The sequence below is a fragment of the Aquimarina hainanensis genome, assembly GCF_042684685.1.
GTDB lineage: Bacteria > Bacteroidota > Bacteroidia > Flavobacteriales > Flavobacteriaceae > Aquimarina > Aquimarina hainanensis.
Genome location: NZ_JBHULX010000013.1, coordinates 115344 through 173014, shown reverse-complemented (window position 1 = coordinate 173014; position 57671 = coordinate 115344). Strand labels below are relative to the sequence as shown.

The window sequence follows — 57671 nt, the reverse complement described above, 5'->3', positions numbered from 1 at the left end:
TTATACGGGAGGCCCTTTCCTGTAGCACATATTCTTTTATTGGAATATCTTTAATGTACACGTCCTTCAATACCGCAGTTTCTTCTCTCACATACACCAGTGCATATACCTTCTCTAATGGGCATAATCTATGCGTATCCCTATAGGCTATTTCTGCTTCTTTTGCCTTCCCCTCTTCCATATAGAACCGATTAAAAGGGATATCATATCGAATAAAATCTTCCGTCACATACGATACTGTTGCCCATATATAATCATGTGTTACCGGTTGATCTTCCTTACCAATCGCTGTTACCATAGCAAACCCTTCCGAATCTTGTTTTAAAGATAATCTGACTTTATCCCCTCTTTTATACTTGTGATTTTTTATAAAAAAAGTGTTTTCATCGAATCGCAATGTGATATAATTACCCCGAAAAGGATCCACCGGATCTATAGGGGCTGTTTTAAATTTATAAGCTGTTCCTGTAACCAATACTCTTTCCTGTTTCCAAATGATCCGTGCCGACATGGTCAGTTGCAACAGGGCGATACTAACAAATCCAATAATTACATAACTAGTTTTCATTTTTTAATCTTTTAATAAAAATACATACAATATGGAGGGATTTTCTCCTCCTTATTCACTTGATTGGTGATCTTCCTGTAACCTCTCTATTCTTTTCTTTTGCCTGATGTGCAGCAAATAATTCGTAATAAACAAAATAATTCCTATCGTGATAAACACAACACCCCTGAGGATAAATGTCATTTCTATATCAAAAAAGCGACATATAATTAAGCTACTAATAATCAACAATCCGTAATTTGCTATTCCCAATTTATACTGATCTATTCCTTTTTTTATAAAGTATCCTCCCAGTAGTAACAAATATCCATTAATCAATATGATGGGGGTATTCCCCGTATACAATGTATATCCCAATGCTCCTATAAATAGAATGCAAGCAGGATGCAAAACGCTCATATTCGAGATTCCTTTTTTTACTGACTGAATTCCAGCAATAAGAATCCCTAATACACTATAGATACTTATGACAGTAAATTCTCGTGTATGTACTATTTCATTCCATTTTTTTCTGTCAGTGAGTATGTGAGTATCTAAAAACATCTCCCAACTCCCTTCAAAAGAGAAAAAAAACAGAAGAAACACTGTCCCTATTGACCCTATCGCTAACGATCCGTTTTTGAACCCCTGATTTTTTCTAAAAACATCCAGATTCCCTATAGCATACAATAAACCAAACATACTCATATACACAACAAAGCCAAGGACTTCTACATTGTAGGTGAAATTCCAGGCTGTTATCAACATACTGACAGAGAACAGCCACCCATATGCTATACGGATATGTTCCTGCAACTGATGCCGTAACGTTTTAATAAAAAATGGCAGTACACTTATCCATACCCCTAAATACGCCCAGGGAGCATGTACGATCCTCTCGGGACGATAGCTTCCAAAGGCTATTCCGTAATAGGTATTTAATCCGAAGATGAGCAACATCACTGAATGCGAATTAAACACATATAGCAAAGGAAGTACCATCAGTATCCATCCCATTAAAAAAGAGGCTATTGACCCTTCTATATGATATACCTGACTTAGTATTGCTATATTGCTTCCTATAGCCAGGCTCAAAAAAATGGCAATAGATTCCTTCCAGGCTATTCCTTTTTTCTTTAGTAATATATACCCGCCTAATAGATATCCTATAAACATTGGAGCGAAAGAGAGCCCTATCTTTGTTATTTTTGAAAATTGATCCCAGTTATGTGCCAACATCAATATAATACCTGCTCCTATTAGCAATGATCCAAAAACAGCAAAAATAGTCAACACCCTATTAGCTTGCTGCATCTTTTTAGACGTATAATAATGTATGATTCTCTCTCCGATCTCGTCAGAAATTACATGCTCTCTGAGTAATTCACTGACCATTGTCTTATATGTAGTATTCATCATTCTATATCGTTTTGAAAAAAGACAGCCGCAGCCACACGGCCATCTTTTCTGATCATCAAAACAAGGAGGTAGTATAAAAACCACCCCCTTCTTCTAATAACTAGTACGCTTCTAAATTGTCTATGTATTTTCTATCTCTGGTATTCTTCTGTACTGCAATTCCGGAAAAGATACTAAGTGTAAATGCCATTCCATAGAATCCTTTTTCGCTCAGTTCCAGACTTGCATTCCACAACCCTATAATTAGTAATAAAATTGATATAATGGTTGCAAACCAACTGATTCCATAATACATGTCTGTTACCGGAACGCCCTCCAACCGATCCCTCACACTCTTCTGTACCGAAATCACCGAGAATAGCCCGAATAACAGTATCGTAAAATAGTATCCTTTCTCATTTAACATCATATCTGCATTCCACAACCCTATACAAAAGGCGGTTACTCCCGTTACTAAGGCAGCCCACGAAGCTCCTATAAATGCTCCTGTAGGTCGTTGTACATTTTTTTCTTTTTTATTCTCGTCTTTAACGATCTCTTCTGTTGTCGTATCATTACTAAACTTATATTCCATAATTAATTGTTTTTGATGATTCTTATTTGTTATTAATGATCGGTACAAAGATGTGGCTAGCCTATGAATAAATAAATTCCATATATTCAAAAAACTTATGATATATTAGTATACAAAAAATAAAATATTACTTATTTTATAGTATTTATATAATAAATAACTTACGATATAATGAATGTGATTTCGTCTATCATAGCAACCCTTTCTCCCGAAGAAAAGCGGAACTTCATCTCTCATCTAAAACAGAAGAACAAACGAAACGACACACGAAATCTGGCATTATTCAAGTTATTGGATACTACCGAGCGTCTCAAAAACCCAGATATTATTTTATACGGAAAACCTGCCAAAGGAGCTTATCACGCCCTCTGCAAAAGACTTCATGACCGATTAATTGATTTTATAGCTGCCAAGAGTTTTGACAAAGAAAGTTCTGAAGAAATGGAGACCTTGAAATTATTACTCGCCAGCAGGATATTTTTTGAACAAAAAAAATACAAAACCGGTCTTAAAACAATAAACAAGGGGCTTCTAAAAGCGCAGCAACACGATCAATACAGTATTCTCAATGAAATGTATTACACCCTGATACAACACGCACATCATCTACCGGATGTTTTATTATCAGACATTATAAACGATTATACAAAAAATCAACAGTTATTACAGCAGGAAGAACGTCTGAATATCTTCTATGCTACGGTACAGAACATTCTTCAAACCCGGGAGAAAGATGCTACTCAGGCAATTATCGACAGTTTAGCACAATTTGGGTTTTCTGCTGATACAATGAGTTACAGATCCCTATATAAAATCATGGAAATCTCCAACATCGCTGCTAATGCAACCATGCAGCACCATGTGATGCTTCCATTTATAGAAAAAGTATACCAGCAAATTTCTCCTCAAAAAGAAACCCGGTTAAAACACTTATTTTACCACATACAAATCCTATATTATGTCGCTAATTCCTATTTCAGAAACAGAAATTTCACAGGCTCCTTCACCTATCTGGATAGCATGCATGAAAAGATGCTGCTACAACAAAAAAAGTTTTACAAAAGATTTTATCCGCAATATATATTGTTACGAGGGCTAACCCTCAATTATACTGACAAGCCTCTAGATGCTATCCAAACACTGGAGTGTATTGACGAACGGAAATATAAAGATCAGTTGGTCTATCTTCTCGATATTAAACTGACATTGGTGGTGTGTTATTTTCAGCAATATGAACTCAAAAAAGCGCTGCGTATTTTTCAGGAGTTTTATCACAGTGATCATTGGTATATTGAAAAAACAGGAATTCTTTGGGTCTTAAAAAAGAGCTTGATCGAAATTTTACTACATATCGAATTAGCTAATATTGAGCTGGTCTCTTCCAGACTTACCAGTTTTAAGAAAAAATACCTCCCATATTTAAAAAAACATCAGGAGCACCATATTTTAGAATTTGTAAAACTGATCACTTTTATCCACATGCATCCCGAAAAAATTCCTTCAGAAGCTTTTAGCACTATGGTAAACGCTTCATTCTCCTTAGAAGATACCGGGCAGATAGATATTTTTGTCATGAGTTTTTATGCCTGGTTACGATCTAAGATCGACCATCGTTCTATATACGAAACAACCTTGCAACTAATAGCAACCCGAAAAAATACGATATAAAAAAATCACCGCTGAGGCAAAGGCAACAGCGGTGATTTTTATTTTTTGAGTAGATTATGCTCCTATATACACCCAACCTTCTTTTCCCGAACGAAAAGAAACTTTGACACGTGTATAATCGTCTACTTCGTACGCATCTGCATGCTTTAGCTCTTCTTCTGTAATCTCATACAGGGTTCCTTCTACCGTATCAGAAGCTTGCCCGGAATGTTTTAGAATCAGATGTTCATCTATTCCACTAGAAGCAATAACTGCCTCATCTGTTATTTTTACCGTTTCTATTCGGTAGTTAGTCAATACTTCTTTAGTACCAGTTAACCGTCTTCCAAAAGTATCCAGTTGCACTTTTTCTAATTGCAAGGTTCCATAAGAAAACAATTTTTCCATCCTTATAATTTTTGAGCGACTACTTCGATTGCCTGTATTGTAGCATCAAGGTCTTCATAACTCAATGCATCTGTAATAAACCAGGTTTCAAAAGCGCTGGGAGCAATATATACTCCTTCCTCTAATAAGCCATGGAAAAACTTTTTGAAAGTATCATTATTCGCTGCTGCTGCTGTTTCAAAATCGACAACCTTCCCTTCGGCAAAGTGTACCGAAATCATAGAACCAAGTCTGTTAATTGTGTGTATTATTTGATGACGTTCTAATACCTCAGCTATTCCCTTATGCAGGTAGGCTGTTTTTTCTTCCAGACGATCAAAAATTTCCTGTTCCTGATCCAGCAATGTCAACATGGTTAAACCTGCTGCCATAGCCAGAGGATTCCCACTCAATGTTCCTGCCTGATACACGGGACCTAAGGGTGCCAGATGATTCATAATCTCCTCTCTGGCTGCAAAGGCACCTACAGGAAGTCCTCCTCCTATTACTTTTCCAAATGTGACAATATCAGCAGCAATTCCAAAACGTTCTTGCGCTCCTCCTTTTGCCAATCGAAAACCTGTCATTACCTCATCAAAGATCAATAAAATCCCGTGAGTATCACAAAGTGTTCTCAACCCTTCTAAAAATCCCGTATGAGGGGGAATACATCCCATATTTCCTGCTACCGGTTCTATAATGATGCAAGCAATTTCTCCTTCATTTGCTTCGACAATTTGCCGTACATTCTCCAGGTCGTTATATCGAGCCAGGAGGGTATCTTTGGCTGTTCCTTCGGTTACGCCTGGACTATTCGGGCTCCCGAATGTCACAGCACCACTTCCAGCCTGAATTAAAAAAGAATCACTATGGCCATGATAACACCCGGCAAACTTGATTATCTTATCGCGTTTGGTATATCCTCTGGCGAGACGCACTGCGCTCATACAGGCTTCTGTCCCCGAATTCACGAATCGTATCTTATCAATATTCGGTACCATGGAAACAGCCAGTTCTGCAATTTTGGTTTCAATTTCAGTAGGCATCCCGAAACTGGTTCCTTTTCTTGCTTTTTCTACTACAGCTTCTACTACAGCCGGATGCGCATGCCCTAAAATCATAGGTCCCCAGGAATTGATATAATCAATCAGCTTATTTCCATCTTCATCATATAGATAAGCTCCTTTGGCTTCTTTGACAAAGATAGGGTCTCCTCCAACTGCTTTAAATGCTCGTACAGGAGAGTTTACACCTCCTGGTATTACTTTCTGTGCCTCGACAAATAATGCACTACTTCTTTTGTAAATCATAGATGATTAAAATTCATTTGTATCTCCATCCGGTTTGACTATTAATTCCTGTCCGATAGAGATGGTATTGTCTGTAAGATTATTATAACTTTTAAGTTGCGCTACTTTGATATTGTACTTTCGTGAAATCGAATACAGGGTGTCTCCTTTTTTTACTACATAGACCTTTCCTTTTTCCGTTTCTATCTCTGTATTCGTATCTACTTGAATTCGGCTATTTTTTCTGGATGTTGCCTGTATTTCTTCTTCTGACTTTTCTACAACAGGAACAGGGGGTGCTACTTCTTCTTTTATGACTGTTGGTTCTTTTCTTACAGCCCTTGATTTTGTTTTAGAAAGCACTTCTCTATCGTACTTAGCTAAGTTGTATCGCTCTATAATACTAATCAGTTTTACGGGATATTTTTTATCAGTGGCATATCCTGCAGCTTTTAATCCATATGCCCAAGCTTTATAATCATCTTGCTTATATGTAAAAAGTTTGGCATAACGCTTTCTGTTTTTCAAAAACAGGGAATGGTCTCTGAATGACTGTCCTGCGTGGTCATATTTCCTGAAACATTCTTGCAAGCGATCATCATCGTGATAAACGCTCTCCCCTTCCCAATCATGACATTTAATCCCAAAATGATTATTGGCTCTTTTGGTCAACATTCCATAGCCTGCTCCCGATTCTAGTATTCCTTGTGCCAAAGTGATACTGGCAGGAATTCCATAGGTTTCCATTTCATGTCTTGCAATTTCCTCATAGTTGGCTATATACAGCACAATTTTATCTTTATAGGTAGCGGGAGGCGCAGTTTCTTTCTTTTCTACCCTGGGAACTACTACTTCTTTTTTCGTATTCGGTACTTTAGTTACTTGTTTGGGTATGGTTGGTTTTTTGGTGGTCACTGCTTTTTTACTTCCTCCGCAGGAAACAAGCGCTACTGTGATTCCTATTAGCAAAACAATCTTCCTCATGTATTATTATATTTCAATCAGGGGCATCTTTTTTTTCAATAACTTTTTATTCATTCCGGCAATCCCTTGCAGACCTCCGGTATGAATGGCTAAAATACGAGTATTTTTAATAAAATGCCCTTTTTCTACCTTATCAAAAATCCCAAAAATCATCTTAGCCGTATACACAGGATCTAATACAATCTTCTGTTCTTTAGTAAACGTATTAATAAACTCAATTAGTGTTCCATTTACTTTTCCATACCCTCCAAAATGATATTCATTAACAAGTTCCCAATTGGTTTTTGAGGTATATTTTTTTATTTCTTCTGCTAAGAAGTCGCCTTTTAATGCGGGAAATCCCAAAACCTGCTGTGTTAAAGAACTACTATTGACAATTCCTGAAATGGTCCCTCCTGTCCCTACTGCACAACAAACGATATCATGTTGTTTATCTGCTTCACTGAGGATTTCTTCGCACCCTTTGACAGCCAATGCATTGGTTCCTCCTTCAGGAATAATAAAACAATCCCCATACACTGCTTGTAATTGGTTTAGAAACTCCTCTGTTGTTTTTTCTTTATACTGTGACCGGCTAATAAAATTAAATGTCATTCCTGCCATGGAAGCGAATCGCAGCGTTTCATTTCCTTTTAAAGTTTTTGAAACATCTTTTCCTAACTCATCTCCCCGAATAACCCCTATAGTTTTTATTCCTAACAACTTACCTGCAGCGGCTGTGGCTGCTATATGATTACTGTATGCGCCTCCAAAAGTAAGAACTGTACTGATTCCTCTTTCTTTTGCTCTCAGTAAATTATATTTTAGTTTTCTGAATTTATTCCCCGATACTTCTTTATGTAACAAATCCTCCCGCTTGATGAATACACGCACCTGATGCTTCTCTAATATCGGGTGAATGATCTCCTGATTCTGAGCGTATACATTTGAAGCAGAAAATAAACTCATAAATTATAAGTACTTAATAAAACTCCAGGTTTTTCGGTTTTTCAAATAGGAAAGATCATGTTCATTACAATAGGCTTCTCTCTCAAAGGAAATATTGCGATATGCTTTATCTGAATTTCGATACTGTACCCATCTTATCAGGTATTCTGACAGGTATAAAATATAAAAAGGAACAACCAGTAATTCTACTTGTTGTCTCAGATGGATTTTCTCATGATTAATAAAGATTTCGTCTTCTTTTAGGGTTGAATCTTTTATTACAATAAATGGCCATAAAACAATTCCTGCAAAATGCCTTCCGATCAAATATTTATTAACGATTATTAGCATATGGATGCAATATAGTATTTTTGTATCGATGAATCGCTTAAAAAAGAATCTAAAACCTATCGAAGGGGACTACTACCTTACTCCTGAAGGATATAGGTGTTTTACCGAACAATATCATCTGAGAAGAGGGTACTGTTGTGAGAGTGGGTGTCGGCATTGCCCCTATGGGTATGACAAAAAAACAAATCAGTATACCAGGAAATAAGTAGCTCTTATAGAATCGGTATGGTTTTTGTGAGTTTTTTCTCATAAGAATTTGTCGAACATTTTAAAATTAAGGATTATGAAATTTACATCATTAGCTTCTCTGATCCTTATTATAATGCTTAGCTCCTGCTCTAGTGTACGGGTAGCTTCTGATTATGATAAGAACGCCAATTTTGATAACTACAAGAGCTTTGCTTTTTATAAACCAGGAATTGACAAAGCTGAGATCAGCGACTTAGATAAAAAACGCATTTTACGGGCTATAGAGGCAGATATGACTGCCAAGGGATTTGTCAAATCTCAAAACCCGGATTTGCTGGTGAGTATATTTACAAAAACCAAAGAAAATATTAACATCTACCAAAACAATTTTGGCTGGGGATACGGTTGGGGATGGACTCCTTTTTACTGGGGACCTAATTACAGCACAGTTTCCAGATCTACAGAAGGAACATTGTATATAGACCTTATCGATGCCAAAAAGAAAGAATTGGTATGGCAGGGAATGGGAACCGCAGCATTAACTAAGAATGTAGACAGAAAACAAGAAAATATTAACTGTATTGTTTCTGAGGTAATGAAAAAATACCCTCCTCAGCTCAACAAATAGCATCTTTAATTTTACAGAAAACTTTATCTGTTGTGTTCAAAAAAGAAGATTTCTCTTCTTCTAGTCGGCTGATAAAGTTTTCTTTATTTATCAAAACCCCTGTATTTTTTTTACGTATTTTTAATGCCGAACCAGAATCGACCGTATGCGTAATTTCTTTTTAGGAATCTTTCTTGCTGCTTTTATTTTTATCAGTATACAGTATTTTATTACTCGTTCTGATGCACAAAAAACAGAAATTGCCTCTTCTGAACTCATTCTTAATCAAATCCAACAAGTTGGTAAATTAATTGTTACCGAAGGAAACTTTTCTGAGGTGATTACATATAAGGATGCTAAAAAATTCTACCTGGATTTTCTAACTGCAGAAAAAAAAGCGATTGTTGTAGTCAATGCGGCTGTCAGCATTTCGTATGATTTAAAAAAAATCAAACACCAAATACTTCCTGAAACAAAAACTGTTATTATCACTGAGATTCCAGAAGCTGAAATTAATATCAACCCGACCATCGATTATCACAATCTGGAAGAGGATTTCTTTAATCAATTTACTGCATCAGATCACAATATCATCAGAAAAAAGGTCCACCAACAGCTTCAGCAGAAGATAAAACATTCTTCTCTGGTCAAAAACGCTAGTAACCGACTCATCAGTGAACTTCAAAAAATATATATCCTGACGAACTCTCTGGGATGGACATTGCAATACCAAAAAAGCCCTATCACAAATCAAGAAATGATTCCTTCCCTATTGGAGCTGTAACTCGAGAAGAAAAAACGCTTCTTTTTGATGGTAAATATTCATTTTTTGTGAAAAAAATTGATTTTCTTAATAATATTTCTCTTTTTTAGAGTTATTAATTATATTGATAATCAACTACTAACCTAAAAAAATATGAATCAGCACCATCAGAAATCCGTTTCTTTCTTGTAAAAAAACACCTAATTTCTATAATAACCCTGTTAATGTCGCCTTATCGGGATTCGCTTTCCTATATGGTTACATTATCGTTTTTTAGTTCTATTACCCTATGGATACTTTATATTCATACTATATCATCAGTTGTGTACAATCGTTGCTTATTTCGTTTATTTTGTTTTTTTACAATTCAAAAAAAAGAAAGATAAACCGTTATTTAGCGATGTTCTTTTTTACCATTTTTATCTACACCTTTAAGGTTATTATATTTCAGGAAGTAAAGCATCCAGCCATTTATTACAACCCTCTTAAACTTAACTTCCTAAGCATGACCTTACTATACTCTTATGCTATTAGAACTACAGGGGTCTATCTGGAGAAAGAACGCCTTCACTACATTCCCGCTATAATAGAATTCTTAGTATTCTCTATCTTTTGTGTTATTGTAAGTTTTAACCCAGATTTTCATGAAATACTCCTGGCGATCAAGTTTATGGAGCTCTACAGTATTTCTGCTACTATTTACATCTTAATTATGTGTGTTTTAATTATCAAAATTAACAAACTCCACAGGATACAGCTTCCACATTTCTACAAAGACATTAAATACAAATCCTTGTTATGGCTGACCATTTTTTGTTTTATCTGTATTGTTTTTAATTTCATTACCACTATTCGGTTTTTCTTTCTTCCAGAGAGCAACATTATGTTTGTTCTCTATCAGTCTTTCTCTCTTTTATCTTTATACTACATTACTATTGCGAGTCTTGTACAAATAAACATTATCAATATGACTACCCCGGATAAGAAAACAATCAGCAAAGAAGGGGATGAGAAGGAAGAATTAGAACATATATTCCAGACTATTGATGCACATCTCAAAACACACAAATCCTATCTGAATCCCTCTATCAACCTAAAAAATTTTTCTAAAGAAATCCATATCCCAGAGCGGTTAATATCCAAAGCAATTAATACAGTAGAACATAAAAATTTCAACAATTATGTCAACTATTACCGAATTGAAGAGTTTAAAACATTGATAGGGTTGGAGAAATATCAGAAATATAGTATTGCAGCAATTGCTCATGAGGTTGGTTTTAACTCCCGGGCTTCTTTTTATAAAAACTTTAAAGAAATGGTCGGCATTTCCCCTTCCGATTATGTATCAAGCTTAAAAAACCCTAATAAAGAGACAGTTAACATGTCTTAAATCAATTTATGAGCTGTCCATAATCATGTTTTAGGACGTCTCTTTATTGCCCTCCTTTGTTTTTTTTCTGTACTTGCTAACTCAAAAGCTAACTACTTTAACACAAACACAAATCATGAAAAACAAGATACTATTCCTTATAGTGGTATCACTGCTATATGTGATCGTTATACTTCCCAATAACAATCAAATAAACTATACGACCTTTTTAATAGAGTCAACGCGCTTATCTCCTTCATTTAACATGCAACAATATCTCAACAGATTCTCTCTGGAAGGGGCTACCTATTTTATTTACAAAAAAAATGATGGGCTGATAGCAATAAGTAACGAGGTCTCTACACAAACTCTTAAAAAGGTCGGGAATAAGCCCCATATTTTACTATTGTAACAGATAACAATCGTAAAGAAGACACAACGGGTGGTTGCCCTGGTATTCAACCGTATCGGGCAGACAGAATTTATGGTGCTGGAGATATGCTAAATTATCAATTAGGTTATTTTTCAATTGCAAGTAACTCTTCGATGATCTCCAGCCTATAAATTCTAAAAAAAATTGGTTTTGGATTTTGTAGTAACTGATAATGAATTCCAATGATAAAAAAACTTTCTCTTCACACAAATAGAAATAATGGATTTTACTGGAAAGATACACTTCCGGAAGATTACTACTTTCCAAAACCTTTATGCTACGATAATATTCGTATAAATCCCCGCGCCAAAGTATGGCATATACATGATCCCGACAGGGAACTATCCGATTAAAGAATTCTTATTAGGTCATAATTCGTAATCTGATGCACTTTGTTTAAGTTTATCTTGGATTTGTCGTAGTTCAAGAAGACCTTTCGGAAAAGAAAGGTCTTCTTTTTAAAAAAAATTGTAGAATTCATCGTATTTTACAGACTTATTATATTACATGGAGATTTCATATAGAAAAGCGACAGAAGCAGATATTGATTTTTTACTGAACCTCAGAAAAGAAACAATGGTTCCTCATTTAGAAAATCAACACCTCTTCTTATCAGAAGAACAGCATCTGAATCGGATACGTTTTCATTTTGAAGTTGCCTATATCATTCTCTTTAAAACAGGTCCGATAGGGCTTGTAAAATATTGTGAAACTAAAAAAGAAATACAACTCCTCCAGCTACAAATAACCCCTGATCTTCAAGGAAAAGGTATTGGAAGAAAAGTACTATCTTTTTTAAAACAACAATCGGCACAGAAGAAAAAACAAATAAAACTGACGGTACTTAAGTCAAACCCTGCCCAAGCGTTATATCAACGATTCGGTTTTCGAATTACAGGGGAAGATGCCAATGAATTTCATATGGAACTTCCTGTACAGGTTGAATAACATTGTACTTTGTAGTTGAACACAAACTTTACAAAAAAGAAAAAGGCTGTTTTTACACAACCTTTTTCTGGCGGCAGGCTTGATTTCTAGACCCTTAAATCTCCCCTGCCATAATAAACAACCATTTATTGTAATCAGAGCGAACCTTCTATAGAACTCACACTGGAAATTCCGAAATATCCCAAGGCTGCTTTGTTTGTTTCTACGTTAATAATATTACCGATCAGATGTGCTGGTGGGGAAGAAAATAACCTTCCAGGATCTCCGGAGTCATCATCATCATCATCTCCTTCGTCGATCTGATCTTCTCTCTGCAAAAGGGCATTTAAGTGAAACTGATAGGTCTGAAAATTGATATTATACACCGTCACGGTCACATAATTCCCTGTATCATCATCATCTTCTACAAATGCCTGGTCATTCCCATCGAATAACTTATCATTGGCTACCAAATATTCGTCCGATATAAATTGACCATTATTCGAATAAGAAAAATGCACTAAATAGAAATTAATATCATCCGCAGGATCTTTAAACACCACTCTGGTTAATCCATTTTTTCTGGTTACCTCTTTTAATTCTACCGGAGGTTTTAATCTTTCTTCTGCTGATCTGTAGTTGGTTCCGTCTGCTAGTTCAACTTCTACCCAATACATATTATTTAATACCGGAGACAAGGTTTCCAGACTGGTATACGTACCATTAGTCGCTGTAAAGTTATTGGTCAGTAAAGAAACCACCCCGTTTTGATCTTTTTGATATAGTGATACTGTTGCATCATTTACAGGATCTATGGTTTCTACATCTACAGGAACTGTTCGCTGGATATGTACATTCACATTTCCGGTCTGATTAAGCAATACCCCGGAAATAAACACTTGTGGTTCATGTGCAAAATCTATCTCTATTTCTTTGGTACATCCTACGAGTATTAGTAACAAAAAAACTGCTATAAGTTTATATAATGACTTCATCGTTTCTTAAAATTTAAAATTATACGTAACAAATGGAATAGGTGCTCCTATTAATGAGAATCTAAACGTTTTTAAGTTATTGTTCTTAAATGTAGAATACTCTGAAAATGCGTTTTTATTAGCATATACATTATACACCCCGAATGACCAGCTGCTTTTCCATCTTTTATCGGTATGCTTCGGAGCATAGGTAAATGAAATATCCAGTCTGTGGGTATCTGATATTCTAAAAGCATTACGGCTCGAATATGTCAGGTAAGGAGTTCCATTATGCACTAGCCTTCCTGTCGGTCTGGTAGTAGGTCTTCCGGTTTGATAGGTAAAAAATGTTCCTAACGTCCATTTTTCTCCTAATTTGTAATTTGCTGTCATATTCAGCATATGTGGTTTATCGTAATTAGATGGGTAAAACTTTCCATCATTAATATTTTCAGACGCAAATTCACTCTTTGTTTTTCTTCTGGTTTCTGAGTATGTATAATTAAGGTTCCCTGTTAACTTCCCTCTATTTTTATACACTCCGAACTCGGTTCCGAAAGAATATCCTTCTCCCGTAAGCAGTTGGGTCTCTAAATTTTCATTCAAAAACAGATCTGCTCCGTTTTTATACTCTACAATATTGTTAAAATCTTTATAATACCCTTCTACAGAAAAATTGTACACCCGGTCGCGTGTGTCATATGCATACCCTGCTGATACCTGATTTACTTCTAAGGGTTTTATAAAAGGTCCGGAAGGTTTCCAAATATCAAATGGTAGAGCGGCACTGGTATTAGAGATTAAATGTACATATTGAAACATTCGGTTATACCCTACTTTTACCGCTGCATTGTCTTTTATATCCCATTTCAAGGAAAGTCTGGGTTCCCATCCTGAAAAATCCTCTATAATTTCTCCTTTTTTATAGGTTGTCACTCCTGTAATGGTGGTAGCTGATTTTGGAAAATCAGGATCATAACTTGCTACATCATAAGGCCCTAAATTCCCAAACCAGGAATAACGAATTCCCGCATTAAGAGAAAATACGCCCCATTTTCTTTCATACTCGGCATATGGAGCAATTTCCAGTCCTTTTTCTTTTTGAAAACTAATCTCATTCAATCCATCTTCATCTACCTCCACCTTTGCTGGAGTAAATTGATATAATGTCCCATTAACTCCAAATCTGATTTGTGTATCTACATTTTGAAAAAAAGTAAAATCAGGTTTAAAAATCCAATTCTCTACAGAAGATGTCCACTTAAATGCTCCTGTACTTCCTGCACCTCCTCCTGCTTCATTATCAGAATCCAGGCTATAATCATATCGACTGTAAATTCCTGAAACATTCATGAATAACTTATTAGAAAAAATATGATTCCATCGCAATGTTGCTGTAGCATTTTTCCATTGAAAATCGATATCTTGCGACTGCTCTTCTACAGTTCCATCTTCATTCTTTTCTTCATCGAATTTTAACTTCATCACATCTGCTCCAAAATATCCGGAAGCAAATAGTTTATTATTCTCATTTATATCCCAGGATATCTTAGTATTCAGATCATAGAAATACACCTTACTATTCTTGATATCATCTCCCATCAAAGGAAAAAACAAATCAAAATAAGAACGTCTTCCTGACACTAAAAAGCTCAGCTTTTCTTTTTTTATAGGACCTTCGAGAGTCAATCTGGAAAATAGTAATCCCAGTCCTCCTTCTCCTTTGAATTTTTTATTACTTCCTTCTTTTTGACGTATCGCTAATACAGAAGATGCTCTTCCTCCATACCGCGAAGGAATTCCCCCTTTATAAAGCTTTATATCTTTGATAGCATCTGTATTAAACACAGAGAACAATCCCCATACATGAGAAGAACTATACACAGGTGCTTCATCTAACAGAATTAAATTCTGATCGATATTTCCTCCCCTAACATTAAAACCAGTAGCTCCTTCTCCAACGGTACTTACTCCCGGCTGTGTTAGAATCGCCCGGGTTACATCTGCCTCTCCTAATAAAGCCGGAATTTTCTTGATTTCTCTCGCCTTTAGTGTTGACACTCCTGAATGTATAGTAGCTACCTGACTCTTACTAGGGATTTCGGGGGATGTAATAACCACCTCATCTAATGCATTAGAAGCTATTTTTAAATCTACATTCATTTTTTTGTCTTCAGTCAGGTCGACATTTACTTCGTAATTTTCATAACCTATATATGAAAACTGAATTTTGTATTGTCCCTCGGGTAATGTCAGAGAATAAAAGCCATATTCATTAGACACTGTTCCTTTATTCTGACCTACAACAAGGATTGTTGCTCCTAGCAAGGTTTCTCCTGTATCTGCTTCTCGTACCCCTCCACTAATGGTAAAATTACCATTGCTGGTTGGATCTTTTTTACCTGATAAGATCACATGTTTTTTTCGTATGGAATACTGTATACTCGTATCCCTGAATAATTGCTTTAATGCTTCTGATAAATATTCATTGTCTACATTGATATTATAGGTTTCGTTTTCGTCTATCTCATCATTATTATAGACAAAACTATAGGTTGTTTGTTCTTCTATTTTCTCTAATATACTGTGCAATTGCACATTGGATAATTCTAAGGATATTTTATCTTGTGAAAATGTATTTATCGCCATGAGTTGAAGGCAACCCAGCAAATAAATAGATAATGATAGCTTCATTAATAATGCGCGTTTTTTTCCAGAACTTTTGGCATAGAAAAGCCCTATGAAATGTTTTATTTTCATACATTTAAAAAGTTGATAATTAATACTGATCTCGTGATGAGTTTGTTATTGACTTTCTGTGTGGAGGAATGGCGGTTTCTCCACACTCTTTTATTTTATAACATACTCTTTTTCAGACATTGACTGATATTCAAACGGTTTTATAAGTTGCAATGTTTCTAATATTTCCTGGATAGATGTATTCTCTTCAAAGGTTCCCGTAAAATTAGAATTGGATACTTGTTCATTTTCAAAGTTGATTTTAATATTATACTGAATACTTAGGTCCGTTGCGATTTCTCTAAACGATTTATTTTTAAATATAATTTTACCTTCTTTCCAGCCTATAATGGTATTGGTTGTTTTTTCTACAGTTTGTTCTATTCTTTTATCTTTTTTATAGAAAGTGACTTTATCTTTCGGATCCATCAGGATCTTTTCTTTAAAATGTTTATCTGAGCTTACTTCTACTTTACCTGTCAGCAACACCGTTTCTGTATAGGCTTTATTTCCATAGGACTTCACATTAAAACTGGTTCCCAGTGCTTTTACTCTGATATGATCCGGAGTATCTACTGTAAAGGGAACTTTTTTATTTTTTGCAACTTCAAAAAAAGCTTCTCCTTCTAGATAAATAGCCCTTGGGTTTTTCTCATCATACGTGATGGTGCTCGAGGCATTTAGCCAAATCAAAGAACCCTCCGGCAGTTTGATTTCTTTTCGTTCTCCATAATTCGTAGTAATAGTAATCGCATCTGATGATGTGTAAAAAAATGCATACATCCCCGAAAGAACCAAGACGATCAAAACTGCAGCATACTTATAAAGATTTCTTTTTTTGAATGTCTTTTCTTTGTGCACTTCATCAAAAAACTGCTTTTTTGCCGAAACCACATCCGCGGTAGTAAGTACTGAAGTCTTCTTATATATTCCGGTTATTTCCTGAAAAAGTTCCTCATCATATGCATTGGATGTTTTCCATGCTTCTACCTGCTGTATTTCTTCTGCTGTTGCATTCCCCGAGACATATGCCCAAAGCATCGCTTCTGTTACTACATCATATTTCATATTCGACATTTTATATATATAACGTTTGTCGAATAAGGGTACCCTATATTTTTTTTACAAAAATTCTTTAAGTCCCTTTCTAAAAGTAGTCAAAGCCTTGGAAACATGCTGTTCTACGGACTTTACAGAGATCTCTTTTTTTTCTGCAATTTCTTTATAAGTAAGTCCTTTTTCTCTGGAAAGCTGAAATATTTCGGCGGTTTTTGCCTGAAGTGAATTATAAATCTCGTGAATTCGACTGTTAATTTCCCACTCATTATCCAATTCTTCTGATAACTCTTTATTAATGAAGTAAAGATTGGTGTTTTTTTCTCTGGCTTTTGATTTCCTATAAAAGTCGATTATTTTATTTTTCAGTACGATTATCAGGTAGGATTGAACGGATCGTTTTTCTTTTTGTACACTTTCAAAATTCTGCCATAACTTGATAAAAGTTTCCTGCACAATTTCTTCTGACATATCTTTTTCTCCCAATCGCTTAAATGCGTAATTGTATAAAGGTGTATAGTGCTGGTCAAATAAGTCCGAAAACTCTTTTTCCTTGTTTCGATATATCATCTTTGAGTTGGTCTAGCTAATTTAATAAGAGCTTAACAAATTAAATGATTTTTCTAAAGAAATGTATAAAACTCACTTCTTATTTTTTTGTTAAGATATTTTGATATAAGACCTTAAACAGGAAATAAAGTTACAGTTTTGACTGTTATTTTTATTTACTTATCGCCAGTTTGATTCCAAAAGAAACAAAAACAACTCCAGAGATTTTATCCAGCCATTTTTTTATTTTCTGATTTTGTTGAATTTTTTCTGAGAACCTAGCGGAGAAAATCGCCAATAATGTACACCACAAAACTCCGGTAAAGACATAGGTAAAGCCCAGTATCAAAAAGGAAAGTAAAGGCATTTCGAATTCCGGATTGACAAACTGAGGTAAAAAAGCAATATAAAACAACGCTACTTTAGGGTTTAGCAGGTTCGTCAATGCTCCTGACAGGTATATTTTTTTATAGCTCTCTTTTTTAGAAACGTGAACTCCTTCCATTTTTTTGTTACTAAAAATCAGCTTACAACCTAGTCCTATCAGATATATAGCTCCGAGATATTTTACAATATCAAAAGCCAGTTGAGATTCTGCTAATAAGGCAGAGAGTCCAAAAGCAGTTAACAAAGTATGCATGGCTGACCCGGTACAGATTCCCATGACGGAAATGACACCGCTTTTAGTTCCTCCAGAGAGGCTTTTTCCCAGAATATACATAGTTCCGGCTCCCGGAGTCATATTTAATAAAATGCCTGTTGCTACAAAAGCGCCAAAATTCTCTATCCCAAACATAATTACACAAGTTACAAACTGCTTCCTCAAAAATACGTTTTTATCTTGTTACCAGACACTTTACGACCTCCTTTTCTTCAGTTAAAACAACAAAACATGAAGAAACCCCTTCATGCTTTGTTGATACATACTCGTCTTTGACAGGTTATTTTTATAGCCTGTCTAATAATAGTACTTCTTCTACGTATTTTCTGTGTACTACCGAAGTCATTTTCTCTAATAAATCCAACGAAGATGTATAACTTACCAATCCTCCATTAGACGAGAAAAATTTTCCATCTCTTGCTACCGAAATGGTACGATCATCCAAAACCTGCAGCTGAGGATATGCTTTTTGCAACATTTCGCCTCCGGTCACATATGTAACGATTTCTTTTTGATCTGCAATCCCTGAGGCACCTACTAAGAATGCTCCTGCACAATGACTAGCTATGTACTCTGTCGTTTGGTTTTGTTCTTGTATGAATGTTATTAATGTGGTGTCTTTTTCCTGCACATCAGGATGATAAGAGCTCGGGATAACCAAGACATTGAGATTCGGGGTTTCTTCCAGCTTAAAATCGGGAAAAACGACCAGACCTTCTTCACTTTTGTATGCTCTTTGCTCCTTGGCCAGTGTTACAACATTAAACAGCGGGGTTCCTTCTTTATCCGGTTTCGCGAATACATCAATAGGCGCTATCACTTCATTCGTTAGGAATCCGTCAAAAATAAGGACACCAATAGTGGGCATACCCTGGATCAGTTGTTTTGTTTTCATGTTTCTTGTTTGATTAATCGATTGTGTATCTTTTTCTTTTTTCGGAGAGCAGCCTATTAGACTGATCATCAAGAAAAATAAGATTGTTCTTCTCATAAAACTGTTTTTTGATATCTCAAAACTACTGGAGAAAAAGCTCAAAAAAATTAATCAAGATTAAGAAACTACTTATATTTTTTTGCTTTCATTTTACTTAAAAATTCAGGTGTAAAACCGAGATAAGAAGCTAACATATACTGGGGGACTCTTCGGGCAAATTCAGGATTTGCCGTAACAAACACATCGTACATTTCTTCTCCGGACATACTAAACATATATTCCATTCTTTTCTGAATTGCCATATAGGTTTTTTCCATTATTTTCCTAAAAAAACGTTCTATTTTAGGCAATTTAGCACATAATTCTTCTAGTTTTTCTTCATTCAGAACTAAAACCTCTGCATCTTCGATTGCCTGAATATTCATTACAGAAGGGCATTGTGCTATCAGACTATTGTAATCCGTAATCCACCAATACTCTAGACCAAAATGCACAATCTGCTCAACCCCTTTAGGATCTAAATAGTATACGCGAAAACATCCTTTTGTTACAAAATACCTGGAATGACATATTCTTCCTTCCTGAAGAAGATATTCTTTTTTCTTCAATTTTTTAGATGTCAAAAAGGAAGCTACAAGTGTTAGCTCTTCATCAGAAATTGAGATATATCGCTTGATATATTCTGCCAGGTTCGGATCAATTTCTGTTTTCATTTTAGTACGATATGTTACTGTAATTGCCGAAGTCCTTCGTATACTACAATGCTTACTGCATTTGCTAAATTAAGACTGCGAATATGCTCGCTATACATTGGTATTTTGTATACTTGATCCTGATGTTTCTGAACAATTTCTTCTGAAAGTCCTACAGATTCTTTTCCAAAAATCAAAAACATGTCATCTTCAAAAGGGATATCCCAATGAGATTTTTCTCCATGACTGGAAAAAAAAGCCATCTTTTTATCTTTATTTTTTTCAAAAAATGCTTCTACACTATCATAAACCGTCAATGAAATGTGTTTCCAGTAGTCGAGACCAGCTCGTTTTAACCTGGAGTCATCAATCTCAAAACCAAAAGGTTTAATCAGATGAAGATGAGACCCTGAAGCCAGGCTCAATCTTCCTATATTTCCCGTATTTGTTGGTATTTCTGGTTCTACAAGAACAATATGATATGGCATAATAACACTTTTGGAAGGCAAGATACTAGTAAATTTTATTTCAAAAATGGTTTTTCATAGATAAAGAGGGAGGATTCGACAATTGGTCTTCTTTCCAAATTGTACGATTTGTATTATGATCAATATTACCCCCTGATAGTATAATGAGTATTTTTTTTCTCGATGATTGTTCTGATAACCATTTTGCTGCTCCTGCCATAGCTAAGGCACTGGTAGGTTCTATATGTAGCTTAAGCAAATGTGTTAACCACTGTGTCCAATAGATCATTTTGTCTTCTCCTATTTCATAAAAAGCATCCAATTGTTTGAGGTATTCAAAAGTAATTTCTCCTACGGCTAGTGTCATGGCTCCGTCTGCCAATGTATTGGGTGCTTCTGACAAACGATGAATTTTATTAGCTCGCAATGATTGAGCAGCATCATTTCCTGCCAGTGGTTCTGCTCCGATTACTTTTGTTTTTGCAGATATCCCCCTTGAGGCAATAAGACTTCCTGATAGCAATCCTCCACCTCCACAGGGAGCAAAAATAGCATCGACCTCTCCTGTTTCTTCTATCGCTTCTAATACAGCGGTTCCTTGCCCTGAAATTACCTGTTCGTGATTAAATGGAGGAATCCATACGGTTCCTTCTTTTTCAGATGCCTCTCTTACTTTCTGATCTGCAATATCGCGGGTATCACACAATACGACTGATGCCCCATAAGAGGCTGTTGCCTGAATTTTTACCTGAGAAGAATACGATGGCATAAAAATAGTTGCAGATACCCCTAACCTACTAGCAGCCCATGCTACTGCCTGTGCATGATTGCCCGAGCTATTTGCTACAATATGTTTAGGAATACGATTATTTTCTGCTAACCATGAAATAGTATTACAGGCTCCCCGAGCTTTAAAAGCTCCAACGCTCTGAAGACATTCTGCTTTAAAATAAATATCATGCCCCATCCATTGGTTTAGCAATGATGATTGTACTATGGGTGTTCGGGTTACATGAGGAGCTATTCGTTCTCTTGCACTTCGCACATCAGATATGTTTAAAAACTTCATAAGGCTTCCTTTTATACTATACCTCTTTTTTTATTCTAAAAGCGAGGTATCATTTTCTTACGGGGAAATTTGAGTCTACACTGCTATCATTATGCGGGTTTACTCTTAGGTATAAAAGTAATACAATCAATTAAATCTTATCTTTTTTTTAACGAATATATAGGATATAAGAAAGGAGAGAACAACGTAAAAACACAATGCCAGTTTAGTATCGTCTCTCCTTCTTTCTTCTACTTTTTTAAAGTGAGTTAGGATGCTTGTAAATACGTAAGAGGTATATTACAATAAAAGTAGAATCATTTTGTATATATTTTATTCTGTTAACAATCGCACATATCGTATATATCCTTTTCCTGTATGCTTTTCTTTTGTAATAGCAGATGTCAATGCTACTTCGATATCTTTTTCGTAGTATTCCTGATCTTCTACTGCTGTTTCAAATCTAATTTTATACCCTGCATCTATTTTATCACTAGGTATTTCTATCAGCTGTATTTTCCGTTCGCCATTACCGATGGTCGCTCCTGTTATCGCATCTAAATCAGCTCTTTTTTTTCCCTGGAAATCCCACCATGCTGGAATATCACTATACCATTCTGTATCATCTCCATTCACATAGAGTGTTTTCTCATAGGTTCCTTCCGGGCTCATTAAAGAAATAATTACATAGGCTTTTTCTCCAGTATAATTCTTCATCTGGAGCATGCACTTATACCGGGTCATATCTTCTCTAACGGCACTACTGGTCAAAAAGAGCACTATTAACAGGCCATTAAAGAACCAGCCTGTCTTTTTTAGCATTGCATTTCGTATCATTTCAAAAAGTTTAAACTAGAATTATTTTCTTTTAAAAGTTCATTTTCAGTGGCCAGATCATATACGCTCTCATTGAATTCTGTTACAATCTTTTTATCTGCTCCTATGGTCATTAAATACTTTAGGATTTTTGGATTTTTGGATTTCATTGCAGCAAGGTGCAACGCGGTATTACCGTTTTTATCCTTTGTGTTTATATTAATCCCCATAGCATGTATTTTCTTTAACAGAGGAATACTGTGTTTCTCCATAGCAATATGAAATAAGGTACTTCCATTTCCTTCGGAGATTTGACTATTCCACCCATGTTTTTTTAACAGCGCTACTTTTTTATCAAAGTCATTTTCCTTCTTTGAGCTGAATGATTTAATTAAGTAATATCCGATCGTATTTCCTTTTTTATCCACTGCATTTACATTGGCTCCTGCTGTTAGTAAAAACTCAACTATTTCTGGGGTATTTCTCTGGACTGCTCTTGCCAATGCAGAAACTCCTTCATTATTTGTGATTGTAACATCTTTTCCTTTATTTGCTAATAGCGTTACTACCGGTAAGGTGTTTCTATAAGCAGCATTGATAAGAGCGGTATTTCCATTCACATCTTTTTGATTAACATCCACTCCTTTTGATACAAAATATTCAAAAACAGCGGTATCTTTTGCATTATAGGCTAATCCATGAAGGGGAGTAATTCCTTTATTGGTTGTCACATTAGAGGCAACTCCTAAATTCTCTAAATACTTAAAAAAAGAAAGTGGATTGGCTTTTCTTCGGGTTCTACTAGCCATTATCATGGCATTTCCTCCTTCTTCGTTCTTCCCATTATGAGAAATTCCTTTTTTCTTAAGCTGCTCCAGTATTGGAATATTAGCTTTCTTAGCCGCATAATTAAAGGCGTTATTTCCTAACGTATCTTCACCATAGAGATCTAGTCCCTTTTTAGTGAAATAGGTTACCAGATCAAAGTCATTCAGATGTGGTAATATCAATAATAATGCATTTGCTCCATCTTTATTTACTTCGTTTACAACATCTGCTCCCTGAGCAATACAGTACTCATATATTTTCTTATCTGTCTGTCCGGTCACTGCTGCAAATAACAATAAAGAATATCCGGTACCATCAACAATATCGGTTTTGGCTCCATTAGCCACCAGATATTTCATCAGTTCTAAATTTCCTTTGTAGGCTGCCCAAAAAATGTATGTTCTTGCATCATGCGTTCTTTTGTTCACATCATTTCCTTTGTTTATCAAATGAATAATTGTTTCATTGGATGCCTTCTCCAGAATCGCATAACATACTGCATCAAACCCATGAGAGTTCGAAGCCGTAGGAGAAGCTCCTTTTTTAATTTTAGCCTCTACACTGGATATGGTCGGATTTGTCTTCCAATACGCGCGGTCATGAAACGGGTTACTTTCCTGAGCAGTTATCTTCAAGCTGCCGATGCATAGTAAAATGACTGTATAAACTGCTATTGCTCTTTTCATCATACACTTAATTAATAGTGGTAATTAACATATTGACGGATCAATATTTATTATTTAGAATTAATCTAATTAAGAACAAAGAAACAAAAAAAAGGTATACGTTGTATCTATCAAGTAGTTAAATTTACACGTATACCTTCTTTTAAGTACTAGTTATTCCTCGTCAATCTATAGTGTTCTACAGCTGAAATTAAGGATACAACCAATACAATACTTAAGAGTGTTAATTGGGAGAAATTACGGGATGTTCCGGATATTTCCTCAAATAAATGCATTCCATGCGACAGCGTATACAATACACTTATTACCAAAAGAATGTAGTGAGTTATTCTTCTTTTAGTGTATAGTAATATCACAATCCAGAGAAAAGGGAGGTGATAGTATATCCCTCGTATTATATGAATAGAGGCAGGTTCTTCTCCATTGGCATCCGGTCTCTTGATATCGATCCCATAAAATACACCACTTATGTGATAATTAAAATGTAGCATCATTCCAATTAATAATAATATCCATAGAACAATGAGTTTATTTCTTGTTTCCATAAGTAAAAAATTATGATGCACAGGCTTCACAGCTATCCTTAAAAGAATTTACTAAACGATGAGCTACGGATTCTGAACGCTGATAATACAATGATTTTACTCCTAATTTCCAGGCCTCGATCATCAATTGATTTACTTCTTTAATAGGAATATCCGGGGAAATATTAATATTGAGTGATTGACTTTGATCAATATATTTCTGACGAATAGATGCCTGAGTTATAATTTCGTATGGATTAATTTCCTTAAACGTTTTAAAAACGGCTTTTTCGTGTTCTGTCAAACAATCTAAATGTTGAACAGAACCATGTTTCATAAGAATCGAACTCCATATTTCTGGCAGGTCTTTCCCTTTTTCTGCCAACAGGGATTTTAAAAACTTATTTCTTCTGGTAAAGTTCCCTTTGGCCAAACCTACTTTGTAATAATTACTATTATAAGGCTCTATCCCGGGAGATGTCTGCCCCAAAATAGAAGAAGATGAAGTCGTCGGTGCAATGGCTAATAAGGTTGTATTTCTTCTGCCATACCCCTTTAATACTTCGGGCTCTCCGAATTCTTCTGCTAATTTCCTGGAAGCTTCCTGCGTTTTTCCTTGTAGTTCCTTAAAAAAGGAGGCGGTAAATTGTTTTGCTTCAAAAGACTCAAAAGGGATACTGTTTTTTTGCAAATACGCATGGTACCCCATAACACCTAGCCCCAAAGCTCTATGTCTTTTGGCAAAATTATACGGGCGCTCCATATAGGGCATTCCTTTGCTTTTTGCAATAAACTCTTCCATTATACCATCTAAAAACCATATAGCTGTTTCCACTGCATCTGTATCTTTCCATTCGTCATATAGTTCCATATTCATAGAGGCTAAACAACATACAAAAGATTCTTCTTTATTAGCAGGCAGTGAAATTTCAGAACAGAGATTCGAATTATAAATCCTCATTCCCTTGTCCTGATATACATCTGCTGCATTTTTGTTTACCGTATCAGAGAACTGTATATAAGGCAGTCCTTTTGCTTGCCTGGACTTTAATACTTTTGCCCATAAGCTTCTTTTTTCTGTATCTCCATCTATCATTTCCTGCATCCAATAATCAGGAATACACACCCCGAAGAACAGATTCTGAATAGCATTCCCTACATCCTTGATATTCAACAACTCTTCGCAGTCGGGATGATCAATATCCAAATAGGCTGCATAGGCTCCTCTTCGAACTGCTCCTTGAGAAATGGTATCTACCATAGCATCGAACATTTTTAGAAATGAGATAGGACCTGATGAGGCACCATTATCCTTTATTTTGGTTCCCCTGGGACGTAATGCTCCAAAATAACCTGAGGTCCCTCCTCCCATCTTAGTCATCATAATAGACTCACTAAGGCTATGGGTTATTCCCTCTATGGTATCTTCTGTATAGGACCCAAAACATGAAATTGGCAGTCCCCTATCGGTTCCCATATTTGCCCATACCGGGGATGACAGCGACATCCACCCATAAGAGATTAACTCTTCGAACTTTGATTGAAGTGCTGGTTTTTTTAATCGTATTGCAGTAGCGTTCGTTATTCTTTTTACAGCATCTTGTACTGTTTCTCCCTTTAGAAGATATCCTCTTTCTAACATGGTCTGAGATTCCTCAGATATCCAATGATATGCTTTCATATAGTTGTGGTATTAATATAGTATGTATGTGTTGTTTTTAGTAAACGCTTTTGAGAACTACTCCCAGCGCATGAAGCTATTACTGTATGTATACATTAGTATCAATAGTAAACACGTAATTGCTTTTTGATAAAATCATATGATATCAAGCGGATGCTTGAAATACTTCGGCTTTTATCCCCTCTTAAAACAGGTCATTGGCGGTAAAAGATTGATTATGTTTGGTATAATCAACAGGTCTTTTGGCAAAAAAATCATCATTCGCATTTGCGAACACTTCTTCTTCAAACCACTGCATCGCATTGATTTCTTGAGTAGTTACTTCAAAAACGGCAGGAATATCGATAGCTTGTAAACTTTCATTCACCCGATGCTTCATAAAAGCAACCAACCTGTTTTTGGGCAAATGAGCTAGTTCTCCCTGCTCGAATATCCAATCTAGTATCCCTTCTTCTGTCTCTATAGAATCTATGGCCGCTTCCTGAATGACACGTATGGTTTCTTCATTAAAAAAATCCGGATATTCTTGCCTGATAATATTGAATATGTAAATCCCTGCCTGAGAGTGAATTTGCTCATCTTTTGAGGTCCATGCAATAATATTACTTGTATTTTTCAGCAATCCTTTGAATCTGGTAAAAGAGAGAATAATTGCAAATTGACTAAACAAAGAAACATTTTCTATAAATAAAGAAAAGACCGCCAGGGATTTTGCAAAATCCTCCTTACTATGCCCCGGAGCTAACGTCAGGTATTTTTTAAGCAGCGTGACTCTCGATCGTAAGGGAGGAGATGCTAGTGCTGCTTCAAAGTCTCCATTTAAATCCAATACTTCTAATAATCGGGAGTAGGCTTCTGAGTGCCTAAATTCACACTCTGCAAAAGTACTCCCCAACCCATTAAACTCTGGTTTAGGCAATTGTGTATACAGTTTTCCCCAAAATGCTTTGACAGTTACTTCTATTTGTGCAATTGCTAACAATGTATTTTTTATCGCATGTTGCTCCGAGGCTGATAACTCGACTTTGAAGTCCTGAATATCTCCGGTAAAATCCACTTCGGAATGTACCCAATAAGTATGGTTTAAAGCGTTGACAAATTCTAAAACTTCGGGATACTCAAATGGTTTGTAACTGGTTCTTTCTTCAAAAATGCTCATTCTATTTCTTTTTTTAACGTTTAAGACCCTTTTACAGTTTCCGCTGCGTTTTGATTGTTATTTTTTAATGATCTGACGGGGTTGTCAATAATTTTATATGACCACAATCAATGGTAGCATTTCTACTTTCTTGTCTTTACTTGATATGATTTTTTGTTTTCCTTCTTTATGACTTTACATCATTAACACAAAATTAATTTTTAATTAATCTAAATAACTATTGATTTGTTTTAGTTCTTCACAATCTTATCAACACATGCAACAAACACCTTAAAAACAACACATTACACCAAAAAACTTTTCCCCTTATACTTCTTGCTATTTTTAGTTACTTTTTATTTTTTCGGGCAGTACTTCGACGATTATCAATCGTATATATATAAAAAACAGCACTAAAAAGTGCTGTTTTTCTTCCCCCTGAAACATGAAGTTTATGGTAACTCCATACGTAATTTTTTAGCTGTTTCGAGGCTATCTATCAACGGTTCTACACCTGCATCATACATCGATTTCATCATATACCTCATCACAATTCCTGTTTTATCCGGAGTTCCTCCTTTGATTGGTGGGTGAGGATCATACTCCATGTCCAACATCACCCCCTGAGTATAATCTTTTCCCAAAATATCATTAAGTATAGCTAATGACATATCCATTCCTGCTGTCACACCGGCTGCAGTCCAATATTTACCATCTTGTACATATCTTTTTTTCACAAATTCAGCCCCGTATTTCTCCATCATTTCCTCTGCATTATACCAGTTGGTAGTCGCTTTTCTTCCTTTTAATAGTCCTGTTGCTCCCAACACCCATCCGCCGGTACAAACACTTGCTGTATAAAAAGTTGTTTTATCTATTTTTCGAATCCATTCATGTAATTGCTCATCATAGACATTCTTGATTGTTCCTCTAAATCCTCCTGGTATTACTAAGATATCTAACTTATCTACTGAGTCTTTTACGGTATCAGGGATAATTTGAATTCCCGAGGTTGTTTTAACAACTCCCGGTTCCAAGGCGACCAGCCTCGTCTTTGCTCCCATAATCTGCCCTAAGATATATCTGGGTCCCATCACATCAAGAATATTACATCCGTTGTATACCAGAATCCCAATTGATCTAACCCTGTATTTTGGTTTTCCAAAAAACATGTCCATCATCGAATCGTGATTTTCTTCGGTAATTTCCGGTAAGCTATCAATTACTCTGGAGGCTTCTGCTTCATCGACAATACTATCCACCATCGTATCATTGTGTCCTGTCGTATCTTTTTCTCCACAGGAAAACACTACTAATGAGAGCAATAGTAATGACAGGTATTTATATTTCTTTTTCATTTTTTTAAAATTTATATCTACATGTGATTCCTATACTTCTGGGAGCTGCCATGTTTGTCGATCTTCCAAAAGAAGTATCAGGCGTTCCATATGCTATATACCGTTTATCAAACAGGTTTTGCCCCCAAACAGCAATATCTAATTCATTGCTTTCATAACTTAGCCGAGCGTTAAATAAACTGTAATTTTCTTGCTCCAGGGTATTCTGTATATCGGTATAGTAGGTGCCTATATTTCTAAACTCTCCTCTCAGTGTCAAGTTCTTTCTATTAATAGGAAATGTATATTGAGAAGCTATAAAAAGAGTCGTCTTTGGAGCGTTGGATAACCTATTCCCTTCCAACTGCTCTTCTATTTCTACAAATGTAACGGGGTCAATTCTTCTCAGCAAAAAGTCCTGATATTCAGTATCATTATATCCTAGGCTGACATCAAGTTGCCATCCTTTTACCGGAATTGCAGAGGCTTCTAATTCTATTCCCATTGATCTTGCATCCCCTACATTCTCTATTGCAAATGTCAGAGGTGCTACTAAATTAGAAAACTGAAGATCTTTCCAATTAATCAAAAAAGAGGTTGCTGATACATAGATTTTTTTATTTACAAAACGTGCCTTATACCCTACCTCATAATTATCAGAGTATTCAGGGTCATAAGTTTCTTTATCTATTTCAGGTACATTAAGTCCGTTAATTCCTCCTGCTCTAAATCCTTTGGTATAACTAGCATATAGTGTCATTTCTTTTCCGGGAATGTATGACAGGGCGACTTTGGGAGATATCGCAGAGAACTCCCCCTCTTTTTTTACTAGTGGATTATTTTCTATGATCGTTTCTCCCACAAAAAGTAAATCTCCCAATGTATTATAGGCACTCTTCCTTTTTTCAAAATCATAACGAATTCCCCCTGTCATTTTTATTTTTTCCGTCATACTATAACTTGCCTGACCAAAAGCAGCTATTCCAAAGTTATCCTGTTCATTTTTCATAATGATATATCCTCCTGGAAGATTCACCGGGTCTTCTGTCGCAAAATTACTTGCCGGAGAAAATGCTTGTTGTGTGAACCCATATACTCCCATTGTATATTGTATCGGACTGCCATTTTCTTTGGAATCAATTCGTATTTCCTGGCTAAAAACCTGCTGAGGATCGAGGGGCGCTCCTATTTTTTTCCCATCAAAGGAAGCATAGAATCCCCCTGATTCGATATCCTTAAATTCCAAACCTACCCGTTGATATGCGCTAATCGAGGATACGGTGAAATCTGAGCCATAAAACTTAAGTGCCAGAGAGGTATTAACTAAATTTCGCTTGTGTTCTCCTATCCTGTTCAGATATATTTTGTCTGGATTTGCCAAAGCTATTTTTTCATCACTTACAGTGGTAAAAAATGCACTAGCATCGGAAATATCCATTTGTTGTTTTATATTAAACGTGGCACTAAACTTAGTTCCTGGCAACCATTTTAAAAACAGGTTGGTATAAAAACTTTCTTCATCTCCAACCCGGTGTCCATCAATGGCTGTGTTCTGAAGAAGGGTCTGGGAAGTATCATTTCTTAAAAAACCATGTTTAGACGTATACATTCCATCCACTCCTAAAAAAAGTGTATTCTTTATGATAGGTGTCTTTATGCCTACTACATAACGTTGCGTGTTCCTATTTCCCAGATTTACTTCTGCAAATCCACTGGTTTTATTGGTTGGTTTTTTTGTCAAAACATTGACGACACCTCCCATTGCATTTCGACCAAACAATGTTCCTTGTGGTCCTCTTAATACTTCTATTCGCTCAATCTCAGAAAGCTGAACTCCATTAGCTAATATATCTATAGAATTCACGCCATCGATATAGGTTGCTACTGCTGGGTTTTCACTAAAAACCTGCACCCCCCGAATTACCTGCACCTGTTGAAACCCTACTCCCAATTCATGGTACGTATAGTTAGGGACCACTCCATTTAATGTTGTAAAATCCCATGCCCTCATCTCATTTACTTTTTTCCCTGATAATGAGGACACTGCTAATGGGGTTTCTATTATAGTTTGCTCTCTTTTCTGAGCTGTTATTACAATTTCCTCTAAGGAAGTAGTTGTTTTTTCTAAAACAATCTCAACTCCCTGAGAAATCTGATCGGGAATAATGGTCATCGTTCTTGTTGTGTATCCTAATTTGGAAATGACAATACGAAACAACTTTTCTCTTAGGGGTAATACAAATACGCCTTTCGTATTGGTAATGGTTCCCTGATCACTATTGAGTATATCAATATGTGCATTAGGGATTGGAGTTCCGTCAGTTGCTGTGACAACTCCATTAATTGACTGTGAAAACATAGGTATCGTTACTAAGAGAAAGATCCCTATGACTGCTTTTTTTAACTTCATTGGTTTATTGTTAGTAATGTGTATACAATTCATTTAAAAACAACACATTATATGAAATAGTATACACTACCTCACATCTATTTTTCTTTACTATAGATGCATCATTTAATTTTGTTTAGATGAGCTGCGCTTTTGGTCATAGCATACTCCGATCACTCTGGTAGTGTTTAGATACTATGCTATCAGTGATAAGACTATCTTATCTGTATAACCAAAAACCGGATGTTTTCTCTCAGAGGGTCTTATCTTTTTCAACACCATACATTGTACGATTTGATCTAATAGATTACATCGAACAATCTATTCAATAGCAGTCTATACCAGTACAATACTCTACATAGAGACCTCTGGTCATGGCATTCGGATCTTCACATAAGTAGTTGAACCTACTCTAAGAAATCAAATGCTATAGCACAAAACTAAAATTGGTTATGAAGTAAAATTTTTTCCTCTGTTCGGCTTACACAAAACGAGGAGGATGGTCAATTGGATAGTACACTTCCATGAAATGGATTTCTTCCCATCTCCAATTGGTTTTAGAATAGAAAGGTATTTGTAATTCTTTTATGGTTACATGAAGATTTTCATAATAAACGGGAATAAAGCTTTCTGCTATCCGAACTATTTTTTCTCCTGTTCTTCCCTTATTCTGTAGAGAGAAATTCATTTGTTTAGAGAGGTGACATTTTCCATTACACCTCAACATAGGGCGTTCTTTATTAACGCAATATTTCTCAATAATTTCGTCAATATTTAATTGATAATACACCATCCCGCTAAACTGGGAAACCGGTCTAATAACAAATATCATTAATAGTATTATGACATACCCTATTCTCAAGCAATTCTTGTTTTGAACAAAAATAATTTATATCGTATCGATCCTCCTAGTTTTTTAACAATTTTCACATTGTTTCGTCGATTTATAAGACAACTCATATCATCATTTTAGTTGCTAAACTGCTATTGCTTCTTTTTTTTCTAATTGTTTTTTCACATACTCAAAATACGATAAGATGGTTGCTTCATTTATTACCGAAAAAGAAAGGGCGATCTTACTTAATTCCTCTTGTGTATACAAGGTTTTATATACGAGTTTAGCCTTTAATTCTTTATTTACTCGCTCTTTTAATACTTCTTCTCCCAACGGTAAATAGTCATACATAAAAGGAGGTAATTGAAGTCCCTCTTTCTCTTTCATAAATGCTTTTGCTGATTGCAACCATTGAAACAGAGAAACCTCTTCCAATTCCTGAGCATTCCACTTATTATATAGTGATGCAAATGTATATAGAGGCATTCTGTCTCCTGATATATGATATGTCTGATTCCTTTTTCTGGTCGACAAATAAACCAACGCTTTTGCTGCTTTATCAACTGGTAAAATCATCAGTTCTAATTGTTCTTCCTTCGCAAACATTTTTTTCATCAATAACAAGGACTCTAAAAATCCATAAAACCATTGTTTTTTATCTAAAATACCCTTTTCTGATTCTCCTGTTATTAAACCTAATCTATAAATATTACAAGGAATCCCCTGTTTTCTTGCTGCGACAATTACATTCTCTGCCACCCATTTACTTGCCGCATACCCTCCTGATGCATAATGAGTTTCCTTTTCTGAAGACTGATGTTCATCGACTACTTTGATCTCGTTATATATCTCATTATTAAAAACACCTAATGTAGAAGTATAGTGAATTGGTTTCATCCTATTTTTAGCAGCTAGTTTTATCACTTCTATAGTCCCTCCTACATTGGCTGCTTTCATCTCATCGTATGTCTCCAAATGATTCATATAGGCTGCGTTGTGATAAATAATATCAACCTCCTTACTTAATGATTCGAAAGTGTCGTTCGTCAGCCCCAATAAAGGTCTCCCTATATCTCCTAAGAGAATTTCTATGCGGGAACTGTAGTGCTCTTCCCATATTTCGTAACGAAGCATTCCTTCTTTAATCTTCTCCCTTCCTTTTTCTGAAGATTCAGCCCGTACCAAACAAAGTATTCTTGCCTGATGACTTTCTAATAGCTCTTTTAGTATAAATACCCCGACAAAACCAGTACCTCCTGTCAATAAAATTGTTTCAGGAATCTCTTTTATACTCAAATCTTCCGGCAGTGCTATTACAGGTAGTTCCATCTCCTTAGACAAAGAAATAGGCACTTCTTTCTTTTCTCCTGCGGTTATATACTTACACAATGTTCTAATTGTAGAATAATTAAACATCGTTTTTACTTCTATTTTTTCCCTTTCTTCTAAAATGGTGTTTATTCGAGCAACTGCCTTAATTGCCAACAACGAATGCCCTCCTATTTCAAAAAAATCATCCGTAACTCCTATTTTTTTCTCTTCTAAAAGCTCTTGCCATATATGTACTATCTTCTCTTCTTTCTCTCCCTGAGGAGGAGTATATTTTGGAGTCTCTTTGAAGGTTATATCTTTATTTTCTAATGCTTTCCTATCAATCTTTCCATTCGGTGTTACTGGAATTTTTTCTAATTGCTCATATGCTACCGGAATCATATATTCTGGTAATAGATCCTGCATATGTTTCTTTAATAATTGATGATCTAAAGGGGTCTCAGCTTTGTAAAAAGCAATTAATTGTTCCCTTTTTTCTGTTTTTTTCAACACGACAGAAGCTTTATCAATCCCTGGATATTTTTCTAATACACTTTCTATTTCTCCTAATTCGACTCTATAACCTCTTATTTTTACCTGATGATCTATTCTCCCATGATATTCCAAGGTACCGTCTGGAAGCCATTTCACAGCATCTCCTGTTTTGTATAACAATTTTGGTCCGAATGGATTTTTGACAAATTTTTCAGCTGTCAATACTGGATTATTCAGATACCCTCTGGCTATTCCATCTCCTGCTATATGGAGTTCTCCTACAACTCCTTCTGGCAATAGTTCCATAGTTTCTCCCAAAACATAAAACCGCGTATTATTAACCGGTGTCCCTAAGGTTACTTTATTCCTATAAGTCACCTCTGCAATTGCTGCATTAACAGTATATTCAGTAGGACCGTATGCATTAAAAACTGCTACAGGGTACTGTTGTACACCTGATAAAACCTGTTCAGGCAACTCTTCTCCTCCAAAGGCAATTATTCGCACTTGATCAAACAGTTTTTTTCTCTGTTTTTGTGATAACTCTTTAATCACATTATAATATAAAGGTGGAAGATTGAGTATGGTTACTCCTTGATCCATTACCAAGTTATAGAAGCGTTCCGCTAAAATGTCTGCTTCATTTCTTAGTACCACTGTCGCACCACTCAATAAAAATGGAAATAGTTCCTCTACAGACATATCAAAACTCAACGATGCAAACTGAAGTATTCTGTCATCTTTACTAATTGCGTATCGTTGCTTCATTACTTCACAAAGATTTAATAATGATTGCTGTTCTATCATAACTCCTTTTGGAGTTCCTGTGCTTCCTGAAGTATAAATAACATATGCTAGATCGCTAAGAGTTGTGTTTCTTCTTTGCAACACCTCTTTACCAGAAAACTGCTCACAATCTTCGAATGACCAGACACTTGTATTATGGGCATGATATTCTTTTTCCTTCTCTTTATGTACAATCATACCTCTTGCATGACTATTTTCTAAAATTGCATCTCTCCTTTTAGAGCTTATTGATATATCTATAGGCAGATATGCTCCTCCTGCTCTAAGAATTCCCAGCACACTAACGATAGCATCTATGGATCTATTCATACAAATCGCAACCAGAGTCTCTGCAACAACTCCTTTTTCTTGTAAAAAAAGAGCTACTTTTCTACTTCTTTCTTCTAAGGATCTATAGGTAATTTTTTCGTGATCGTGAAGCAGTGCTATTGCTTCTGGATGCCTCGCTGCAATACGTTCAAACAACTGAGGTACCCCATATTCTTTTTCATAGAAAACAGCTGTATCATTATATGTATATAGTTGTTGATGTATCTCTTTTTCCGGAAGCATTGTATACTGACGACATTGTTTTTCAGGAGATACTAAAACAGCCCTAAGCAGTTCTTCAAAATAGCGTAAGTGTCTTTTTATGGTTGTTGCTTCAAACAGGCCTTCTTTATATTTTAGGTGTACCTGCAATGACTTTCTAAAATCGTAAACTTCTAATGCATATTCATCTTCCGTTTCCTGATACATCTCAAATACCGGAGTTACGAATGCTGAAAATGCTTCGTTCTGATGTATTTCATCAAAAATATTCTGGTATGTATATGATACCGGAACGACTGTTTCATTCGCTCCTACACTCCCTAAAACCGGTCTTAAGTCTGATAACAGGCTTACCAGAGGATATTGTGCGCGATCCATCCCTTCATAAAAAGACTTTTTTATTCTCTGAACGAAGGTGATAAAACTGTCAGTGGAACTGACCTGATTTCTAAGTAAAATTACATTGATAAAACACCCCATGGCTTTTTCATAGACCATTTTAGTCCTCCCCTGTACAGGCATTGACATTACAATATCTTCCTGATTCGTTAAACGGTATACCAACAAATTAAAAACACCTAATAACAAGACAGAGGTGTTTACATGCAACTCCTTTGCTACCATTTGTAGTTTTGAGAACAGTGCATCCTCCAATATCCACTTTTCTACTCCAACAGCCCTCTGTTCTTTCTCTTTATTTTCCCATCTGTCGTAGGGCAAGGTCATTGGCGTGACTCCTTCCATTTTTTCCTTCCACCAATCTCCATCTGCTTTTCCTTGCTGAAGCAAATAATTCTTTTCGCTTTCTATAAAATCAAAGAAGGTGTATTCCGGCTGTTGTACTTCGTAATGCCCTTCATTGGTTAATCTATTATATATATTCCAAAAAGATGTCATGAAAACCCCTCCAGACATCCCATCTAAAATCGTATGATGTACAATAAAAATAAGGTAATAAGCTCCTTCTTCTACACTTCCTCTTATATAAGTTCTCAGCAAACAATCCTGAGTAAGCACAAAAGGAGTGCGTATTAATTCCTTTAGCCGTTCATCATCTCTAGATAACCGTACCTCTTCATCAATATCCAACTGTAAACACGATGCCAGAGCATGTAATCTGTACATAATTTCTCCTGTAGTTTCTTCTTTATCGAAATACATTCTGAGTACCGGATACTCTTCTAACATATATCCTAATGTCTGGATTATAGTCAATGGATTTAATCGCTGTTTTACTGAAAAAATAATGGGTAAGTTATATGCTGTATTCATAGCATCTAACTCATGAATAAGAAATATCCCTTTTTGAAATACCGAGGCTTCTGATGTTCTCTGCAACCTATCTATCGATTCTACTTTAGGCACCTCCCTACTCCCCGCTAACTCGCTATAATCTGTCTGGGAAAGCAAATCAAAAAAAGCTTGAAAATTTTCCATCCCCAACATTTGCCCCATCTTAATGTCTAGATGCAATTGTTCGTTTACACGTCGTATAAATTGTGTGATTTTTATAGAATCAAACCCATAATCGACAGGAGATTTTGACAATACTATGGTCTCTTTTCCTACTCCAAAAACATCTTCAATTATTCCATAAACCAGTATTTCTTTTTCTTTATCAAATTTAGTGGAAGTATCCGGCAATAATTGCGATGCTTGTTTTTGTGGAAAGACACTTTCTTTTTCTGGTGTATCTACCATTTCTGTTTCTATACTACCTGTATACTCTTCTATAATACAATGTGCATTCACTCCTCCTATAGCATAACTACTCAGTGCCGCTCTTCTTGCCGTTTTCCCTTTTTTCCATTTCTTAGGAAATCTTTCTAAGATCAAAGAATGATTGGATGGCACTTCTGTATTTACTTCTTCTAAGTTTGATATCCCAGGAATAACTTTAAACTCCAAAGCTTTTATCACTTTTAGCAAGGAAGCCATTCCTGCTGCTATTTCCGGATGTCCAATAATTGGCTTTACTGAACTTACATACCACTTCTTATCTACAGTTGTGCTCAATTTTTTATATGCTTCACTAATTGCACTTAATTCCACCGCATCTGCCAGACGGTTTCCTATTCCATGTGCTTCAATATAATCAACCGTATCAACGGGAATTCCTGCCTTTTTTACTCCTTGCCATATCGCTTCTTTAATCCCTTTAGCATTTGGGGCTTCAATAGAGAAGTTTTTTCCTCCATGCACAACACTTGTCCCACATAAACTCGCCAATATCTTTCTCTCATTCGCAATAGCGATACTCTCTTTGGTAACAATCAGAACTCCTGCCCCTTCACTTCTGAGAAATCCATTCGCGGTATTGCTATAACTCTTTGTACAATTCGTAGCACTTAATAATTCTTCATACATCCCCTGAGATGATTCTTTTTCAAATGTTTTTTTCTCTATTAAGTTTACTCCTCCTACAATGGCTTGTTCACATTCTCCTTCGCGAATACAGCGTACTGCTTTATGAAGCGCAACATACACACTGGTACAAAATGTATTAATTGTTTCGCTTGGTCCGACGATATTCAACCGATAGGATACCTCATTAGCCAAAGGAATCTGATACGCGGTTTTTTGTTTTTCTGCTACATTGGTATCCGCTGCTATAAACACTCCGGTTTTTTGCGAAGTCCAATCTTGTAGAGAAAAGCCATATGTTTTCATTGCTTTTGCCAATACTGAATAAAGGATAGTTTGTTGCCTGCTTAGCTCCTTAATTTCCTCTTCGAACCCTAATACTTCCCTGATTCGTTGTGTATCGATTTTTGTAATATTCCTATACTCTAATCCACTATTATAAGTAGCTTCTTTTTGTCGAACAGTTTCGGATATGGACTTTTCCCACATTGCTGCTACATCCACTTCATCAGGAAAAATCCCTGCCATACCAACTACTACCAGCTTTTCTTCTGTTATTTTTTTTGTTTCATGTCGCTCATTGATTACTCCTTCCATACTCCCTCCTTCCATCTCTAACACTTCTTCTAACAAATACGATACTAATAATTGCATTTCCGGATAATCAAAAAATAAGGTCGTTCTCAATTGACATTGCAGATCATCTTCTAAAGTGGTTTTGAATTGCAATGCTTCCATAGAAGTTACTCCTAGCTCAACAAAAACCTGATTTTCTGATACCTCTTCTATGGCATCCAATTCTAAAAAATCCACTAATAATCTTCTGATATGATCTGTTAATAGCTTAGGGCGATCTGAAGAAGTACTTTGGGTTAAAACACTAAGTATAGTAGCAGGTGTCATCATAAATAAAGTCTAAATTGAGATAAGTATGTATATTAAAAAATCAATGGTAATACTCAACTATTACTAGTGAGACTACCATTGACCAGAGGTATGAATATTCGCTATATTCTAACAGTATAGGTTATTATGGATGTAGAATAGCTAACGTAATATCTCCTTTGGATTTTCCGTTGGTTTCATCCTGAAAACTGCAGTACATCTTTATAAATGTACAGTTCGATTTTTTGGAAATTGTATCAATCCCAACTTCTCCATAGAAGTGTTTTGCATTGATCTGACTTCGATATGAAGAACTAATACTCGCTATCAAAAAATGCGATAATTGTTTTTCTAAAAACACTTCTCCATGCTCGCTTTCAAATCCTTTTAATTCAGGGATTAATCCTTCTTTTATACAATATCCATAAAACACGTATGCTAATTGATTAAAACAAATATTAAATTCTACTGCATTAAAGTGTCCTGTATCATCTATATAACAAGAATCTGCTATCCCAAACTCTCCTTTCATCATCAGCCCTTTTTCTTGTTCTTCTTCTTTCTTTTGAAAAATTGCTTTTTTCAAATAGGTAGTATGTGAACGATATGGCTGTAACACTTCCATCATAAAATCATGATCGACAACCACTTGATTTTCTACCTCCGGATATATTGTTTCTATAGAAGCCATTACCATTATTTTTCTAATCCAACATAAAAAGGAAGATCATCATAAATCCCAATTCTATAGCTTTTACTTTTTTCTCCGGGAGGTAAAGCAGAAGACATATGAAGCAAATATCTATTATCCCAAATAATTAAATCTCCTTTCTCCCAGGTATGTACATGAATATGTTCTTCTTTTTCGATGAATTCAAACAATTTCTTCATTGCTTCTTCATTTTCCTCATGTTTTAGACCATCTATTTTCATCGTAAAACCGCTGCTCATGTATAAAATTTTATCTCCAGTTACCGGATGTTCTATAATGGCAGGATGTTTTACAAACGGTACCATTTCATTCATTTTATCAATCAACTGCTGGATGGATTTATCGATATCGTCAGGAGTAACTTTATATCTGTTATTTCCTCCATGTATCAGGGTGGCGCCTTCTACTATTTTCTTAAGATCTTCTGGCATTTTATTGTATACCTCATGCATATCGATATACCTGGTCTCCCGAATTGTCGGAGGAATCACAATTGGCGTTATCGAAGTAAAAGACAATGGCTTAGCTTCGAACTGACAGTCTGTATGCCAATAATGTCCTGTTCCTGCAACTCCAACTTTCTCTCCTTCTTTATTGACATTGGAGGAAACAAAAATTTCTGGATAATCGGGATGGTGATAGTTTTCCTGAAAATATACTTGTGGTCTTCCTAAAACTCTTGTGAATGCCACATACTCCTCGGGCTCCAAAGATTGGTTCCGAATTACGACTAGCTTATTTCTATAAATAGCATTTCTTATTTCTGCCAGTTCAGGATCCCCTTTTTTTAATTCTTTGACATCAATTCCTGATATTATCCCTCCTATTTCTCCGGGTTTAGCATCTTCAATCTGAATGATTTGTGTTGTTTCCATAATTTAGATTAGGTTTATTCGATATATTATTAGTTTATTACTGATGATTTTTATTGCGACACTTAGTTGACTTGCCGTTCTAATCCCTTCCAGAAAGGGGCTCTTAATTCTCTTTTCAGGATTTTTCCACTTGGATTTCTGGGAAGCGATGGTACAAATGAAATAGTGCTGGGTATTTTATAATCTGCTATTTTCCCTCTACAAAAATTAATGAGGGCTCTTTTTTTAATTTCTTGTTCGGGTTGTACTACTATAATTGCTTTTACCACTTCTCCCCATTGATCATCCGGAATACCTATTACGGCAACATCTTTTACTGACGGATGCTCACTTAATACTGCTTCTATCTCTGCCGGGTATATATTTTCTCCAGAACAAATGATCATATCTTTGATTCTATCACAGATAAAAATATAGCCGTCTTCATCTATGTAACCTGCATCTCCGGTATGTATCCATCCATCTATCATCGTTTCCTGAGTGGCTTTTGTATTATTCCAATATCCAATCATATTGGAAGGTGATTTCAGGCAAATCTCTCCTATGGTATTCGGAGGAACTGATTGATGCTTAAAGTTTATTACCTTGGCTTCTACACCTGGCAAGGGCTTACCAGCAGATTTCATTTTCTCATTCCATGGTATTGTATGATCTTCCGGGCGAAGGCATACTGCCATATTTCCCGTTTCTGTCATCCCATACACCTGAAAAAAGTCACAATCAAAAGTTTTCATTGCTATTCGCATTACCGCAGGAGTAATCGGAGATCCCCCATACAAAAAACCAGTAACAGAAGAGAAATCAGTATTTTTATATGCGGGTTCTGCTAATACAAATTGTACCATTGCCGGTACCATAGCAACTTTGGTGACTTTTAATTTTTCTATATATTCCAATGCTTTCCAGGCGATGAATGTTTCCAATACAATGCCCTTTGCCCCTACTATAAATCCTTGTATAGCCCACCATAGTCCCCCAATATGAAACATCGGTAACGACAACAATAAAGTATCCCTACTCTCGAGATTCATCCAGGCATCTCCTTTTGCATACATTCCCTGCAATAAGGAAAAAAAGCTGTAATGTGCCAATTGTACTCCTTTGGGACTTCCCGTTGTTCCCGAAGTATACATTTGTACCACCGGAGTCTCTGCCGTATGTGTTACTCTTGTTTCTAAAGAAGATTGTTCTTCTTTCCATTGCACATATTCCTGGTATTCTCCATGTGTTCCCTTACAACATATAATCTTTCTGACTGTGATTAGTTCTTCCGCTATAGAGGCGACAACATCAAAGAACTCTTCCCCAACAAATAAAACTTCTGCTGCTCCATTATTGAGGATATATAAAATTTCTTTAGCACTCAGCCGCCAATTGACCGTAATTAGTACAGCTGCAGCTTTTGCTGTTCCAAATAATATTTCAAACCCACAAATACTATCTTTTGCTAAATACCCTACTCTTGTTCCTTCTTTGACCCCTTCTTTTATCAGTCCATTAGCGACCTGATTGGTATAACAATCAAACTGGCGATAGGTGATCTCTTTATCTTCAAAAAGAAAGGCTGTTTCGTTACCTCTTATTTTTGCCTGATGGTTACAAAGTGTAACTAAGGTCTCTGGGGGGTGTTTTTTCATGAAAACAGTATTAGTTTTTTTTCTATCATGTCTACTACAAATTTCATGAATTACACCTGCGAAGACTAAAAAGAAAAACGCCTTTTATTTCACTAATCAATCCTTAACATTTATGTTTTTACTCATTTTAATTAAAAAATCAATCCTTCTTATGTTTCTTTGAAAACTTCAGAAGAAAAAAGTTTTTTTTACGTTCTTCCACTAGTATATTTAGTTACATAAAATCGATTCTTTTAACGCTTTTTAGGGTAAAAAATCTTTTTTATTTAAATATCTTTATAGATTATAAGGTTGACAGGTTATGTATAGAAAAGGAGTTATACCATTAGAGAGAAAAGAGCGTACTTTTATGGCTGGTTTTTGTATCATTCATAAAGAACTTCAAGATTTAGAATCCATAACTCATCTTTTACATCCTAAAGAAACTACTACAGTACAGGCGTTAAAATTCGGAAAGCGAAAATCTAGTTATCTTTTGGGGCGATATGCTGCAAAAAAAGCCTTATCCATTCTCTTTCCCACCGTAGCTGCTGATAGTATTCTTATTTCTTCTGGTATTTTTAAATTCCCTGTTATAGAGTCTCATCACATTCATAATACAAAAGTAAGTATTAGTCACTGTGATACTATTGGAATCGCATTAGCATTCCCTGAAAGCCATCCTATCGGAGTTGACATCGAACGTGTTAATGAAAAAGGTATCGATGCATTAAAAAGTGTCATCAATGACCAGGAATTCAACCTACTCACTTCCTATCTTCTTCCATCTTCTGTTTGCTATACGATGATATGGACTATCAAGGAAGGGCTTTCTAAAATATTAAAAACCGGCTTAATGGCTGATTTTAATATTCTGGAGATAGAGAGCATTTCTAAAGAGGGGAATGCCTATATCAGTACTTTTAAAAACTTTGCTCAATACAAGGCTGTTTCTTATTGTATTGATGAATACATTTGTACACTTGTATTGCCTAAAAACACTTCTCCTATCCTTTCAGAATTCGAAGAAGCCATTACATACCGGCTTGAGCAGGTTTAGTTTTCTTTGGTTTTAGCGATTTGCTGTAAAGCGGTTTGTAAAATACTATCTTTGTTTTTGTGTTTCTCTGGTATCGTTATATCGGGCTTAATCCCATACCCATCTGGTTTGGTCTCATATGGGGTGCTAATATTCATTAGGCCTATCCTAACTTTCAGTTTGGAGGTTGGTAATTCTACATTCGCAAATACTCCGGCAATAGTTCCATTGTATGCCCCTCCGGTTTCTTCTCCTATAAAAGTTGCTCTCCCTGTAGCCTTTAGATGGGTCGACAAAATACTACTCGCAGAAAAACTCTCTCCATCGATCAGCACATAGACCGCTCCTTTATAATTGCGTTCCTTAGGAGTTCTGGACTTGTTATACTTAAACTTAAAATAAGGAATCCCATTATCCTTCTTGACTGTAACAACCTGAAACAATGCAACTCCCGGAGAAAAAAGAACTCCTAACGCCTTCATAAACCAGGAAGGTGAATGATACAGAGGATACAGATTACTTGTCCGGCTAGTCATAGTTGCTTTTTTGATAAAAACATATTCTTTATCCGTCAGATATGCATATAAATGATCTATCTCTGATAGTCTCCCTCCCAGATTCCCTCGAAGATCTAATACGAGATGTGAAGCTTTTGCCGAATCCATTTTCTGAAAACTGTCTTCATAAAACTCCTTATACCTTCCTTTGGAAAACCCTCTTATTTTCATATACCCTACTACAGGAAGGGTATCTGATCTAATGAGTGTGAAGTTTCTGTTGTATTCTTTGGTGTATGGGTTATAACCATGATGCTTTCGGTATTTCTGAATTGATTTTCTCTTTGCCTTGGCTATTCTCTTTTCTTCCCTGCTTATTTTCTTCCTGGCTGGTCTTATGGAGTCTTTTTTCTTCTCTGAAGATTTACTCTTGGAATAGATGGCATGTAAATAGGATTCATAGACTAGATCTCCTTTTTTTAAAGTCAATAATACACTATCTTTTTGAGGATGTGTTTTTTCATAAAAATACCCGAGATAAGTACTTGTATAACGAGGAATAAATGTTTGGTTGTACCCATCTCCTGTCTGAAGGTTTTTAAATGCCTTTAACAGCTCCTCTACTGGTTTTCCATCTACCTTCAATAAAGTTTCTCCTACGTATTTTGTACTATCCTTACCATGATTTTTCTTTATTACCAATTCATCTGCAATTTTTTCTATTCTCAACGATTTAAAGGGGGATTTCCTAACTCCTTTTTCTTTTACCTCTTTTTTTGTTTGTCTTTTTCCCGGCATCCCTACACTGGTATGTCCTTGTCTTATGCTGGTAATAACCGGAGTTATTTTTTTATAAAATGCCTGACTGCTCATCGGACTTTTTATCGAGTTTTTGAGACTATCGAATTTTTGTTCTAATACTTCCTTACTTATATACCAATACAAATCCGGATGAAGTTTTTTCAATTTCTTCAGCGCATAATCTACATCTGCATGTAGTTCCGTAACGGTGTGCTCTCTGGTCAATTGCGCATTAAATTTCTTAACGGATGTACAACTTACTACAGATATAACAACTGCAAATACTAGTATTGTTCTAATCATAATTCGATTTTTTTCCGGATCATAAAAAAGCTCATGTCACCGTAGTTAATTCCATTTATACTTTAAAAAATCTGGATGTAATGATTTTTTTAAAAATCAACCGGTTTCATTTCTGCTAAATGGAAAACATCACTACAATAATCATACTATTTTTATAATATAGAAACATATACATATAAAAAAAGGAGCTTAACAGCTCCCTTTCTTAAAAAACGTTTTTTTAGATTACATGTAGGTCTATAATCAAAAAAACGCACTTGTTTATAATTTTTGAACAATATCTTTTTTGTATTTCTTTAATAAAGCTCTGGTCATTCCCAGATTAGCAGAAGAAGAATCAACTGCCAGATAGATAAAATAATCTACTTTCTCAGAAACATCAATAATATGAATCTGATCTGTTAGTGTAATCATAATATCCTGAATAGAAGAACTTAGTCCTAATGCGCTAATCGCTTTTAATTTCGCTTTGACTACTTCCAGGTTGAATGCTGAAGCGATATCCGGATCAAAATCTGCTTTATTAGAATGTGATACATAAGATACTCCAGTTGCCACTTCTGTTACTGATACTGCAATAAACCCAGGAACATTTGTTTTAATATCCTCAATAAATTGATCTAAAAAATTTGACATAGTAGTTTTGGTATAATATAAATTGTTTTATAAAGTATTAATCATTTTTAAGCAGCGACCTATTTTGGAAACTTCTTTGGAAAAAATCACTATGATTGCATCTTCTCCATGTTTATTCACTACAAAAAAACCCGCTGATGCTTTTACTAAGAGTTGTTCTAGCTCCCCATTTTTTAGATCTTGGGATAAATCACTTCCCATAGCATATATCATTTGTACCATTGCTGCTATGTTCTGCTCATAATCGACATGAGACGCACTTATTACATTCCCTTCCAAATCTAATAAAAGTGCCGCATCTGCTCCTGTATCTTCTAATACCTTGTCTAACTGTAATGGGGTCTTTTCACTCATTTGTTTCTTATTTAAAAAAAATCGCTAACCAGTTAACTATAAGTTAACATTCGTCATTTTCATTTCTTTTCAAAAATGAAGCAAAAATACACATTTAGCCTTAATAACTTTATGTATCTGACAATTTATACAACGAACCAAACCCCTGAAAAACACTGATGAAATACGAAATTATTCAACTTTACAACACTTATTATTATTTTTATACATACTATTCAATTTTTCCTTGTCACTTTCTTTAATAAATTGCCAACGAAATGAAAATTTAATAAAAATTTAATTTTCAAATAACATTAATTTTTGTAATAAATAAGCCCCTCTTCTTTTCTAAAAACCCGGATATCTTTAATTTTGCAAGGTCCCAAATTAAATAGTTATGAAAGATATCGCTGATATAAGGCTTGACCTTGATCGCAAAAGGAAAGAATTTGATCACTACCGAATTTCTAATGGAGTTTTTGGTAAATCTGATTATCTCAAATTACTGGAAACCATCGCCACTGATCATTCCCCGGAGAATGAAATCAAAGCCTCTTCACTTTCTTCTGAAGAAACTTCTAAAAAGGATCAGGCTCCTATTAAAAGATACGAAAGAACAATTAGACAAGGGTATTTCCTAAAAAGAAGAAGCCGATAGTATTTGTTTGCATTCAATGTTACACTAGTATTATTTCTGATTTAAATTTATTCAATAAAAAGTCGTTTTATTGAATAAATTTAGGTTGAAAATGATATAGAAATGATTCGCATCATCATATCACTGATGACGCGAATCATCTAATTACTTCATAGCAGGGTTATCTCGTCATTTTGGATGATATTTTGGAAGAGTCACCAACTCTTCTCTATCCAAAGGGTCAATTCCTTGAGCCAGTAGTTCTTTACTCGCCTGTACTGCCCAACATTGTTCTCCGGAATGAATAGACCCGTACAATCCTAATAAGTAAACAGGCTCTACAATATTCCACCCTCTTACTTTTCGCGTTGGGATTTCCTTTCGTTCAAAAAAGTCTATTGTTACCCGAAAAAACTTGCTTTCGAATAACATCTCTGTTTTTTCATATCGTCTAAACCCTTCATTTCCTGGCATCATATCATATCGTGTCCACACCTTTTCAAATCCTTGCTTTTGCAAAATTCTCATCACTAAAGGAACATCTATCGGATTGACAAAAATATCTATATCTTTATGATCATGTGCATGTTTGTATTCTGTGTGTCCTTCTGGGGATAAAAAATGCCATGCCCACCCTCCAGAAAGGATAACATATGCTCTTAATTCATTTAATATTTCCAGAACCGGAACAATTCTATATTCCGGCCATTGTTCTCCATATCGCTTTTTATTGTGTACTGTTCCCATTTTAGGTTTCTTTTTCTTCTGTTCTCTTCTTTTTCTTCTTCGGTATTTTCTCTTTTACCCTAATTTCATCTTCTTTTATTTCCTGCATCAACATCGCATTATAGGTATGCTCTTTTCCCACTTTTAACCATTTCAACGCTTCTTTATATGCTTTTTGATGCTCTAAAAGCAAGGCTTTTTTCTGATATAAAATCCCTTTATCGGTTCCTTTTACAGAAAGTCCGAATTCAATTAATCTTGCAGCTGCATCATATTCCTCATTCCACAACAATACATTGATATAATTAGGATATACATCGAAACAATATATATTCTCTGCTAATGCCTGTTGATAGTAGCTTTTTGCCGCTTCATAATCTTTTAATGCTTCTGCCTGTATCTGTCCCATAAGACAGAGCACGATCGGATTTTTTTCATCATATGACAAGGCATAATTAATTGCTTCTACTGCTTCCATTAAATCATACGGATATGCTTCCAATGCCTGAAATACATATTTATCTAATAAACTTGCCATTTTTATTCATTTATAGTGTTTCGCAATGCTCTCTTTAATTGATTACGTTTATCTTTATATGTTTTGCGTTTTTGTTTTTTCTTAAAATCACTTCCAGTAAAAACTTTTACAGGATTTCCTCTCGATAACTTCACCTGATGATCCCATTCCTGATTCAATCTATCTTTTATGCTTTCTAAGTGAGCCTTTTTTACTTTTTCTTCCAATCGTTCTTTTGCAATTTTCCGATTTTGATGCTGGGATCTTCGATCCATTACTACCACCATCACTCCTGTGGGTTTATGAATAGCTCGTACTGCAGAGTTCACTTTATTTACATGTTGCCCTCCCGGTCCTGAACTTTTCATGGTTTGATAGGTAATCTGAGTTTCATCAAACGTATCATCTTTACTCTCTTCCAGCTGATGTACACCTATGAACCAGTTTTTTCGTTTGTGATATTTTCGATACCTTGAAGTTCCAATCCATTGAATAGTTCCGATCCATTCCTGGCACTTGATCATTGCTTTTTCTCCGCTTACCCTGACTATTACAGATCTAATTGTTCCATTTTCAACACCCTGATCCTTATGAAGAACCGTACAGACCATTCTTTTTTCTTTCATATCTGCTAAAAACCGTTTCAGCACCTGCGCAACAACCCACCAACATTCTGCTGGTCCTCTTGCTGCTGTTATTTGTATAGTTTTTTCTTCCATTTCATCTATCCATTCTGACAATTTTAGGAGTAAAAGTGCCTACTACCTCTACTAATTCCTTTTGGTTAGCCATTACATTATGTATATTTTTATATGCCATTGGAGCTTCATCAACCCCTCCTCCAAGTACTGTAACACCATGTTCTTTGAGCACTTTATTGATAGCGCTTTTGGTAAATTTTTCTTTACATTTTCTTCTGGACAGCAATCGTCCAGCTCCATGAGAAGCAGAATGTAAGCTTTCTGAGTTCCCTCGCCCCCGAACGATATAACCCGGTGCAGTCATAGACCCGGGAATAATCCCCAAGGCTCCTTTTCCTGCTGGGGTTGCTCCTTTTCTATGTACAATACATTCAACTCCATTCACCATTTTTTTCCAGGCAAAATTGTGATGGTTCTCTATTTTACAAATAGGTTTAGCCCCAATTAACTTCCCTATTCTCTTGTGGATATCATCATGACATGCCTGGGCATAATCTCCTGCCAGGTTCATCGCTAGCCAGTACTCGTGCCCGTCATGTGTCGACAGATCTAACCAGGCTAATTGCTGTACGTGTTTAGGTAATGGACATTGTTTGGTGGCTAAATGCGTATAGTGTTTTGCTATATTTGCTCCTAACCCTCTGGAACCGCTGTGTGTAAGCAACCCTAAGTAATCCCCGGGTTTTATCCCCCATTCATTCTCAGCATCGGTAATCGTAACGATCCCAAACTCTACAAAGTGATTTCCACTTCCTGAGGTTCCTAATTGTTTGTACGCTTTATCTTTTAATTTTTTCACCAATGGAATTGTTGTAAATTCTTCTCTGGAAAAAATTTCGTGATCGTGTTTTATTTTATGTGTTTCATACATTCCGAACTTGGTATGCTCTGACAAAATTTTCTCTAAACGATATCGCTTTCCTTTTAGATAGGATACCGCAACGGGATATACTGTCAGACACATTCTACAACCTATATCAACTCCCACTCCATATGGAATAACAGCATTGTTTGTTGCTAAAACACCTCCAATTGGCAATCCGTACCCTGTATGTGCATCAGGCATTAAAGCTCCTGCTACAGAAACCGGCAATTTCAGAGCATCATACAATTGATATTTCGCCTGGTCATCTATTTCATCTTCTCCATATATCATAAAAGGAGCTCTTGTCGTATTTAATGCATGCTTCTTTACTGTTACAGGTGTTAACAGACTTTCTGCTATTTTTCCCCATACTCCATCTCCTTTAAACAATTCCGGTTTAAGAAGTACTTCTTTTGCTTCTTGTAATACCTGTTCCTTTTTTTTCTTTTTATAATATCTATTAATCTGACCTAATGCCACATTAATACTGTTATTCTTCGGAAACCCTAACTTAATAAGGTCTTTCCCTCTTAATTTCTTTCCCATGATATTTCTTTATCTATTATTTCTTTACAGGTATACCGTTGTAAGTTTTTCAACCCTTTTTTAATGTCTTGTCTTCTTTTTTTAGATGTGGGAGTACCCCAACGGTCTTTCCATGCATTTCCTTTTTGGCTCAAAGCGTAATACGCATTCTTCAGAAGTTGTTGCTCCAATAAATCACAGACTGCTTCCAGAGCAGGGTTGATCTTTTTTTGATGTGTAACATATGCTCGTGTCAGCTTTACTCTATATACCAATGATGGAAAATTTATATAAAACCGAAGTCGTATTTTTTTCTGTTCCGTGTAATAGTAAAAAGGTATACAAAGACATTTTGCCGCATCTGACAATTGATTATACTGGCGTCTACTTATAGTAGTTACATTTTTATGCAACATATATTTAGTAGATTCCTTCAACCTTTTTTGAGTAGCTTCTTCTTTTGTTCTACCCCAATACAACTTCTCTATGATTTGGTACACCTCGAGAATAGCTTCTTTATTTTTGTACCTTTCCAGCTTTGTCGTAAGTACCAATTCACTAAACCACCCATGTCGAATAGGAACTTCCAGTGGCATGTACCCTAACTGATATATTTCTTTATAAACCTGAGCTAGTCTTCGTCGAATACAATATATTTCTTTTAGCCGCTGCCCTTTTATGGCTATTGGCTTCATAATTATATATACGATATTGTTATACCACTTATCTTTTAGGTTTCTTGAATGAAGCCTCTAATAACTGGTACAAAAAATTAAAAATGTAGACTATTGATTTCTGTAAATACCTAGTACCTCTGAAATCTTAACAGAATACATCGTTTCGTTTCATCTGTTTATATGTATAACTTTATTAATATCGAATTGGAATTACCGATCGATAAACTCATATGAACTTATTGATGACAGCTCATTCCATGATATATCAAAAAATATGTATGTTTATCGGAAGATTCTTACTTAGATAGATCTGAATGAAAAAAATCCGATACTTATATTCGCGGACTTCTTTCATTTTTTAAGCAGTTTTCCTACATCTTGAAGTCCCGAAGTTTCATTACGACAGTTCCTTGATCTGGCATAATCTCAAAGTTATTTTTTATAAAAATCATATAACCTTCGGTTTTTTAATGGTGAATATTTGTTTTTTCAGAACCTGTTTCCATAACATTGTTCCGGACTGCAAATATGAAACTTTTTTTTAATTTAACAAACAAAAAAATAATCACAAAAATCTGAAAACCAATAAGTTAACACAAAAAGAGTCCTGTCCGTATTACAACAGATATCATAGAGATTGGTAAAAAATTGATCAACAGCCATTTATACTTTCTACCTTATTTTTAATAAAACAGGCATTTCGTAATAAAAAAACATAAAAAAAGCGCTCATTTTAGGTGAGCGCTTCGATTTTATATATTTTCTTTTAAGTATATGCCTATGATTTCTCTTTGAAAATGGCTTTTTCTGCGCCCTTATTATGTATGAAAAACAAAATCATCGGAATATATTTCTTTTTTAGTTCTTAAAATCAGACTACAAATATGAGGTTTTTTTCGGAAAAAATTATAATTAGTCATTCTTTACTTTCTTTTAACGCTTTTCTGAAGGTGATAATTCCTTGAGTTTTTTAAGCATTTCATCGTTATAATTCCATTCATTAGTAACATTATTTCGGATGGCTTTTAGATAATAAAAAACGGCACTGTCTTTTTCTTTGACATTTTCATATCCTTCTGCAATTGATGCTGAAGAAACCCACCACTCGGGATACACGCTTTCATTTACGGAAAACACTTCTACTGCTTTTCTTCCTTCCTCTGAATACAAGAAACTATTACCGATTCCATTTATATTCCATCGTAGGTTCTCTAATGGTTTCTCCTTATTTTCTTCCTTAAGAGTCCTATACTTTTTTATAGCATCTTTATAATTTCCTGACAGTACCAGCTTTATCACTTCTGCTTCTAATACAGGCTTCTTTTTATATACACTAGGAATAATCATTCTTGCTATATCATTTATAAGTATATCATGAGCTGCTACTTTGCTCCCATTGGATAAAAATACAATCGTAAGATCATCATCTACAAACTTTCTGAATCCTGTTATATTCCCTCCACTAAAACCATAAGATTTTTGCTGATTGATAATGTAATTCGCCCAGCCATATAAAAAATCATCTTTTTTATTCTCAAAATTAAAGGCACTCCACATTTCCTTTTTTGTTTTTGGGAGTAGTAATTCATTCTGATCCAATCTATCATTCCACTTTATGAATTCTCGCAATGTCAAGTTAAGCCCATTTCCTGAATGCCCTCTTCTCCCATTGTCTATTGTTGATTTTAAAAACTTTTCTTCTTTATTATTATAAAAGTATCTGGTAGCTCTATTTTCTTTTTCTTCTAGTGAATTTGACGAAAAGTAAACCGATTTTTTTTCGCCCCTAAATTGGTTAATACGAACAAAATCTTCGAAAGGCATAAGGGTTACTTTCTCTATTAGCTTAGTTAACAGCCAATAATTGGTTTGGGTGTACCTAAATCGATCCCCTGCTTCATATAACATCGAATCCTTCTCTAATAAAGCCATTAACTCTTCATCTGAGAGTTCATCTCCATACCTAACAAAATCCGGCACCCCAGAAGAATGTGTAAGCAGGTGTTTTACTTTTATTGATTGCCAATGGACAGGGAGGTCATCGATATGCTTTACTATCAAATCTTCCAATCTAATTTTCCCTTCTTCTATCAACTGAAAAACAGCTACAGTAGTAATTAATTTGGTAGTAGAAAATAACTGAAATGTTGTCTTCTCATTGACCGTTTCTTTTGTTTCTAATGAAGCTTGTCCTAAATACTTCTCGTATATTAACGCTCCATCTTTAACAATACCTATTGCTACTCCTGGTATGTGATGAAACTTCATTACATCTGTTATATAATTATCTATCGCTAGGGGATCAATAACACTGGCAGGAGTTTTTTTACATGCAAAACATAATAAAAGGATTATTATGCTACTTGCACTAATCACTGTTTTCATCTTTTCATTTTTGTTGACTACAAAAAAAGAAGTACCGTTACATTGCCACTTTACTTTAATTGGTTATCTGGTTCTCTCCAAAAATAAGCATGAAAAATAGTGTTGAGTTAGTCTTATTGAGTTAACACAACGCATGAGCGAGGGAAGTATTCTTTTGTTTTAGTTTCTCAAATCTCCTCAGGTACGCACGGGGTATTACAATAAGAAATGGAGTTTATCTGGCAAAAACCAACGCATTTAAATCTTCATTATCAAGAAGAATACATTTAGTAGTGTTTAAAACCTGCTTTTCCTTCTGCCAAAATAGCCCCCTTTCATCTTATCGATATACGTTTTTACAGCTTCTACATTATTGCTTGTTCTCTTGTGTTTTTCCTGAGCTATTTCTTCAGTAGTGCTATCTTGTATTTGCGCTTCTGATTTAGTATCAATGGTTTCACTTAAAAACTCCAGATCTACTCTGGTCACAATTCCGTTACCGATTCTACAATGTCTAAATCTTTCTTTTCTTTTAGACAATATCTTTTTTAATTCCGGGGTAGGTTTTTCTTTCATCATATCTTTTTAAGATAATAAAAACCAATCACTTAAAAAAGAATTTTCTAAAAAAAAGATCATTCCCGGTATAAAATTTTAGTTCTGAAAATAAATTCTAATAAACCATCACAAAACCATTTGTATTTGTTTTAAAATCAACATTTTATTAGTATCTTCAATAAGAATTCGATCCTTTTTCTACTTAAGGATCTTTTTTAGTCATAAACCCAAATTAACAATATGCCCGATTTAAAAGAAATCCAAGATTTAACCAATGCAGAAATTGTACTTATGGCAAATGAAAAAGGAGATATCATTGATTCTATAAATGTAGAATATGACTCCAATATCGCCTTAATGACAGAAACTGCTTTTACAATGTGTGATGAATTATCACAGGACTTAATCAATGGTCATTTAGATCAACTTGTAGCAAAAACTTCTGAAGGATATTTCATTGCTAATAAAATTGATTCAGAATTCATCATTCTTATAGCTTCTAGAGATTTATCTAAACTGGGACTATTGTTAAAATATATGAGTAACATAAAATAATAAACCAATAAAATTAAAAATATGGGAGATAGTAACTTTCTAGACCAGTTCAAAGATGATATTAGTAGCAACGTACCTGGTTTTATTGCAGTATCAGTGACAGAAGTCGAAACCGGAGTATCATATGTTTCTTTGTCTAACAAAGATGATTTTGACCCGGAAATCGCTTCTGCTTATAATCTCGAAGTAGTAAAAGCTAAAAAGAGTGCCATCAAAGCACTTGGTCTTGATAGCAATATACAAGACATCATGATTACCTTAACAGATCAAATTCATATCATCGACCTCTCTGAGAAAGGAGATTATTTTATCTACCTGGCGGTTGATTCTACCAAAGCAAACTTAGGAATGACCAGGGCTTTATTAAAGAAATACAAAAAAGATATTGTCAATAAATTATAATCTTTTTTTAGCATCAAAAAGCAATGCGATCAAGAGCTACACCTTTTTAGAAAAGGAGTAGCTTTTTTTTACAGCTCTGACACATATTAAAACGATACCTTAACCACATAAAATATACTGCCCGCCCTCTGTTACTGACTAATCAAATCAAGTACAAACACCTGTTTTTCATCAAACAGAGAAATCTCAAATTTGCAATCTGGTTCCTAAATCTATTCTCATGAGTGATATCAAATTAAATTTTATTAATAAGTCTAATGATATTAATACTGCTTCTGTTGTTATTTTTCAGAAGAATGTAGCAACTGACTTTGATGCATTAACTGTTCCCTGGAAGGTTCTAACAAACTGTCATAAGAACGAAAAACATCCACTTACTTATTCTCAAAAAACGCAACTAGTATGTAGTGATTCTTCAGGTAATAAAACTACAAAACTGGATGCTGATAAAGGACAACAGTTCGAGGTAACGCAACATAACACAACGACCTCTCTACAATTAGCTAGTATCAAAAACACAACCACTTCAGAGGAAGGAATCGTTGTTACAAACCATCTTTCCAAAGGGGCTATTCATGCTCAGCTACTACGCAATGGACGGCTTGTCGGATTCAGAAATAGTATCAGACCTCATCAAAAAGCTGTTTTTAAATTCCAGCCAAAACTATATATCGCTGCAATTTCTGGGATAGAGGAAGGTAGTGTCATCAATTCTCCTACCTTAGAAGGGATTAGCACAGAACTCCCGCTGGAAGGTATCACAAGTGCAGATATTGTTATGACGGGAGGAGGAACTGGCGCTACAGCTACTCCTTTTAATTTTTCAATGGAAAACGTCGTAAAAAAAACACGTGTACAACTAGAAACCAATCCATAACATTAAAAAACAATTACTAAAAACACCTTTCTTATGATCTGTTTTTCTTGAAAAAAACAGCCTCTGATTTATATTTTCTACTGTTAAAATTTTCCTTAGATGTTAAAATACTCCAAATATGTAAGGGCAATACTTCCTGTTTGATTACTTTGCCACCTCAGCAATCAACTCATGGGAAATTGGAAGTTAAAAAATAGTATTTCATTATTTTTCCTGATAAGCTTTATATTCATAAGGATTATCAATTTTCATACGACCTCTCATCTTCTTTTTGAAGATGAATTAGCAGAACAATCCTGTGAATATTGTCATGCGCTATCTGCCACGGAACGAAATGTGTTTTTGTACACTCCAACCATTCCTGAAATCCATCCGATAGCAAAAAAAATACCTGAAGTAACAACAGCATATTTCGCGTACATCAGTCCTGTAAAAAAGGTAAGAATCACTGATTATTACCTAAACAAACCTCCCCCTGAGAAAAAACACTTTAGTTAACATAAACAACCTTAATTAATTTTTAATAAAAGACAGGAATAAAGCTTACTTATTTCATGTCTCCTATGATAATATCATATACCCTTGTTATCATTACTTAAATAATACACAATGATTAGTACACAAAATCTAACTAAAAAATATGGAGATTTCACCGCGTTAAACGCGCTCAATCTCAACGTAAAAGAAGGAGAAATCCTTTGTCTTCTCGGAGCTAATGGTGCCGGAAAAACAACTACCATTAACCTTTTGCTCAATTTCATCTCTCCAAGTTCCGGAGCGGCTTTTATCAATGGAATTAATACTGCTGAATCTCCTAAAAAAACAAAGGAATTTCTGGCATACATTCCTGAAAACCTAATGTTATACCCTACATTAACCGCTGTTGAGAATCTCGATTATTTTTCTGGGATTGGAGGTAAAAAACTGACAACCCCTGTCTTGGAAAATTATTTGATTGAGGCAGGTTTACAACAAGATGCTCTCCATAAGAGAATTCAATCTTTCTCTAAAGGTATGCGTCAAAAAGTCGGAATTGCTATTGCTATTGCCAAAGAAGCTAAAGCCCTGTTATTAGATGAGCCTACTTCTGGTTTAGATCCAAAATCCAGCAATGAATTTGGTCTTTTATTAAAAAAGATGAGTGAGAACGGGGTAGCTACTTTAATGGCTACTCATGATCTTTTCAGAGCCAAAGAAATCGGTACACATATAGGAATTATGAAACAAGGGGTATTAAAACATTATTTCGCTGCTTCAGAAATTTCTCTGCCTGAACTCGAAAAGTGCTATCTGGAAACCATGAATTTTAATGATGTTGCCGTATGATTTCTAATGTAATAAAAAAAGAAACAAAAGAAATTCTAAGGGACGGACGTTTTAGAATTTCAGCAATCATACTATTGCTATTGGCAGCAATTGCTTTATTGGTTAGTAAACAACAATATCAAAATACCAATGAGCAATACGAAAAAGCTAAAAATGACGAACGAGCAGTTTGGGAGGATCAGGGTGATAAAAACCCACACTCTGCTGCCCACTACGGAACATATGCTTTCAAACCTAAATTCCCATTATCCTTACTCGATCAGGGAGTAGAAAAATATACTGGTGTTTCTATTTTCTTAGAAGCTCACAAAAGAAATGAGGCTCAATTTAGTGCCGCCGCTGATCAGACAGGGCTTTCTCGATTCGGAGAATTAACCCCTGATTTTATTCTGCTATTTATTATGCCATTGATTATTATCCTTATCGGATATAATACATATACTAAAGAAGTTGAGGGAGGCACCATGTTATTACTACGCAATCAGGGAATTTCTCCCTGGAAATTAGCTATAGGAAAGTGGATATCAGCGATATTACCTGTATTTATAATGACCACTTTTTTATTTATAATAGCTGCGATTGTTCTCTCTTCCATATCAGATTATGGTGTATTTAGCTGGTCTTCTTTTATTGCCTTATACCTTGTATATCTACTTTACTATATCGTTTTTGCTAATATTGTTTTATTTATCTCCTCTCGTTTCAAGAAATCGGGAATATCTTTAGTAGTATCATTAGCAATATGGATATTAGCTTGTTTTGCAGCTCCCAAAGCTGCCAGTAACTTTGCTGATAGCAAGTACCCTTATCCGACACGACAGGAGTTTGCTTCGAATATAAAAGAAGACAGAAAACAAGGACTGGATGGTCATGATCCATGGAGCAAAGCTTCTAAACAATTAGAAAAAGAAGTACTACAGGAATATGGTGTTGACAGCCTGCATCAACTCCCCTTTAATTTTGATGCATATAGAATGCAAAAAGGAGAAGAGCATGAAGCAGAGATTTATTTCAAACATTACAACCTCTTAAAAGAACAATATCAAAATCAAACGATTACTTATAAAACATTAGCTATTATTTCTCCATTTCTCCCAACTCGTTTCTTATCAATGGCGATTGCCAATACCGACTATCAAACACATTGGGATTTTTCTGATACAGCAGAAAATTACAGAATCCGTACGCAGAAGTTTTTGAATGATAATTTTGCACAAAACTCCAAATATGGAGAATGGTCCTATAAAGCCACAGGAGATACATGGAAAAATTTACCTCCTTTTGAGTATGATGCGCCATCCTTATCGATGACACTATCCAGAAATATGTCTAATATCATCATCTTATTATTCTGGGTATTGCTCAGTACCGGAGCTTTGTTTGTTTCAACAAAAAAATACTAAATATGTTATCATATAATTTTAAATACGAATTAAAAACACTTATAAGAAGTAAGTGGATTCAGGCTCTCTCAGGTATCTTATTAGTTGTTATGCTATTTGCTGGTTTTAATGGTAAACAGAAAGTAGACAAAAGACATTATGATATCCAAAAGGTAAAAGAACAAGTTGCCGAAGATGACCGGGAAATGATTTCCCTATTAGACTCAGTAGCTCAAGGACATAAAATATCTGTTTCTCCGTGGAGAATTCCGACCTCTCCAATGGTCGTTGCTAATTACTACCCCAGAGTTGTTTCTATGTCACCTCAGGCATTAACTTTTACTGCTGTAGGTCAAAGCGACCTGTTTACTCATTATGTACAACCCAAAGTATATGGAGATGATTTTTCTTTAAATTATACAGAAATGTCAAGCCCTGTTCAGTTACTTTTCGGAAGTTTTGATCTTTCATTTGTAATTATCTATCTACTTCCATTACTCATCATAGCTTTTACATATAATATTCTGTCTAATGAAAAAGAAAGTGGGTCTCTAAAGATCCTTGCCTCTCAACCAATGTCTATCTAT

General features: G+C 35.3%; 55 protein-coding genes (2 of these 55 cut by a window edge). 16 read left to right on the top strand and 39 right to left on the bottom strand.

Translation table 11 applies throughout. The annotated features are described in order from the left end of the window. From ACFSTE_RS09165 to yiaA, 3 genes are all read right to left on the bottom strand, one after another. A protein-coding gene (locus tag ACFSTE_RS09165) for a GDYXXLXY domain-containing protein (protein WP_378253166.1) crosses the window boundary here: on the bottom strand, nt 1–568 show its 5' portion. It extends 5 nt beyond the left edge of the window; the window shows 568 of its 573 coding nt (coding positions 1–568); the start codon lies at nt 566–568; its stop codon lies off the left edge, out of view. A gap of 51 nt (nt 569–619) precedes the next feature. Further along, complete coding sequence (locus ACFSTE_RS09160; RefSeq protein ID WP_378253164.1) at nt 620–1966, bottom strand: DUF2157 domain-containing protein; 1347 nt, start codon at nt 1964–1966, stop codon at nt 620–622. Nucleotides 1967–2066: 100 nt separating this feature from the next. Then, complete coding sequence (yiaA, locus tag ACFSTE_RS09155; protein WP_176027343.1) at nt 2067–2540, bottom strand: inner membrane protein YiaA; 474 nt, start codon at nt 2538–2540, stop codon at nt 2067–2069. 171 nt (nt 2541–2711) lie between these two features. On the opposite strand from yiaA, the gene ACFSTE_RS09150 reads away from it, so the two are divergent. Then, nucleotides 2712–4208 (top strand): hypothetical protein, encoded by a 1497-nt coding sequence (locus ACFSTE_RS09150; RefSeq protein WP_378258845.1) that lies wholly within the window; start codon nt 2712–2714, stop codon nt 4206–4208. Between the two features lie 54 nt (nt 4209–4262). Here the strand turns inward: ACFSTE_RS09150 and ACFSTE_RS09145 are convergent, their stop codons facing one another. From ACFSTE_RS09145 to ACFSTE_RS09125, 5 genes are read right to left on the bottom strand one after another with little or no spacing between them, the layout of a single operon-like run. After that, a complete protein-coding gene (locus ACFSTE_RS09145; RefSeq protein ID WP_176027345.1) occupies nt 4263–4595 on the bottom strand; it encodes a gamma-glutamylcyclotransferase family protein in 333 nt (110 codons plus the stop codon). A 2-nt stretch (nt 4596–4597) separates the two neighbouring features. After that, nucleotides 4598–5884: a glutamate-1-semialdehyde 2,1-aminomutase gene (hemL, locus tag ACFSTE_RS09140; protein WP_378253159.1), complete on the bottom strand. Its 1287-nt coding sequence runs from the start codon at nt 5882–5884 to the stop codon at nt 4598–4600. A 6-nt stretch (nt 5885–5890) separates the two neighbouring features. Continuing rightward, nucleotides 5891–6847, bottom strand: coding sequence for a glucosaminidase domain-containing protein (locus ACFSTE_RS09135; protein WP_176027347.1), 957 nt, complete (start codon nt 6845–6847; stop codon nt 5891–5893). 6 nt (nt 6848–6853) lie between these two features. Further along, entirely contained in the window at nt 6854–7795 is a 942-nt protein-coding gene (locus ACFSTE_RS09130) for a 1-aminocyclopropane-1-carboxylate deaminase/D-cysteine desulfhydrase (RefSeq protein WP_176027348.1), read from the bottom strand. A gap of 3 nt (nt 7796–7798) precedes the next feature. Continuing rightward, complete coding sequence (locus ACFSTE_RS09125) at nt 7799–8125, bottom strand: hypothetical protein (protein WP_176027349.1); 327 nt, start codon at nt 8123–8125, stop codon at nt 7799–7801. A 28-nt stretch (nt 8126–8153) separates the two neighbouring features. On the opposite strand from ACFSTE_RS09125, the gene ACFSTE_RS09120 reads away from it, so the two are divergent. The 6 genes from ACFSTE_RS09120 to ACFSTE_RS09095 all read left to right on the top strand — a co-directional run bounded on the left by ACFSTE_RS09120 (nt 8154) and on the right by ACFSTE_RS09095 (nt 12434). Beyond that, nucleotides 8154–8330 (top strand): DUF5522 domain-containing protein, encoded by a 177-nt coding sequence (locus ACFSTE_RS09120; RefSeq protein WP_378253157.1) that lies wholly within the window; start codon nt 8154–8156, stop codon nt 8328–8330. Nucleotides 8331–8408: 78 nt separating this feature from the next. Then, nucleotides 8409–8942 (top strand): DUF4136 domain-containing protein, encoded by a 534-nt coding sequence (locus ACFSTE_RS09115; protein WP_176027351.1) that lies wholly within the window; start codon nt 8409–8411, stop codon nt 8940–8942. Between the two features lie 145 nt (nt 8943–9087). Further along, nucleotides 9088–9705 carry a DUF4230 domain-containing protein gene (locus tag ACFSTE_RS09110; protein WP_176027352.1) on the top strand — a complete coding sequence of 206 codons (618 nt, stop codon included), beginning with the start codon at nt 9088–9090 and terminating at the stop codon, nt 9703–9705. A gap of 484 nt (nt 9706–10189) precedes the next feature. After that, nucleotides 10190–11074: a helix-turn-helix domain-containing protein gene (locus tag ACFSTE_RS09105; protein WP_378298085.1), complete on the top strand. Its 885-nt coding sequence runs from the start codon at nt 10190–10192 to the stop codon at nt 11072–11074. A 115-nt stretch (nt 11075–11189) separates the two neighbouring features. After that, a complete protein-coding gene (locus ACFSTE_RS09100) occupies nt 11190–11465 on the top strand; it encodes a hypothetical protein (RefSeq protein WP_176027354.1) in 276 nt (91 codons plus the stop codon). A gap of 528 nt (nt 11466–11993) precedes the next feature. Further along, nucleotides 11994–12434: a GNAT family N-acetyltransferase gene (locus ACFSTE_RS09095; protein ID WP_176027355.1), complete on the top strand. Its 441-nt coding sequence runs from the start codon at nt 11994–11996 to the stop codon at nt 12432–12434. Between the two features lie 134 nt (nt 12435–12568). On the opposite strand, the gene ACFSTE_RS09090 is transcribed toward ACFSTE_RS09095, so the two are convergent. The 21 genes from ACFSTE_RS09090 to ACFSTE_RS08990 all read right to left on the bottom strand — a co-directional run bounded on the left by ACFSTE_RS09090 (nt 12569) and on the right by ACFSTE_RS08990 (nt 41384). Continuing rightward, nucleotides 12569–13408 (bottom strand): DUF4249 family protein, encoded by an 840-nt coding sequence (locus ACFSTE_RS09090; protein ID WP_378258838.1) that lies wholly within the window; start codon nt 13406–13408, stop codon nt 12569–12571. A gap of 6 nt (nt 13409–13414) precedes the next feature. Beyond that, nucleotides 13415–16147 carry a carboxypeptidase-like regulatory domain-containing protein gene (locus ACFSTE_RS09085; RefSeq protein ID WP_378258836.1) on the bottom strand — a complete coding sequence of 911 codons (2733 nt, stop codon included), beginning with the start codon at nt 16145–16147 and terminating at the stop codon, nt 13415–13417. 90 nt (nt 16148–16237) lie between these two features. Beyond that, nucleotides 16238–17194 (bottom strand): FecR family protein, encoded by a 957-nt coding sequence (locus ACFSTE_RS09080; RefSeq protein WP_378258834.1) that lies wholly within the window; start codon nt 17192–17194, stop codon nt 16238–16240. 54 nt (nt 17195–17248) lie between these two features. Then, nucleotides 17249–17752, bottom strand: coding sequence for a sigma-70 family RNA polymerase sigma factor (locus ACFSTE_RS09075; protein ID WP_176027359.1), 504 nt, complete (start codon nt 17750–17752; stop codon nt 17249–17251). 151 nt (nt 17753–17903) lie between these two features. After that, nucleotides 17904–18557 carry a LysE family translocator gene (locus ACFSTE_RS09070; protein ID WP_217704361.1) on the bottom strand — a complete coding sequence of 218 codons (654 nt, stop codon included), beginning with the start codon at nt 18555–18557 and terminating at the stop codon, nt 17904–17906. 121 nt (nt 18558–18678) lie between these two features. Beyond that, the gene (locus ACFSTE_RS09065; RefSeq protein WP_378258832.1) at nt 18679–19383 is read right to left on the bottom strand and encodes a DJ-1/PfpI family protein; all 705 of its coding nucleotides are present in this window, start codon (nt 19381–19383) and stop codon (nt 18679–18681) included. 68 nt (nt 19384–19451) lie between these two features. Further along, complete coding sequence (locus ACFSTE_RS09060; protein ID WP_176027361.1) at nt 19452–20039, bottom strand: Crp/Fnr family transcriptional regulator; 588 nt, start codon at nt 20037–20039, stop codon at nt 19452–19454. Between the two features lie 14 nt (nt 20040–20053). Beyond that, nucleotides 20054–20506, bottom strand: coding sequence for a tRNA (cytidine(34)-2'-O)-methyltransferase (locus ACFSTE_RS09055; protein ID WP_378258974.1), 453 nt, complete (start codon nt 20504–20506; stop codon nt 20054–20056). A 40-nt stretch (nt 20507–20546) separates the two neighbouring features. Continuing rightward, the gene (locus tag ACFSTE_RS09050) at nt 20547–21554 is read right to left on the bottom strand and encodes a serine/threonine dehydratase (protein ID WP_176027363.1); all 1008 of its coding nucleotides are present in this window, start codon (nt 21552–21554) and stop codon (nt 20547–20549) included. A gap of 312 nt (nt 21555–21866) precedes the next feature. Continuing rightward, nucleotides 21867–22370: a DUF2271 domain-containing protein gene (locus ACFSTE_RS09045; RefSeq protein WP_254884078.1), complete on the bottom strand. Its 504-nt coding sequence runs from the start codon at nt 22368–22370 to the stop codon at nt 21867–21869. Beyond that, nucleotides 22367–23866 (bottom strand): ankyrin repeat domain-containing protein, encoded by a 1500-nt coding sequence (locus tag ACFSTE_RS09040; protein ID WP_378258829.1) that lies wholly within the window; start codon nt 23864–23866, stop codon nt 22367–22369. Before ACFSTE_RS09040 ends, ACFSTE_RS09045 begins: the two co-directional genes overlap by 4 nt. Nucleotides 23867–24012: 146 nt before the next feature. Then, nucleotides 24013–24408 carry a hypothetical protein gene (locus tag ACFSTE_RS09035; RefSeq protein ID WP_176027364.1) on the bottom strand — a complete coding sequence of 132 codons (396 nt, stop codon included), beginning with the start codon at nt 24406–24408 and terminating at the stop codon, nt 24013–24015. A gap of 10 nt (nt 24409–24418) precedes the next feature. Then, a complete protein-coding gene (locus ACFSTE_RS09030) occupies nt 24419–26068 on the bottom strand; it encodes a ribonucleoside-diphosphate reductase subunit alpha (protein ID WP_176027365.1) in 1650 nt (549 codons plus the stop codon). Nucleotides 26069–26252: 184 nt separating this feature from the next. Continuing rightward, entirely contained in the window at nt 26253–27227 is a 975-nt protein-coding gene (locus tag ACFSTE_RS09025; RefSeq protein WP_378258826.1) for a ribonucleotide-diphosphate reductase subunit beta, read from the bottom strand. Between the two features lie 431 nt (nt 27228–27658). Next, entirely contained in the window at nt 27659–28564 is a 906-nt protein-coding gene (locus ACFSTE_RS09020; RefSeq protein ID WP_378258824.1) for a DJ-1/PfpI family protein, read from the bottom strand. A 4-nt stretch (nt 28565–28568) separates the two neighbouring features. Next, nucleotides 28569–30953, bottom strand: coding sequence for a TonB-dependent receptor (locus ACFSTE_RS09015; protein ID WP_378258822.1), 2385 nt, complete (start codon nt 30951–30953; stop codon nt 28569–28571). Between the two features lie 460 nt (nt 30954–31413). Continuing rightward, nucleotides 31414–31764 carry a hypothetical protein gene (locus tag ACFSTE_RS09010; RefSeq protein WP_176027369.1) on the bottom strand — a complete coding sequence of 117 codons (351 nt, stop codon included), beginning with the start codon at nt 31762–31764 and terminating at the stop codon, nt 31414–31416. Nucleotides 31765–31908: 144 nt separating this feature from the next. Beyond that, the gene (locus ACFSTE_RS09005) at nt 31909–38181 is read right to left on the bottom strand and encodes an amino acid adenylation domain-containing protein (protein WP_378258820.1); all 6273 of its coding nucleotides are present in this window, start codon (nt 38179–38181) and stop codon (nt 31909–31911) included. A 124-nt stretch (nt 38182–38305) separates the two neighbouring features. Further along, nucleotides 38306–38851 (bottom strand): FcoT family thioesterase, encoded by a 546-nt coding sequence (locus tag ACFSTE_RS09000; protein WP_217704362.1) that lies wholly within the window; start codon nt 38849–38851, stop codon nt 38306–38308. 5 nt (nt 38852–38856) lie between these two features. After that, nucleotides 38857–39747: a TauD/TfdA dioxygenase family protein gene (locus ACFSTE_RS08995; protein ID WP_378258818.1), complete on the bottom strand. Its 891-nt coding sequence runs from the start codon at nt 39745–39747 to the stop codon at nt 38857–38859. Between the two features lie 62 nt (nt 39748–39809). Then, complete coding sequence (locus ACFSTE_RS08990) at nt 39810–41384, bottom strand: fatty acid--CoA ligase (RefSeq protein WP_176027372.1); 1575 nt, start codon at nt 41382–41384, stop codon at nt 39810–39812. A 301-nt stretch (nt 41385–41685) separates the two neighbouring features. On the opposite strand from ACFSTE_RS08990, the gene ACFSTE_RS08985 reads away from it, so the two are divergent. Then, nucleotides 41686–42423: a 4'-phosphopantetheinyl transferase family protein gene (locus tag ACFSTE_RS08985; RefSeq protein ID WP_176027373.1), complete on the top strand. Its 738-nt coding sequence runs from the start codon at nt 41686–41688 to the stop codon at nt 42421–42423. Here ACFSTE_RS08985 and ACFSTE_RS08980 read toward each other — a convergent pair. The 3 genes from ACFSTE_RS08980 to ACFSTE_RS08970 all read right to left on the bottom strand — a co-directional run bounded on the left by ACFSTE_RS08980 (nt 42420) and on the right by ACFSTE_RS08970 (nt 44993). Beyond that, complete coding sequence (locus ACFSTE_RS08980; RefSeq protein ID WP_378258816.1) at nt 42420–44003, bottom strand: S41 family peptidase; 1584 nt, start codon at nt 44001–44003, stop codon at nt 42420–42422. The genes ACFSTE_RS08985 and ACFSTE_RS08980 overlap by 4 nt on opposite strands. Nucleotides 44004–44264: 261 nt before the next feature. Further along, the gene (locus ACFSTE_RS08975; RefSeq protein ID WP_176027375.1) at nt 44265–44639 is read right to left on the bottom strand and encodes a hypothetical protein; all 375 of its coding nucleotides are present in this window, start codon (nt 44637–44639) and stop codon (nt 44265–44267) included. A gap of 27 nt (nt 44640–44666) precedes the next feature. Then, a complete protein-coding gene (locus ACFSTE_RS08970; RefSeq protein WP_176027376.1) occupies nt 44667–44993 on the bottom strand; it encodes a roadblock/LC7 domain-containing protein in 327 nt (108 codons plus the stop codon). Nucleotides 44994–45369: 376 nt separating this feature from the next. Between ACFSTE_RS08970 and ACFSTE_RS08965 the strand changes: the two genes are divergently transcribed. Next, nucleotides 45370–45630, top strand: a complete 261-nt coding sequence (locus tag ACFSTE_RS08965) for a hypothetical protein (RefSeq protein WP_378258814.1) — start codon at nt 45370–45372, stop codon at nt 45628–45630. 168 nt (nt 45631–45798) lie between these two features. Here ACFSTE_RS08965 and ACFSTE_RS08960 read toward each other — a convergent pair whose 3' ends face one another. The 7 genes from ACFSTE_RS08960 to ACFSTE_RS08930 all read right to left on the bottom strand — a co-directional run bounded on the left by ACFSTE_RS08960 (nt 45799) and on the right by ACFSTE_RS08930 (nt 52563). Continuing rightward, on the bottom strand, nt 45799–46356 hold the full coding sequence (locus ACFSTE_RS08960; protein WP_378258812.1) for a hypothetical protein: 558 nt from the start codon (nt 46354–46356) through the stop codon (nt 45799–45801). A 1-nt stretch (nt 46357) separates the two neighbouring features. Further along, nucleotides 46358–46873 (bottom strand): hypothetical protein, encoded by a 516-nt coding sequence (locus ACFSTE_RS08955; protein ID WP_176027379.1) that lies wholly within the window; start codon nt 46871–46873, stop codon nt 46358–46360. Nucleotides 46874–46875: 2 nt separating this feature from the next. Continuing rightward, complete coding sequence (gene prfH / locus ACFSTE_RS08950) at nt 46876–47571, bottom strand: peptide chain release factor H (RefSeq protein WP_176027380.1); 696 nt, start codon at nt 47569–47571, stop codon at nt 46876–46878. 1 nt (nt 47572) lies between these two features. Further along, a complete protein-coding gene (locus ACFSTE_RS08945; RefSeq protein WP_378258808.1) occupies nt 47573–48964 on the bottom strand; it encodes an RtcB family protein in 1392 nt (463 codons plus the stop codon). After that, nucleotides 48949–49638 carry a hypothetical protein gene (locus ACFSTE_RS08940; RefSeq protein WP_378258806.1) on the bottom strand — a complete coding sequence of 230 codons (690 nt, stop codon included), beginning with the start codon at nt 49636–49638 and terminating at the stop codon, nt 48949–48951. Before ACFSTE_RS08940 ends, ACFSTE_RS08945 begins: the two co-directional genes overlap by 16 nt. A gap of 915 nt (nt 49639–50553) precedes the next feature. Beyond that, entirely contained in the window at nt 50554–52005 is a 1452-nt protein-coding gene (locus tag ACFSTE_RS08935; protein ID WP_378258804.1) for a serine hydrolase domain-containing protein, read from the bottom strand. Between the two features lie 276 nt (nt 52006–52281). Continuing rightward, on the bottom strand, nt 52282–52563 hold the full coding sequence (locus ACFSTE_RS08930) for a hypothetical protein (protein WP_176027384.1): 282 nt from the start codon (nt 52561–52563) through the stop codon (nt 52282–52284). Between the two features lie 219 nt (nt 52564–52782). On the opposite strand from ACFSTE_RS08930, the gene ACFSTE_RS08925 reads away from it, so the two are divergent. The 7 genes from ACFSTE_RS08925 to ACFSTE_RS08895 all read left to right on the top strand — a co-directional run. After that, nucleotides 52783–53097: a hypothetical protein gene (locus tag ACFSTE_RS08925; protein ID WP_176027385.1), complete on the top strand. Its 315-nt coding sequence runs from the start codon at nt 52783–52785 to the stop codon at nt 53095–53097. Nucleotides 53098–53118: 21 nt separating this feature from the next. Then, nucleotides 53119–53499, top strand: coding sequence for a hypothetical protein (locus ACFSTE_RS08920; RefSeq protein WP_176027386.1), 381 nt, complete (start codon nt 53119–53121; stop codon nt 53497–53499). A 220-nt stretch (nt 53500–53719) separates the two neighbouring features. Next, on the top strand, nt 53720–54376 hold the full coding sequence (locus ACFSTE_RS08915; protein WP_378258801.1) for a hypothetical protein: 657 nt from the start codon (nt 53720–53722) through the stop codon (nt 54374–54376). Nucleotides 54377–54547: 171 nt separating this feature from the next. Continuing rightward, a complete protein-coding gene (locus ACFSTE_RS08910; protein WP_176027388.1) occupies nt 54548–54874 on the top strand; it encodes a hypothetical protein in 327 nt (108 codons plus the stop codon). A 111-nt stretch (nt 54875–54985) separates the two neighbouring features. After that, nucleotides 54986–55702 carry an ABC transporter ATP-binding protein gene (locus ACFSTE_RS08905; protein ID WP_176027389.1) on the top strand — a complete coding sequence of 239 codons (717 nt, stop codon included), beginning with the start codon at nt 54986–54988 and terminating at the stop codon, nt 55700–55702. Further along, the gene (locus ACFSTE_RS08900) at nt 55699–57105 is read left to right on the top strand and encodes an ABC transporter permease (RefSeq protein WP_176027390.1); all 1407 of its coding nucleotides are present in this window, start codon (nt 55699–55701) and stop codon (nt 57103–57105) included. Before ACFSTE_RS08905 ends, ACFSTE_RS08900 begins: the two co-directional genes overlap by 4 nt. 2 nt (nt 57106–57107) lie before the next feature. Beyond that, nucleotides 57108–57671, top strand: partial view of a DUF3526 domain-containing protein gene (locus ACFSTE_RS08895; protein ID WP_378258798.1) — the 5' portion only. It continues 864 nt past the right edge of the window; only the first 564 of its 1428 coding nucleotides appear in the window; it begins with the start codon at nt 57108–57110; its stop codon lies off the right edge, out of view.

Bases quoted from the DNA above. Each gene is read 5' to 3' on its own strand.
- ACFSTE_RS09160 (WP_378253164.1), bottom strand. From the start codon at position 1,966: ATGATGAATACTACATATAAGACAATGGTCAGTGAATTACTCAGAGAG.
- yiaA (WP_176027343.1), bottom strand. From the start codon at position 2,540: ATGGAATATAAGTTTAGTAATGATACGACAACAGAAGAGATCGTTAAA.
- ACFSTE_RS09150 (WP_378258845.1), top strand. From the start codon at position 2,712: ATGAATGTGATTTCGTCTATCATAGCAACCCTTTCTCCCGAAGAAAAG.
- ACFSTE_RS09145 (WP_176027345.1), bottom strand. From the start codon at position 4,595: ATGGAAAAATTGTTTTCTTATGGAACCTTGCAATTAGAAAAAGTGCAA.
- hemL (WP_378253159.1), bottom strand. From the start codon at position 5,884: ATGATTTACAAAAGAAGTAGTGCATTATTTGTCGAGGCACAGAAAGTA.
- ACFSTE_RS09135 (WP_176027347.1), bottom strand. From the start codon at position 6,847: ATGAGGAAGATTGTTTTGCTAATAGGAATCACAGTAGCGCTTGTTTCC.
- ACFSTE_RS09130 (WP_176027348.1), bottom strand. From the start codon at position 7,795: ATGAGTTTATTTTCTGCTTCAAATGTATACGCTCAGAATCAGGAGATC.
- ACFSTE_RS09125 (WP_176027349.1), bottom strand. From the start codon at position 8,125: ATGCTAATAATCGTTAATAAATATTTGATCGGAAGGCATTTTGCAGGA.
- ACFSTE_RS09120 (WP_378253157.1), top strand. From the start codon at position 8,154: ATGAATCGCTTAAAAAAGAATCTAAAACCTATCGAAGGGGACTACTAC.
- ACFSTE_RS09115 (WP_176027351.1), top strand. From the start codon at position 8,409: ATGAAATTTACATCATTAGCTTCTCTGATCCTTATTATAATGCTTAGC.
- ACFSTE_RS09110 (WP_176027352.1), top strand. From the start codon at position 9,088: ATGCGTAATTTCTTTTTAGGAATCTTTCTTGCTGCTTTTATTTTTATC.
- ACFSTE_RS09105 (WP_378298085.1), top strand. From the start codon at position 10,190: ATGACCTTACTATACTCTTATGCTATTAGAACTACAGGGGTCTATCTG.
- ACFSTE_RS09100 (WP_176027354.1), top strand. From the start codon at position 11,190: ATGAAAAACAAGATACTATTCCTTATAGTGGTATCACTGCTATATGTG.
- ACFSTE_RS09095 (WP_176027355.1), top strand. From the start codon at position 11,994: ATGGAGATTTCATATAGAAAAGCGACAGAAGCAGATATTGATTTTTTA.
- ACFSTE_RS09090 (WP_378258838.1), bottom strand. From the start codon at position 13,408: ATGAAGTCATTATATAAACTTATAGCAGTTTTTTTGTTACTAATACTC.
- ACFSTE_RS09085 (WP_378258836.1), bottom strand. From the start codon at position 16,147: ATGAAAATAAAACATTTCATAGGGCTTTTCTATGCCAAAAGTTCTGGA.
- ACFSTE_RS09080 (WP_378258834.1), bottom strand. From the start codon at position 17,194: ATGAAATATGATGTAGTAACAGAAGCGATGCTTTGGGCATATGTCTCG.
- ACFSTE_RS09075 (WP_176027359.1), bottom strand. From the start codon at position 17,752: ATGATATATCGAAACAAGGAAAAAGAGTTTTCGGACTTATTTGACCAG.
- ACFSTE_RS09065 (WP_378258832.1), bottom strand. From the start codon at position 19,383: ATGAGAAGAACAATCTTATTTTTCTTGATGATCAGTCTAATAGGCTGC.
- ACFSTE_RS09060 (WP_176027361.1), bottom strand. From the start codon at position 20,039: ATGAAAACAGAAATTGATCCGAACCTGGCAGAATATATCAAGCGATAT.
- ACFSTE_RS09055 (WP_378258974.1), bottom strand. From the start codon at position 20,506: ATGCCATATCATATTGTTCTTGTAGAACCAGAAATACCAACAAATACG.
- ACFSTE_RS09050 (WP_176027363.1), bottom strand. From the start codon at position 21,554: ATGAAGTTTTTAAACATATCTGATGTGCGAAGTGCAAGAGAACGAATA.
- ACFSTE_RS09045 (WP_254884078.1), bottom strand. From the start codon at position 22,370: ATGATACGAAATGCAATGCTAAAAAAGACAGGCTGGTTCTTTAATGGC.
- ACFSTE_RS09040 (WP_378258829.1), bottom strand. From the start codon at position 23,866: ATGATGAAAAGAGCAATAGCAGTTTATACAGTCATTTTACTATGCATC.
- ACFSTE_RS09035 (WP_176027364.1), bottom strand. From the start codon at position 24,408: ATGGAAACAAGAAATAAACTCATTGTTCTATGGATATTATTATTAATT.
- ACFSTE_RS09030 (WP_176027365.1), bottom strand. From the start codon at position 26,068: ATGAAAGCATATCATTGGATATCTGAGGAATCTCAGACCATGTTAGAA.
- ACFSTE_RS09025 (WP_378258826.1), bottom strand. From the start codon at position 27,227: ATGAGCATTTTTGAAGAAAGAACCAGTTACAAACCATTTGAGTATCCC.
- ACFSTE_RS09020 (WP_378258824.1), bottom strand. From the start codon at position 28,564: ATGAAAAAGAAATATAAATACCTGTCATTACTATTGCTCTCATTAGTA.
- ACFSTE_RS09015 (WP_378258822.1), bottom strand. From the start codon at position 30,953: ATGAAGTTAAAAAAAGCAGTCATAGGGATCTTTCTCTTAGTAACGATA.
- ACFSTE_RS09010 (WP_176027369.1), bottom strand. From the start codon at position 31,764: ATGATATTTGTTATTAGACCGGTTTCCCAGTTTAGCGGGATGGTGTAT.
- ACFSTE_RS09005 (WP_378258820.1), bottom strand. From the start codon at position 38,181: ATGATGACACCTGCTACTATACTTAGTGTTTTAACCCAAAGTACTTCT.
- ACFSTE_RS09000 (WP_217704362.1), bottom strand. From the start codon at position 38,851: ATGGCTTCTATAGAAACAATATATCCGGAGGTAGAAAATCAAGTGGTT.
- ACFSTE_RS08995 (WP_378258818.1), bottom strand. From the start codon at position 39,747: ATGGAAACAACACAAATCATTCAGATTGAAGATGCTAAACCCGGAGAA.
- ACFSTE_RS08990 (WP_176027372.1), bottom strand. From the start codon at position 41,384: ATGAAAAAACACCCCCCAGAGACCTTAGTTACACTTTGTAACCATCAG.
- ACFSTE_RS08985 (WP_176027373.1), top strand. From the start codon at position 41,686: ATGTATAGAAAAGGAGTTATACCATTAGAGAGAAAAGAGCGTACTTTT.
- ACFSTE_RS08980 (WP_378258816.1), bottom strand. From the start codon at position 44,003: ATGATTAGAACAATACTAGTATTTGCAGTTGTTATATCTGTAGTAAGT.
- ACFSTE_RS08975 (WP_176027375.1), bottom strand. From the start codon at position 44,639: ATGTCAAATTTTTTAGATCAATTTATTGAGGATATTAAAACAAATGTT.
- ACFSTE_RS08970 (WP_176027376.1), bottom strand. From the start codon at position 44,993: ATGAGTGAAAAGACCCCATTACAGTTAGACAAGGTATTAGAAGATACA.
- ACFSTE_RS08965 (WP_378258814.1), top strand. From the start codon at position 45,370: ATGAAAGATATCGCTGATATAAGGCTTGACCTTGATCGCAAAAGGAAA.
- ACFSTE_RS08960 (WP_378258812.1), bottom strand. From the start codon at position 46,356: ATGGGAACAGTACACAATAAAAAGCGATATGGAGAACAATGGCCGGAA.
- ACFSTE_RS08955 (WP_176027379.1), bottom strand. From the start codon at position 46,873: ATGGCAAGTTTATTAGATAAATATGTATTTCAGGCATTGGAAGCATAT.
- prfH (WP_176027380.1), bottom strand. From the start codon at position 47,571: ATGGAAGAAAAAACTATACAAATAACAGCAGCAAGAGGACCAGCAGAA.
- ACFSTE_RS08945 (WP_378258808.1), bottom strand. From the start codon at position 48,964: ATGGGAAAGAAATTAAGAGGGAAAGACCTTATTAAGTTAGGGTTTCCG.
- ACFSTE_RS08940 (WP_378258806.1), bottom strand. From the start codon at position 49,638: ATGAAGCCAATAGCCATAAAAGGGCAGCGGCTAAAAGAAATATATTGT.
- ACFSTE_RS08935 (WP_378258804.1), bottom strand. From the start codon at position 52,005: ATGAAAACAGTGATTAGTGCAAGTAGCATAATAATCCTTTTATTATGT.
- ACFSTE_RS08930 (WP_176027384.1), bottom strand. From the start codon at position 52,563: ATGATGAAAGAAAAACCTACCCCGGAATTAAAAAAGATATTGTCTAAA.
- ACFSTE_RS08925 (WP_176027385.1), top strand. From the start codon at position 52,783: ATGCCCGATTTAAAAGAAATCCAAGATTTAACCAATGCAGAAATTGTA.
- ACFSTE_RS08920 (WP_176027386.1), top strand. From the start codon at position 53,119: ATGGGAGATAGTAACTTTCTAGACCAGTTCAAAGATGATATTAGTAGC.
- ACFSTE_RS08915 (WP_378258801.1), top strand. From the start codon at position 53,720: ATGAGTGATATCAAATTAAATTTTATTAATAAGTCTAATGATATTAAT.
- ACFSTE_RS08910 (WP_176027388.1), top strand. From the start codon at position 54,548: ATGGGAAATTGGAAGTTAAAAAATAGTATTTCATTATTTTTCCTGATA.
- ACFSTE_RS08905 (WP_176027389.1), top strand. From the start codon at position 54,986: ATGATTAGTACACAAAATCTAACTAAAAAATATGGAGATTTCACCGCG.
- ACFSTE_RS08900 (WP_176027390.1), top strand. From the start codon at position 55,699: ATGATTTCTAATGTAATAAAAAAAGAAACAAAAGAAATTCTAAGGGAC.